At 51.6% G+C, this 57,671-nt stretch carries 46 protein-coding genes (1 of these 46 running past the window's edge); 40 read left to right on the forward strand and 6 right to left on the reverse strand.

All coding sequences use genetic code 11. The annotated features are described in order from the left end of the window. The first annotated feature begins 423 nt into the window (after nucleotides 1-423). The 14 genes from ispD (at nucleotide 424) to ACT53G_RS00070 (ending at nucleotide 13,044) form a co-directional block, all read left to right on the forward strand. Nucleotides 424-1,116 carry a 2-C-methyl-D-erythritol 4-phosphate cytidylyltransferase gene (gene ispD, locus ACT53G_RS00005; RefSeq protein ID WP_476168348.1) on the forward strand — a complete coding sequence of 231 codons (693 nt, stop codon included), beginning with the start codon at nucleotides 424-426 and terminating at the stop codon, nucleotides 1,114-1,116. A 12-nt stretch (nucleotides 1,117-1,128) separates the two neighbouring features. After that, on the forward strand, nucleotides 1,129-1,611 hold the full coding sequence (gene ispF, locus ACT53G_RS00010; RefSeq protein ID WP_275357215.1) for a 2-C-methyl-D-erythritol 2,4-cyclodiphosphate synthase: 483 nt from the start codon (nucleotides 1,129-1,131) through the stop codon (nucleotides 1,609-1,611). Between the two features lie 6 nt (nucleotides 1,612-1,617). Next, nucleotides 1,618-3,447 (forward strand): ABC transporter ATP-binding protein, encoded by a 1,830-nt coding sequence (locus ACT53G_RS00015; RefSeq protein ID WP_476168349.1) that lies wholly within the window; start codon nucleotides 1,618-1,620, stop codon nucleotides 3,445-3,447. A gap of 187 nt (nucleotides 3,448-3,634) precedes the next feature. Continuing rightward, nucleotides 3,635-4,057: a type II secretion system major pseudopilin GspG gene (gene gspG, locus ACT53G_RS00020; RefSeq protein ID WP_275357213.1), complete on the forward strand. Its 423-nt coding sequence runs from the start codon at nucleotides 3,635-3,637 to the stop codon at nucleotides 4,055-4,057. Between the two features lie 5 nt (nucleotides 4,058-4,062). Next, entirely contained in the window at nucleotides 4,063-5,235 is a 1,173-nt protein-coding gene (locus tag ACT53G_RS00025) for a type II secretion system F family protein (protein WP_476168350.1), read from the forward strand. Then, nucleotides 5,232-6,944 (forward strand): GspE/PulE family protein, encoded by a 1,713-nt coding sequence (locus ACT53G_RS00030; protein ID WP_194747448.1) that lies wholly within the window; start codon nucleotides 5,232-5,234, stop codon nucleotides 6,942-6,944. The genes ACT53G_RS00025 and ACT53G_RS00030 overlap by 4 nt, the downstream gene beginning before the upstream one ends. Further along, the gene (locus tag ACT53G_RS00035) at nucleotides 6,925-7,767 is read left to right on the forward strand and encodes a hypothetical protein (RefSeq protein ID WP_476168351.1); all 843 of its coding nucleotides are present in this window, start codon (nucleotides 6,925-6,927) and stop codon (nucleotides 7,765-7,767) included. The genes ACT53G_RS00030 and ACT53G_RS00035 overlap by 20 nt, the downstream gene beginning before the upstream one ends. Further along, nucleotides 7,751-8,329: a PilN domain-containing protein gene (locus tag ACT53G_RS00040; RefSeq protein ID WP_476168352.1), complete on the forward strand. Its 579-nt coding sequence runs from the start codon at nucleotides 7,751-7,753 to the stop codon at nucleotides 8,327-8,329. The genes ACT53G_RS00035 and ACT53G_RS00040 overlap by 17 nt, the downstream gene beginning before the upstream one ends. Next, a complete protein-coding gene (locus ACT53G_RS00045) occupies nucleotides 8,326-8,943 on the forward strand; it encodes a hypothetical protein (protein ID WP_476168353.1) in 618 nt (205 codons plus the stop codon). The genes ACT53G_RS00040 and ACT53G_RS00045 overlap by 4 nt, the downstream gene beginning before the upstream one ends. Next, nucleotides 8,933-9,583: a hypothetical protein gene (locus ACT53G_RS00050; RefSeq protein WP_476168354.1), complete on the forward strand. Its 651-nt coding sequence runs from the start codon at nucleotides 8,933-8,935 to the stop codon at nucleotides 9,581-9,583. Before ACT53G_RS00045 ends, ACT53G_RS00050 begins: the two co-directional genes overlap by 11 nt. Next, nucleotides 9,580-11,607, forward strand: coding sequence for a secretin N-terminal domain-containing protein (locus ACT53G_RS00055; protein ID WP_476168355.1), 2,028 nt, complete (start codon nucleotides 9,580-9,582; stop codon nucleotides 11,605-11,607). Before ACT53G_RS00050 ends, ACT53G_RS00055 begins: the two co-directional genes overlap by 4 nt. Beyond that, on the forward strand, nucleotides 11,607-12,113 hold the full coding sequence (locus ACT53G_RS00060; protein WP_379076988.1) for a type II secretion system protein: 507 nt from the start codon (nucleotides 11,607-11,609) through the stop codon (nucleotides 12,111-12,113). Before ACT53G_RS00055 ends, ACT53G_RS00060 begins: the two co-directional genes overlap by 1 nt. Continuing rightward, entirely contained in the window at nucleotides 12,100-12,492 is a 393-nt protein-coding gene (locus ACT53G_RS00065; RefSeq protein ID WP_476155539.1) for a type II secretion system protein, read from the forward strand. The genes ACT53G_RS00060 and ACT53G_RS00065 overlap by 14 nt, the downstream gene beginning before the upstream one ends. Before the next feature lie 24 nt (nucleotides 12,493-12,516). Next, a complete protein-coding gene (locus tag ACT53G_RS00070; RefSeq protein ID WP_476168356.1) occupies nucleotides 12,517-13,044 on the forward strand; it encodes a type II secretion system protein in 528 nt (175 codons plus the stop codon). Here the strand turns inward: ACT53G_RS00070 and ACT53G_RS00075 are convergent. Next, nucleotides 13,041-13,685 (reverse strand): lytic transglycosylase domain-containing protein, encoded by a 645-nt coding sequence (locus ACT53G_RS00075; protein WP_476168357.1) that lies wholly within the window; start codon nucleotides 13,683-13,685, stop codon nucleotides 13,041-13,043. The genes ACT53G_RS00070 and ACT53G_RS00075 overlap by 4 nt on opposite strands. A gap of 264 nt (nucleotides 13,686-13,949) precedes the next feature. On the opposite strand from ACT53G_RS00075, the gene epsA reads away from it, so the two are divergent. From epsA to ACT53G_RS00160, 17 genes are all read left to right on the forward strand, one after another. Continuing rightward, the gene (gene epsA / locus ACT53G_RS00080; RefSeq protein WP_194747429.1) at nucleotides 13,950-14,783 is read left to right on the forward strand and encodes an XrtB/PEP-CTERM-associated transcriptional regulator EpsA; all 834 of its coding nucleotides are present in this window, start codon (nucleotides 13,950-13,952) and stop codon (nucleotides 14,781-14,783) included. 266 nt (nucleotides 14,784-15,049) lie between these two features. Beyond that, entirely contained in the window at nucleotides 15,050-15,844 is a 795-nt protein-coding gene (locus ACT53G_RS00085; RefSeq protein ID WP_476155533.1) for a PEP-CTERM sorting domain-containing protein, read from the forward strand. An 85-nt stretch (nucleotides 15,845-15,929) separates the two neighbouring features. Then, on the forward strand, nucleotides 15,930-17,345 hold the full coding sequence (locus ACT53G_RS00090) for a hypothetical protein (RefSeq protein WP_476155531.1): 1,416 nt from the start codon (nucleotides 15,930-15,932) through the stop codon (nucleotides 17,343-17,345). Between the two features lie 367 nt (nucleotides 17,346-17,712). Further along, nucleotides 17,713-19,386 (forward strand): ShlB/FhaC/HecB family hemolysin secretion/activation protein, encoded by a 1,674-nt coding sequence (locus ACT53G_RS00095; protein WP_476168358.1) that lies wholly within the window; start codon nucleotides 17,713-17,715, stop codon nucleotides 19,384-19,386. 33 nt (nucleotides 19,387-19,419) lie between these two features. After that, entirely contained in the window at nucleotides 19,420-29,550 is a 10,131-nt protein-coding gene (locus ACT53G_RS00100) for a filamentous haemagglutinin family protein (protein ID WP_476168359.1), read from the forward strand. A 286-nt stretch (nucleotides 29,551-29,836) separates the two neighbouring features. After that, the gene (locus ACT53G_RS00105; protein ID WP_476168360.1) at nucleotides 29,837-32,920 is read left to right on the forward strand and encodes an ExeM/NucH family extracellular endonuclease; all 3,084 of its coding nucleotides are present in this window, start codon (nucleotides 29,837-29,839) and stop codon (nucleotides 32,918-32,920) included. Between the two features lie 57 nt (nucleotides 32,921-32,977). After that, nucleotides 32,978-33,745, forward strand: coding sequence for a PEP-CTERM sorting domain-containing protein (locus ACT53G_RS00110; protein WP_476168361.1), 768 nt, complete (start codon nucleotides 32,978-32,980; stop codon nucleotides 33,743-33,745). Nucleotides 33,746-33,814: 69 nt separating this feature from the next. Further along, nucleotides 33,815-36,112 carry a 5'-nucleotidase C-terminal domain-containing protein gene (locus ACT53G_RS00115; protein WP_476168362.1) on the forward strand — a complete coding sequence of 766 codons (2,298 nt, stop codon included), beginning with the start codon at nucleotides 33,815-33,817 and terminating at the stop codon, nucleotides 36,110-36,112. Nucleotides 36,113-36,197: 85 nt separating this feature from the next. Next, nucleotides 36,198-36,707 (forward strand): PEP-CTERM sorting domain-containing protein, encoded by a 510-nt coding sequence (locus ACT53G_RS00120; RefSeq protein ID WP_476168363.1) that lies wholly within the window; start codon nucleotides 36,198-36,200, stop codon nucleotides 36,705-36,707. A gap of 156 nt (nucleotides 36,708-36,863) precedes the next feature. Continuing rightward, the gene (locus tag ACT53G_RS00125; RefSeq protein WP_476168364.1) at nucleotides 36,864-38,540 is read left to right on the forward strand and encodes a DUF2341 domain-containing protein; all 1,677 of its coding nucleotides are present in this window, start codon (nucleotides 36,864-36,866) and stop codon (nucleotides 38,538-38,540) included. A gap of 10 nt (nucleotides 38,541-38,550) precedes the next feature. Then, on the forward strand, nucleotides 38,551-38,961 hold the full coding sequence (locus tag ACT53G_RS00130) for an ExbD/TolR family protein (RefSeq protein WP_018986307.1): 411 nt from the start codon (nucleotides 38,551-38,553) through the stop codon (nucleotides 38,959-38,961). Between the two features lie 3 nt (nucleotides 38,962-38,964). Beyond that, nucleotides 38,965-39,369, forward strand: coding sequence for an ExbD/TolR family protein (locus ACT53G_RS00135; protein ID WP_194747416.1), 405 nt, complete (start codon nucleotides 38,965-38,967; stop codon nucleotides 39,367-39,369). Between the two features lie 9 nt (nucleotides 39,370-39,378). Beyond that, a complete protein-coding gene (locus ACT53G_RS00140) occupies nucleotides 39,379-40,083 on the forward strand; it encodes a TonB C-terminal domain-containing protein (protein ID WP_476168365.1) in 705 nt (234 codons plus the stop codon). A gap of 213 nt (nucleotides 40,084-40,296) precedes the next feature. Further along, nucleotides 40,297-41,802: a putative porin gene (locus tag ACT53G_RS00145; protein ID WP_476155518.1), complete on the forward strand. Its 1,506-nt coding sequence runs from the start codon at nucleotides 40,297-40,299 to the stop codon at nucleotides 41,800-41,802. 9 nt (nucleotides 41,803-41,811) lie between these two features. Beyond that, a complete protein-coding gene (locus ACT53G_RS00150; protein WP_476168366.1) occupies nucleotides 41,812-42,486 on the forward strand; it encodes a hypothetical protein in 675 nt (224 codons plus the stop codon). Nucleotides 42,487-42,535: 49 nt separating this feature from the next. Then, a complete protein-coding gene (locus tag ACT53G_RS00155; protein WP_338656808.1) occupies nucleotides 42,536-43,222 on the forward strand; it encodes a CAAX prenyl protease-related protein in 687 nt (228 codons plus the stop codon). 119 nt (nucleotides 43,223-43,341) lie between these two features. Further along, nucleotides 43,342-44,301 (forward strand): EpsD family peptidyl-prolyl cis-trans isomerase, encoded by a 960-nt coding sequence (locus tag ACT53G_RS00160; protein WP_476168367.1) that lies wholly within the window; start codon nucleotides 43,342-43,344, stop codon nucleotides 44,299-44,301. Nucleotides 44,302-44,817: 516 nt separating this feature from the next. Here ACT53G_RS00160 and ACT53G_RS00165 read toward each other — a convergent pair. From ACT53G_RS00165 to ACT53G_RS00185, 5 genes are read right to left on the reverse strand one after another with little or no spacing between them, the layout of a single operon-like run. Further along, nucleotides 44,818-46,215 (reverse strand): DUF4350 domain-containing protein, encoded by a 1,398-nt coding sequence (locus ACT53G_RS00165; RefSeq protein WP_476168368.1) that lies wholly within the window; start codon nucleotides 46,213-46,215, stop codon nucleotides 44,818-44,820. Then, nucleotides 46,208-46,954, reverse strand: a complete 747-nt coding sequence (locus tag ACT53G_RS00170; protein WP_194747403.1) for an ABC transporter permease — start codon at nucleotides 46,952-46,954, stop codon at nucleotides 46,208-46,210. The genes ACT53G_RS00165 and ACT53G_RS00170 overlap by 8 nt, the downstream gene beginning before the upstream one ends. Nucleotides 46,955-46,968: 14 nt before the next feature. Beyond that, entirely contained in the window at nucleotides 46,969-47,601 is a 633-nt protein-coding gene (locus ACT53G_RS00175; protein ID WP_194747401.1) for a response regulator, read from the reverse strand. A gap of 15 nt (nucleotides 47,602-47,616) precedes the next feature. Further along, on the reverse strand, nucleotides 47,617-47,970 hold the full coding sequence (locus ACT53G_RS00180) for a hypothetical protein (protein WP_275357165.1): 354 nt from the start codon (nucleotides 47,968-47,970) through the stop codon (nucleotides 47,617-47,619). Further along, complete coding sequence (locus tag ACT53G_RS00185) at nucleotides 47,957-49,345, reverse strand: sensor histidine kinase (RefSeq protein ID WP_228518681.1); 1,389 nt, start codon at nucleotides 49,343-49,345, stop codon at nucleotides 47,957-47,959. The genes ACT53G_RS00180 and ACT53G_RS00185 overlap by 14 nt, the downstream gene beginning before the upstream one ends. 292 nt (nucleotides 49,346-49,637) lie before the next feature. Here ACT53G_RS00185 and ACT53G_RS00190 point away from each other — a divergent pair, with 292 nt between their 5' ends. The 9 genes from ACT53G_RS00190 to ACT53G_RS00230 all read left to right on the forward strand — a co-directional run. After that, on the forward strand, nucleotides 49,638-51,434 hold the full coding sequence (locus tag ACT53G_RS00190) for a methanol/ethanol family PQQ-dependent dehydrogenase (RefSeq protein WP_194747397.1): 1,797 nt from the start codon (nucleotides 49,638-49,640) through the stop codon (nucleotides 51,432-51,434). Between the two features lie 98 nt (nucleotides 51,435-51,532). Next, nucleotides 51,533-52,375 carry a methanol oxidation system protein MoxJ gene (moxJ, locus tag ACT53G_RS00195; RefSeq protein ID WP_275357162.1) on the forward strand — a complete coding sequence of 281 codons (843 nt, stop codon included), beginning with the start codon at nucleotides 51,533-51,535 and terminating at the stop codon, nucleotides 52,373-52,375. A 37-nt stretch (nucleotides 52,376-52,412) separates the two neighbouring features. Next, the gene (gene moxG, locus ACT53G_RS00200) at nucleotides 52,413-53,027 is read left to right on the forward strand and encodes a cytochrome c(L), periplasmic (protein ID WP_275357161.1); all 615 of its coding nucleotides are present in this window, start codon (nucleotides 52,413-52,415) and stop codon (nucleotides 53,025-53,027) included. Between the two features lie 84 nt (nucleotides 53,028-53,111). Beyond that, nucleotides 53,112-53,387, forward strand: a complete 276-nt coding sequence (locus ACT53G_RS00205; RefSeq protein WP_194747393.1) for a methanol dehydrogenase [cytochrome c] subunit — start codon at nucleotides 53,112-53,114, stop codon at nucleotides 53,385-53,387. 129 nt (nucleotides 53,388-53,516) lie between these two features. Further along, nucleotides 53,517-54,536, forward strand: a complete 1,020-nt coding sequence (locus ACT53G_RS00210; protein WP_476168369.1) for an AAA family ATPase — start codon at nucleotides 53,517-53,519, stop codon at nucleotides 54,534-54,536. Nucleotides 54,537-54,597: 61 nt separating this feature from the next. Beyond that, nucleotides 54,598-55,566 (forward strand): DUF58 domain-containing protein, encoded by a 969-nt coding sequence (locus ACT53G_RS00215; protein ID WP_476168370.1) that lies wholly within the window; start codon nucleotides 54,598-54,600, stop codon nucleotides 55,564-55,566. Next, nucleotides 55,563-56,522 (forward strand): hypothetical protein, encoded by a 960-nt coding sequence (locus ACT53G_RS00220; RefSeq protein WP_476168371.1) that lies wholly within the window; start codon nucleotides 55,563-55,565, stop codon nucleotides 56,520-56,522. Before ACT53G_RS00215 ends, ACT53G_RS00220 begins: the two co-directional genes overlap by 4 nt. A 2-nt stretch (nucleotides 56,523-56,524) precedes the next feature. Continuing rightward, nucleotides 56,525-57,556, forward strand: a complete 1,032-nt coding sequence (locus ACT53G_RS00225) for a vWA domain-containing protein (protein WP_338656827.1) — start codon at nucleotides 56,525-56,527, stop codon at nucleotides 57,554-57,556. After that, nucleotides 57,553-57,671 carry the beginning of a hypothetical protein gene (locus tag ACT53G_RS00230; protein WP_476168372.1) on the forward strand. It continues 499 nt past the right edge of the window, so the window shows 119 of its 618 coding nt (coding positions 1-119); the start codon lies at nucleotides 57,553-57,555; its stop codon lies beyond the right edge, outside the window. The genes ACT53G_RS00225 and ACT53G_RS00230 overlap by 4 nt, the downstream gene beginning before the upstream one ends.

A 57,671-nucleotide genomic window follows, 5' to 3' on the forward strand; every position in this document is an offset into this window, starting at 1 on the left:
CCGTGAAACGAACTTGCGCCAATGATAGTGTACTCTTCGTATGCGAAAGTAGGTCATCCCCAAGCTCCTATTCTAAAAAGCCCTCGGCAGCAATGTCGGGGGCTTTTTTATTGCCTGCAAGCGGTAGGCAGATGAAATTCAGGCAGAAAAAAACCCGGTGCAAGCACCGGGTTGAAGTGTCTATTAAGATCAACTCAAAATAGACTGCCATGAAAACTTAAGCGCTGCACTGCAGCGTGAAATATAATTGACACCGCTCAAGCGGTTGTTGCTCTGCTGCTTCTCCCTCTTTTACACACATCTTAAAAAATACACAGGCGTATGTCATTGACCCAAGTGGGCTATCAAGAAATCTCAGCAAGAGTTTCAGCGGAATAGACGTGTGAGCATAAAGCCTTAAAAGAGACATGTTAAAATGACACGATGTCTCAATACCATGTCTTAATCCCCAGTGCTGGTCGTGGTTCGCGTATGCAATCATCACGACCGAAACAGTATTTACCATTGAATGGTGAGCCGCTGTTGAAGCATGTAATCCAGACATTTGAGTCGTTTGCAGCCATCGCTAGCATTTCGGTGGTTATCGCAGAGGATGATCAGGACTGGCAACCGGCTTTACTTGCGGGATGCCAGAAAACACGCGTGCTGCTGTGTGGTGGCGCGACTCGCGCTGAAAGTGTGCTAAACGGATTGCGTGCCCTGAATACTCAAGTTCAGGCGCGAGACTGGATTCTGGTGCATGATGCCGCGCGGCCTGGCATAGATCATGAGATGCTATTACGGTTAATAGACAGCGTGGGTGATGAGGATACTGGAGCGATTCTGGCTTTGCCGCTGGCCGATACGCTAAAGCGTGCCGGGACGCAGACCACGATTGCAGAGACCATCCCGCGTAATCATTTATGGCAGGCTCAAACGCCACAAATGTTCAAATATGCGGAGTTGCAATCTGCGCTCAGTCACTCGATCGAAAAACAACCTACCGATGAAGCGCAAGCCATGGAGTGGATGGGACATCACCCAAAACTAGTCCAAGGTAGCCTTAAAAACATGAAAGTCACTTATCCTGACGACCTGCAAGTGGTTGCTGCGTTGATGCAGATGAGCCAGTCATAGAAAGCAAAAAGTATGATTCCTGTGAGAATTGGGCACGGTTTTGACGTGCACGCCCTGGTAACCGGGCGGGATTGCATTATCGGTGGCGTGAATATCCCGCACAGTCATGGACTGGATGGGCATTCGGATGCAGATGTCCTGTTACACGCTATTTGTGATGCCTTGTTAGGGGCTGTCGCGTTGGGAGATATCGGTAAGCATTTTCCACCAACAGATATGCGCTTTAAAGGCATAGATTCACGCGAGCTTCTGCGGCATGTGGTGCGCTTGCTGCATGACAAGGGTTATCTGGTTGGTAACATTGATGCCACGGTGATATGTGAGGCGCCACGATTGGGCAAGCATACTTCGCAGATGTGTATGAATATTGCCAGTGATTGCGATGTGGCGATTGAACAGGTCAACGTCAAAGCGACGACGACTGAAAAGCTGGGCTTCACTGGCCGCAGTGAAGGTATTGCGGCAGAAGCCGTTTGTACTGTGTATTCCAAGTAGTTGATGATGCGATTGTTTAGCCGTTTTGAAGCACTGGTTTCGCCGTTTCCTGCCGAAATCCTGACGCGTTTACCTACCCGTTTCTGGCCTTTTATGTGGGCCTGTTCGTATGGGATGCGCCGTTATATTTTAATCATGACGCTGCTGACAGCCTGTATCGGCTCGTTTGAGGCTTTGCTGTTTGCCTTGATGGGCAAGGTGGTCGATAAGTTGACAGCCATCCAACCGGCACAATTATGGACGACGCATCAATCTACATTATGGCTAGTGGCGGCGGTATTGGTTGGCAGTACCGTGGTCATTCTGTTCCAGACCTTACTCAAGCATCAGACATTGGCTGGTAACTTCCCAATGCGTTTGCGCTGGCAGTTTCATCAGCATATGCTCAATCAAAGCATGGGGTTTTATCAGGACGAGTTTGCTGGCCGCGTGTCGGCGAAAGTGATGCAGACTGCATTGGCTGTGCGCGAGGTGTGGTTTATTCTGGCCGATATCATGGTGTATGTGTTGCTGTATTTCACTACCATCGTCACGGTGGTGGGCAGCTTTCATCCCTGGATGGTTTTGCCGTTTTTAGGCTGGTTAAGCTTGTATGCCTGCGCGCTGGTATATTTTATTCCGCGTCTGGCCAAAGTGTCACAGCATCAGGCAGATGCGCGCTCCCTGATGACCGGCCGGATTACGGATGCCTATACCAATATTTCCACGGTTAAACTGTTTTCGCATGCCGGGCGCGAGGCCAGCTATGCGCAATCGGCCATGCAAGAGTTTCTGGATACCGTGCATGGGCAAATGCGCATGGTGAGCTGTGTCGAGAGTATCAATCACTTTTTAAATATGTGTTTGATCATTGCCAGTGGCAGCATGGTGCTATGGCTGTGGTCACAGGGCCTGGTCGCTGCCGGTGCGGTTGCGGCGGTGCTGGCAATGAGCCTGCGCTTAAATGGCATTTCACATTGGGTCATGTGGGAGCTGACCTCGTTGTACGAGCAAATTGGCACCGTACAAGATGGCATGAATACGCTGTCGATTGAAAACCGCGTGCTCGATCAGCCAGATGCCGTCGCGTTAAACGTCCCTAAGGGTGAAGTCGTATTTGAGAAAGTGGAGTTTGCTTATGACAAGCAACCACCCCTGTTGAAGCAGTTTGATTTGCATATCTGCCCCGGAGAGCGTGTCGGCCTGGTCGGCCGCTCTGGCGCGGGCAAGTCTAGCATCGTCAATTTGCTGATGCGGTTTTATGACATTCAGGCCGGGCATATTCGTATCGATGGGCAATCGATCGCTTCAGTGAAACAAGACTCCTTGCGGCAACAGATTGGTATGGTGACGCAGGATACTTCTCTATTACACCGCTCCGTCAGGGAAAATATTTTATATGGCCGCCCAGATGCAAGCGATGAAGAGATGATAGTGGCTGCCAAGCGGGCCGAGGCACATGAATTTATCCTCACCTTGCGCGACGCCAAAGGCCGTACCGGCTATGACGCCCATGTCGGTGAGCGCGGGGTTAAGCTGTCCGGTGGCCAGCGGCAGCGCATTGCCATTGCCCGTGTCATGCTGAAAAATGCACCCATTCTGGTGCTGGATGAGGCCACCAGTGCCCTGGATTCTGAAGTCGAGGTCGCTATTCAACATCATTTGTCGCAGTTGATGGAAGGTAAAACCGTCATTGCGATTGCACACCGCTTGTCCACCATTGCAGCCATGGACCGCTTGATTGTGCTCGATCAGGGGCGGGTGGTCGAAACCGGCACCCATCAGGCCTTGTTGGCGCAAGATGGGATTTACGCCAAATTATGGACGCATCAGAGTGGTGGCTTTCTGGGCGAATAGCCCGTGCAATTCCCAGACGGTTCCTTTTCTAATATCACGTTTCAATCATCAGGCCATTCGGCCTGATTTTTTTATGGCTGTGCTTGGCATCGCCTCTGTTCAATTGTGACAGTCTGTCATATTACCGCCACTTTTCTGCAATCTAATCTGCTTAGTATTGTCATCAAATTTTCATGGAGTATTTTCGATGGCTAGTCTTGCTGTCCGTTGTAATCGCGGGTTTACCTTGCTGGAGTTATTGGTGGTGATGGTCATTATCGGTCTGTTGGCCGGCTATGTCGGCCCCAAATATTTCCAGCAGATTGGCAAGTCAGAAGTCAAAACGGCCAAAGCGCAGATTGCGGCGCTGGAGCAGGCTCTGGATCAGTTCCGTCTGGATGTCGGGCATTATCCGAGTACTGAACAAGGCTTGACGGCCCTGATGAATAACCCAGATAACCAGCCAAACTGGGCCGGCCCTTATTTGAAAAAAGAAGTGCCCAACGACCCTTGGGGCAAGCCTTACCAATACCGCATGCCCGGCCAGCACGGCGAGTATGATCTCTACAGCCTGGGTAAGGATGGCCAGGTCGGTGGCAGTGACGAAGCGCAGGATATCAGCAACTGGTAAATGCCATGCACTATCAGGCAAAAGTGTTGAATGGCAGCACCCTGACCATGGTGGAGCTGCAAGCCGATGATGAGCAGGATGCTTACGCCCAGTTAAAGGCGAAAGGCTTGTTGCTGGTCTCGCTGCAGGCACAAAGGCAGGGCAAAATAGCCAAGCGCCAGGCGTTTCCGTTGGCTTTGTTCAGCCAGGAGTTGCTGGCCTTGCTCGATTCCGGCTTGAACCTCGTCGAAGCCATTGATGCACTGGCTTTGCGGCAGGATCATACACGCGGTGTTTTGCAGGGCATCTTGCAATCACTGCAGCAGGGTAAGTCTTTTTCTGCGGCCCTAGAGCGTCAATCTGCGGTATTTCCGCCCCTCTATATCGCCACGGTGAAAGCCGCCGAGCGCACGGGCGACCTGGGCAATGCCTTGTCTCGCTATATCGCTTATGACAATCAGGTGTCATTACTCAAAAAGAAAATCGTCAGCGCGTCAATTTACCCGCTGCTGCTCATCGTGGTTGGCGGCTTGGTCATTGCGTTTTTGATGGGCTTTGTCGTGCCTAAATTCAGCAGCGTCTACGAAGGCACGGGGGCAGACTTGCCTTGGATGTCGCAGCTGATGCTGCAATGGGGCAGCCTGATTGCCCAGCATGGCGAGCTGATGTTGACGCTACTGGTCAGTGTATTGGTCATGCTGGTCGTGTTATTGAAACATCCAGCCATGCGGCAGTGGATGTTACGCACCTTGTGGCGTATTCCTGCCATCGGTGAAAAGCTGCAACTCTATCAATTGGCACGCTTTTACCGCACGTTGGGGATGTTGCTGGCGGGGGGGACCCCAGTGATGGTGGCACTTGATTCGCTGGAAGGATTGCTGGATAGCAGTCTTGCGCTGAGTCTCAAGCAGGCACAAACCATGATTAGCCAGGGGCAACCCCTGTCACAGGCCTTCCAGGTCAACGGCATGACGACGCCGATAGGCGAGCGCATGTTGCTGGTGGGCGAGCGCGGGGGCAATGTGGCACAAATGATGGACCGCATCGCCAGCTTTTATGATGAAGAGCTGGCACGCTGGATAGACTGGTTTACCCGGCTGTTTGAGCCCTTGCTCATGCTATTTATTGGCCTGGTGATCGGCGTGGTGGTGCTGTTGCTGTATATGCCCATTTTTGAACTGGCAGGACAAATTCAATGAACCAGCCTCTCCCCAATCAGCACGTGCCTGCTGAGCCACTACAGTCGCTCTCTGCAGAACTATTATCGCAAGCACAAACGCAGGCCTTGCAACAGCAACGGCGCGTGATCGAGGTGCTCGAAGACCTGCTCCCGGTGGACACGGAAATCCTGGTGAGCCAACTGGCTGACTTGCTGCATTACCCGGTCGCCACCATGCGCGATATGCGCGAGTGGCAGGTAGCTTTTGAAGTCATCAGTTATAACGAAGCGCAGCAAAAAGAGTGTCTGGCATTTTATGACGCGCAAAAAACACTCATTCTGGTGTTTGCTGACCCGTTTAACCGCCAATTGCCGTTGTGGGTACAGCATGCCGTAAAGCAGCCGTTTGTCTGGCAGTTGGCACATCGGCTGGAGATTAGCGCCTACCTCGCGGGTGAAGAAGAAACCATGCGCGCCATGGATGGCGTAGGTTTGCCCAGTGAGCAAATGCAAGAAGGCGAGGACGAGCTGGTCATGCAGCTCTCGCTCAAGTCCATTCACGAAGATGCCAACCCCATCGTCAAGCTGATTAACTCCACCTTATATGATGCCCTCAAAACAGGCGCCAGCGATATCCACCTTGAAACGCATGCAGGCGGTCTGGCCGTGAAATACCGGATTGACGGGGTGATGGCCAGTATCGCCAATAGCCCCGGTCTGGACAGTGCCGAGCAGGCCATTTCGCGGATCAAGGTCATGGCGCAACTCGATATTGCCGAACGCCGGATTCCGCAAGATGGCCGCTTTAAAGTGCATGCCATGGGCCGCCTGATTGATTTCCGTGTCTCTATCATGCCCAGTGCGTTTGGCGAGGATGCCGTACTGCGGGTGCTGGACCGCAAGGCCTTGACCGAGCAGGCGCAAGGCTTGAGTTTGAAAGCGCTGGGCTTTGATGCCGATGTGATTGCCAGATTCCGCAAATTAGCCAGCGAGCCGTATGGCATGGTGCTGGTCACTGGCCCAACCGGCAGTGGTAAAACCACCTCTTTATATGCCGCCATTTCAGAGGTGAATACGGGGTTTGACAAGATCATCACCATTGAAGACCCGGTTGAGTACCAGTTACCTGGTGTGCTGCAAATCCCGGTCAATGAGAAAAAAGGCCTGACCTTTGCGCGCGGCCTGCGGTCAATTCTGCGGCATGACCCGGACAAGATCATGGTGGGTGAAATCCGCGATGCCGAGACTGCGCAAATTGCCGTGCAAGCGGCGCTGACTGGCCATCTGGTGTTTTCTACCGTGCATGCCAACAGTGTGCTCGATGTCATCGGCCGTTTCATGCATATGGGCGTAGACCCTTACCATTTTGTGTCAGCAGTGAATGGCATTATTGCCCAGCGCCTGGTGCGCGCCTTGTGCCCGCATTGTGCCGAGCCGTTCGTGCCGGATGCTGATTTACTGAGTGCCTCTGGCTTAAGTGCTGAGCAGGCCGCCAGCATGCAGTTTATGCATGCCAAGGGCTGTGGCCATTGCCGTGGCACGGGTTACAAAGGCCGTAAAGCGGTGGCCGAAATACTGGTGCTTAATGACGAGTTACGCGAGATGATTATTGCCCGCCAGCCGATCCGCCAGTTGAAAGAGGCGGCTGCCAGAAATGGTATGCGTACCATCCGCGAGGCGGCGATCAGCGCCGTGGCTGAAGGCATGACCAGTTTGCAGGAGGTTAACCGTGTCACGTTTGTTGCCTGAGTTCAGCGTACTTGGCCTGACGCGGATCCTGGTGTTGTCTGACCAGTTGCAGGCCGAACATATTCCGGCGGGCTTTGCTTCGTCCCCTGTCTTTGCGACGACTGCCTGGTCAGGCGCAGATGCGCTTGCGCTGCAGCCAGCATTACAGGCAGTGCTGGCACAGTTGCCAGCCACACGCTGGCAAAAGATAGAACTCTATCTCGCTGACCAGCATGTGCATCTGATGCGCTTGCCTGCCATGACTCAAGGTCTGCAGGCATTTGACTGGAGCGGGCAGGATCAGCAAGCCTATGCGCGCGCCATGCTTATGCAAACTTATGGTGAAGCCGCACGTAGCTGGCCTTTCCGCTTACAGGATGTTTGCCAACCACAAGATAGCCTGCTGGTGGCTATCCCGGTGTTACAGACACTGGATTGGACTGCGTTGTTACGTCCGCATGCCCTGCAATGGCAGGTGCAAGCCTATGCTTGCGCCTTGTGGGCCAACACCCGGCTGCCCAAAACCGGTACCGTGCTAACCGCAGAGCCGCAAATGCTCAGGCTGTTGCAGCTTGAGCAAGGGCGTATCATGCATGTGGCTGGGCTGGCGACCTCTCTGCAGGCAGTGGAAACCATGGCAGACTGGGTGTTGCGTGAACGTACTTTGCTGGGCGTGCAGGCGTCAGCGTGTTACTGGGTAACCGAGCCCGGCAACCACAGGGCGTTAAATACCGGTCATCGCCTCAAACAAGCTTTGGCGGGTCAGGTCAACTGGCAGCTGTTGCCATCAGCGAGACCACTCACTCAGTTGCGCCAGGAGGTCAGTCATGTCGCCGCAGCCTGAGTATCATATGGATTTTGCGCGTCCGTTATTTGCCTGGCAACGCGTGCGTTGGCCAGGACTGGCGCTGGTGGCAGCATTATTGATGACGGTATGGCTCACCTATGCCGAAGAGGCCGAGCAAACCGCGCACTTGCAGTCACTCACGCAGCGGCAGCAGCAACTGACCGAGCAGCAGTCCGCAATGCAGGGCGCTGCGCCGCGCACTGAGCAACACCCACTCAGTCAAGCCAACATCAAGCCGGTGGCGGTATTAAGCCAGCCGCAACAAAAGGCAGCGCAAAAAATTGTGCAGCAACTCAATGTGCGCTGGTTTGACTTGTTGCAGACGCTAGAAGCGAGCCAGGTTGCCGATATCGCATTGTTGCAATTGACCCCTGATGCCAATCGCGGCCAATTTGTATTGTCGGGCGAGGCGAAGAGCTACGCGGCGTTATTGAATTATGTGAGTCATTTGCAAGGCCTGACGACGCTGCATGAGGTGCATTTGCAAAAACACCAGGTCAATGACAGCCATCCGCAGCGCCCGGTCAGCTTCGAAATTCAGGGGGGCTGGCAACCATGAAATCGGCACGTATGTTTTCGGCCCTGACTATAGTCTGGCTGCTACGCCGTGCGGCCTGGTATCTTGGCTGGCTGCCCATGCTGATGAGCGTCTTGTTGCTGATCTTATGGGGCGTGTTGTCGCAGCAGCAGTCTGCCACAACGGCGCAAATGGCCTTGCTCACGCAAGCCATCCAGCAGCTTGAGAGCCAACCGGTAGCACCTGTGGCCCCGGTCTCAACCGTCATTGCCAAACCGGTGGTGAGCGAAAATGCGCCGGAATACCTGGCCGCCTTATGGCAGCAATTACCAGAGTTTGCCGACCTGTCGCCACGCATGATGCAGATTGCGCGCCTGGCGCAAAAACGCCAGATGGCCTTGAATGTGGGCGATTACCAGTGGCAACTGCATGCCGCCAGTGACGCCACGCAGGAGATTCAGCAATATGACATGCGCTTCAATATTCAGACCGATTACCTGACTTGCCGGCAGTTTATTATCGATGTGTTGCGGCAATATCCTGCCATGGCCTTGACTGGCCTCGAGTTGCGCAAAAACGAGACCATGCAGCCGATGCTGGACGCGACGCTGACGTTTTCAGTGTTTATCCGGGGAGGGCGCAAGCATGGCAGTTAGCGCCAAATCCTCGACCTCGCCCGTGATTTGGCTGGCCTTGCTGTTAACGTTGGGCTTGGTCTACTGGCAATGGTCGGCAGCGCCTCAAGCGGAGCTTGATCTGGTTGCGGTCAGACCTGCCAAGAAGACAGCTGTGGCTCAGTCTGTGCCAGTCAGTGTCGACCGCAGTGACAGTCGCACAGATACGCTTCAGCCGTCCGCGCGTGTGGCGAGCAGTCAAACTGCCAGCCCTCAAGTGGAAACCGCTGCCATGCCAGAGGCCGCGTATTTCAAGCGCCAGTTACCCGCGGGCAAGCCTGCGCATGTGCTATTTGCGGCGCATGAATGGTTACCGCCCCCGGTCAAGCCGCCCCCACCGCCTCCGCCGCAGGCGCCGCCTTTGCCTTATAGCTATGTCGGTAGTCTCAAGGAGATGCCGGGGGGCGACCTGGTGATTTTAATGCAGCAGAAAAAGATGTTGATGCCCAAACTGGGCTCTCAGGTCGATACGCAATGGCGCTTGGACCGCGAGGATATGCAGGCGGTGTATTTCACCTACCTGCCATTAAACAAAGGGGTGGTGTTGAGTAAAAGCAAAGCCGCAACCACGCGTCAGGTTGAGCCAGAAAACAATCCAACAGAAGAAATGTTAAACCAATGAATGTTTTGAATCCAAGTCTGCGATCATGGTCAAGCGTGCCACGCAGTTTGTCTTTCGCTGCCTGTACGCTGGTACTGTCATCGTGCGGCCTGTTTCCGCCCAAACTGACGGCGACGACCCCGGAAGGCAAAGTCCAAGAGCTGGCCCAACAGGTGGCAGAGCATCCTGCGGATGTGACTTTGCGCAACCGCTGGTTTCGCGAGCGTGAGCTGGCAATCAACGCCTTGCTGGCGGACGCCGCTGCGGCAGATGCCAAAGGCGATATTGCCACGGCCAAGCAAGCTTATGCCCGCATCCTGACGCTGGATCCTTATCAACCTAAAGCGCTGGATTATGCGCGTGCCAGTGATCGTGAAATTGTGCTGCGCAAGCAGTTAGAGATTGCCAAGCAGCATATCAACCAGCCCAAGCAGGCACTCAAGGAAGTGCGGGATATTTTGTTGGAGCAACCGACCAATAGCGAAGCCCAGGCGCTGGAAAAGCAACTGATAGCCATGGAGCCGCGTGCACGTGCCAGCCTGCCGCAATTGCAAACCGCCATTAACAAACCGGTCACGCTGGAATTGCGGGATGCCAACATCAAGGTAGTGTTTGAGGCATTGTCCAAAGCCACCGGGATTAATTTTGTGCTGGATAAAGACATTAAAGCCGAGACCAAGGCCTCGGTGTTCGTCAAGAAAATGCCAATTGAAGAGGCGGTGGAGATGGTGCTAGCCAGCAACGGCTTGCAGAAAAAAGTGCTGTCACCCACCAGTGTGTTGGTGTATCCGGCCACCCAGCAAAAGAACAAGGACTATCAGGACCTGTTGATCCGTAACTTTTATTTTGCCAACACCAGTGCCAAGCAGTGCGCGGATATGTTACGGACGATTTTAAAAATCCGTGATGTGTATGTCGATGAGCGCCTGAACATGCTGGTGTTGCGTGACCGGCCGGAAGTGTTGGCCTTGGCAGAAAAAATGATCAAGGCGCAGGATATTGCCGACCCTGAGGTCATGCTCGAAATTGAGGTGATGGAAGTCACGCGTGGCAAGTTGCAACAACTGGGCATCAGCTATCCCACCTCACTCACGGTGCTCAATAGCCCCTTGACGCTGGAAGCGCTCAAGAGCATCAAGTCGAGTGATATTGGCGTCAGCCCTAACCCTGGCGTACAGTTCAAAACCACAGACAGTGATTTGAATCTGTTATCCAATCCGCGTATCCGCGTCAAAAATAACGAAAAAGCCAAGGTGCTGGTGGGTAACAAGGTGCCTGTGATCACCACCAATACCACCGCCAATGTAGGGACTTCCGAGAGTGTGTCCTATGTTGATGTCGGCCTCAAGCTTGAGGTAGAGCCGCGTATCATGCTGGATGATTTTGTCAGCATCAAGGTGAACCTCGAAGTCAGCTCACTGGGGGAGGCTGTGACCTTGAGCAATAATTCCAAGGTTTACAATATTGGTACCCGTAATGCCAGCACCATCCTGCGGCTTAAGCATGGCGAAACGCAGATCCTGGCCGGCTTGATCCAGGATTCCGAGCGCAAGAACGCAACCAAATTACCTGGGCTGGGCGAAATCCCGATCTTGGGCCGCCTGTTCTCCAACAATACCGATGACAAGAGTAAAACAGAAATTGTGCTGGCGATTACGCCCAAGGTTATCAGTAATGTCACTTTGCCAGAAGCCACCTTCTCTGAGTACTGGAGTGGCACCGACAGCGTGATTTCAGACAAGCCACTGATGAACAGCATGCCAGCTGTGCCTTCACTCAATCGTAGCCAGCAAATCCGTGAGCTGCAGTTACAGCGGCAAAATGAGTTGAATGAGGGCAGCAACACACCTGCCAATGAGCCCGCCAATGATACGCCTGATGCTGCGCCGCCGCCGGAACCGGCTTTACCTGCGCCAGACACGACACCGGCCAATACAAACGCCGCGCCACAAGCGACGCCCTCAGCGGATGGTCTTTCAAACAATATCAGGGACTTGCCTGAACAGGGCACGACCAGTTTGCCAGCGCCCAAGGAGATCCCCTGATGCGCCAACGCGCGTGCTTGCAGTCTAGTGCTTGCCCAGACTGTGGATTCACGTTGATTGAGCTCATGGTGTCGCTAGCGATTATCGCCATCATGGCCAGCATTGCCACGCCCATGATACAAGTCACCGTGCAGCGGCAAAAAGAACAACAATTGCGTACACATTTGCATGATATCCGCCGCGCGATTGATGCCTATAAAAAGGCGGCGGAGGATGGCCGTGTGAAAAAAAATTCAGATGCCAGCGGTTACCCGCCCAACTTGCAAGTGTTGGTCGAGGGCGTCGACGATCTTAAAGACCCCAAGCATAAAAAATTACGTTTTTTAAGGCGCATCCCTTTTGATCCCATGCTCAACAAGCGCGACGACACAGCACCAGTGGCGGCTTGGGGCTTGCGTAGTTATGACAGTCCACCCGACCAGCCGCGCTATAACCAGGATGTCTATGATGTGTATTCACTGAGCCCGCGCATCGGCCTGAATGGAGTTCCCTATGCGCAGTGGTAATCGTTGGCGGCGGTGGCGTGGCTTCACGCTGGTGGAGTTATTGGTGGTGCTGTCGATTTTAGCCTTGTTACTGTCGCTGGCACTACCGCGCTATTTTTCTGGCGTACAACGCGCCAAAGAGCAGGCGCTCAAACAACAGTTAATTACCACGCGCAAGGCGCTGGATGAGTTTTATGCCGATCAGGGGCAATACCCGGAAAGCCTGCAGGAGCTAGTGGATAAGCGCTATCTGGACAAATTACCTTGGGACCCTATCTCGGAGCATAACGATGCCTGGGTAATTACACCGCCAGAGCTGCCTTTGCTGGGTGGCGTTTATACCTTGCATAGCAGTGCGACCGGCCAGGCTTCGGATGGCAGCGCCTATACGGACTGGTAATGGGCCAGGGCTATGTCGCTTGATATGAGGCCTGTTAAACCAGCAGTCACCTATCCGCGTGGCAGCGTATTCCTGCGCGGCTTTTCGTATTTAGGCATCATGGTCACCCTGGCGATTGCAGCGATTGCTATGCAGGGGGCAGCCAGCCTTTGGCAACAACAGTCTCAACGTAGCAACGAAGCGCTTTTGCTTGAGGTGGGGGAAGCTTACCGGCTGGCAATCGGGCGTTATTATGAATCTACGCCAATTTCAGTCAAACAATATCCTGCCAATCTGGAGGAGCTGCTTGAAGACAAGCGGTTTCCTGTGCCAAAAAGACATCTACGCAAACTCTACGCAGATCCTTTTGCGGTGAAGCACGGCATGCGACTGATCCTTAAAGACGGGCGCATTATCGGCGTCTATAGTCCGTCTACGCTTGTGCCCATCCGTCGCAATGGTTTTCAGGATGCGCAAGCCGACTTTCAAGCGGCCAAGCATTACAGTGACTGGAAGTTTATCTACGAGCCGAATAGTCTGGCTGGTTTAGAAGAGGCCTGGGCCAACCGCTAATGTCGCGGTTGAATAAGATGGGTTTTAAATAATTGGTAGTAGCGTAATACTTTAGGCACATATTGCTGCGTTTCTGCATAAGGCGGCACCGTCCGCTGATGCGACTTGACTGCTTGCGGGCCAGCATTGTAAGCCGCCAGGGCCAGTACCACATCGCCTTCAAACAAGTCCATGAGCTGCTTTAAATAGCGGGATCCCCATAAGATTTGTTGCGAGGCCGACCAGGCCCGCACCGGGGTAGGGGTCAGCGTTTTTGCGGTGGCCGGCATCACCTGCATCAAGCCATAAGCCCCTTTAGGCGAAGTGGCTTTGGCATTGTAGCCAGACTCGGTAGCAATCACGGCGTGAATCAGCGCGGGCTCAAGTTGTGTAACTTGCGCAGCTGCTTGTACTTCTGCCTGATAAGGCAAGTTTTCTGACGACCAGCGCGATGTCAAGGCTTTGCGCTCACTGTCTCCAATTGCCAATTCGGTCTCGGTGTCAGGAAATGCAGTATTGCTGATCACAATTTCTGTGTCATCAGAAGGGTCCAGAACAATTTGTCCGGCCAAGTATTCAATCGCGTCAGCCGCGTGTGCTGGAATGCACACCAGTAAGGTGAGCACAAAAAATACACGCAATTTGACTACGAGGTTTGGCATCTCTCAATAGTCTCATGCGCAAGTGACATTCTTAAGACACGTAGACTGGTTATATTGTTAATGAGCGCTCAGTGCGTGAATGCTTCTATCACCATTGCTGTTGCTTGATGACTGCTTTGTCTGATGAATTTTTCTCTTCGTAAAGAATAGTCCGCGTATTAATCCGTTGTCATTAATTCATCAACAAACTGACGCTGTGCAATCATTTTTTTGTCACAAATTTTAAGCACACTTGCTGCACATTTATATCAATGTGCACAACACATGGACACCATAATCACAGGGAACGATCAGGCCAATGATCAATGGACGTTGGCACTGAATGAGGAACAACGCACGCTATTTATGGAGGTGATCGAGGAATCACTTCGTCTGCAAAATCGTGCACATTTATTTAACTGGTTGCAGCGTGGTTTTCAATATTTGCTTGCCCACGAAGTGGTGATTATCGCTGTGCGTGGCATGGAGCGTGCCAGTTACGATTACGAGTATCTGACCTCTAGTCGTTATTTCGGTGATGCGCAGTTCGATCTGGTGTTGCACGAACAAGACGGTCTTGTTAATCAGGCTTTTATGCAGTGGGGAAAACTTGGTACCCCTCTGTTCTATACCACCGAACACGCATCACAGGTTCATAGTCATTATGCAATAGAACAAATTGCTGCCGAGCCTATGCTAGCTTCTGAGCTTAAACGGTTCGTGGTGCATGGATTTGGCAATGAGCATAGCCGAATTGCCACCATGGTGATGTTTGGCCGCTTGAGCTCCCCATCCAATGCACGTACTGCACACCTGCTTGAGTTGTTGATGCCACACCTACATTGTGCGATTGTTAAAGTCACCTCTAACAAATGTCCATCTGTTTTATCAACCGCAACCAAAAACGGTCGGGTCAAGCCGTTAAGCAAGCGCGAGGTCGAAGTGCTTGAGTGGTTGCTGGTCGGAAAAACCAATTGGGAAATTGGCAATATTATGCAAGTCAGCCCGCTCACAATCAAAAACCATGTTCAGAACATCTTACGTAAGCTGGATGTTGAAAATCGTAGTCAGGCCGCGAGCAAGGCGCTAAAGCTAGGGTTAATTCATAGGAAGCAGTAAACCTGTCGTCATATATTTTTTGCTGGCCTTTAGTCAATATAGTCCGATAGGACTAGTCTCTGTTGAATGGATGTCATCTCCTCTCCTTAAACTCTGCTGGATTCATCGACTGGCAAATTCTTTTTGTTTTGAACTAGTCCATGTGGACTAACTGCAAATCATAGGGATGACATGCTGGTCTGACAATATTTCTAACGTTGTGTTTTAAATCGCCATCTTGATGGTTTGTTCTTTCAGCTGTTTTTAATAATTTTTAGGAGAGGTTTATGAAATTTCAATATAAAGCATTGGTAGCCGCGTTGGCGTTGTCTGCTGCATCATTGTCTGCACAAGCTAAAATGGATTTGGGTTCTACTGGTAATGGCAGCTTTGTACTGTCTATTTGGAATGCAGATATTGGCTCAGCTACTTTTGATCTGGGCTTTAACTACAACTCATTCGCCAGCTTAGTCAATCAAGGTTCATTTAACATTGCTGCTGGTAGCTATGCTGATGCATGGAGCTTCATTTCAGGTTCTTCCAGCAAGCCTACTTACTGGGCCGTTTTTGCAGGCGATAGCCTAGGTACTGCTAGAACTGCAGATGCTTATGGCTACTACACTACAGCTAATAGTACAGATGGTATGTCACAGATCGCTAGCGCAGGGGCCGTTAGCACTGTAGTGAACAAAATGGATGTATACATTAATGCGAACAACAGCATTAGCTCAGGCAATCATGGCTCCGAGACCAATGGTGCAAGTACTGCTACTTTAACTGAAACGGCAGGTGCTGGTAGCGCAAATGCTTATGGCACTGGTAAACCTGGCAGCGCTGGTCCTATTGCTAGAGCTGAAATTGGCCAAAGTATTGAAATGTTGCATGTTTTGTCTAAAGGTTCTAAAACACCAACTGCCGAGTTTGTGGCAAATGCTGCAGGTACCAACTATACATTCAAACTTTCATCCGCTGGTTTGTTGACTGTTGGTGCTGTAACTGCGGTGCCAGAAGCTGACAGCTATGCCATGTTGCTTGCTGGTCTGGGTGTGATCGGTTTGGTCGCGCGTCGTCGCAAGGCTTAATAATTCATCACTATTATATTTAAGCCATGAATAACGGTCAGCCAAAAGCTGACCGCCAATCAAACTTTAATTTAAGGAAGCGAACATGTTGAAATTGAACAAATTGGCCATCATTATGGTGACTGCATTCTCTGCGACTAGCGCATTTGCAGCAGCAGTGACTCCAACAGATATTAAAAATGCCTCTAAACTTAATCAAGCTTGGATCTCAGGTGCATCTGCTCCAACATATAATGTATTTTTAGGTTTTGCTGCTGGTTGCGATGCTAACACATTGGCCGTATTCCACGGTGGCACTGCAGGTGCAGCTAATCCCGGCGCAAGCAATACAGGTAATGCGTTTGCTTACGCCTGTAAGCGTGGTGGAGTAGTATCTGTACTGTATCACACTAATCAGGGCGGCTCATTCAATGCATTTGCGCCACATGTACCGAACGATGTTGCCGGTACTGGTTCTGTTGGTGTAATAACAAACCTGAATCGTTTGGCGAATGTTGCAACTGCAAGCTGTTCAAATCAAGGAACAATTACTGTTACTAATCAAGGTGGCACCCCTGTATACAGATGTACAAGTGCTGTCATCAATGGTTTTGCAGCAACTGACAATACACCCAAAAAACCAGCAGGTGGGTTTTCTGATGTGGAAGCTGCGTTGTTTGGTGTAGATGCTTCGCCTTTTGGTAAAGAACTTGATGCCGGAGTTACACAAGTTTTTGGCGTAATGGCTTCAGAACCTCTCTATCGTGCAATGCAAGTAGCGCAAGGGATTTATGCCTCTGAAGCTGATGCTAATACAGCTGATCCAAGCTTCCTGCCAAAAAATGCACCATCGATTAGCAAACAGCAGTACGCTTCTTTGGCATCCGATCCTTTGGCAACTTGGGCACCATTAGGTGTTGATGCCTCTAAAAAAGTAGTGATCGCACGTCGTGTGAATACTTCCGGTACACAAGGTTCCTCTAATGCATTCTTCATGGGTAACCCATGTTTGGGTAACCCATCTACTGGCGGCGCATTGGTTGCTACTAAGGCTGCAGATAGTGACCCTGACTTCTACAATGTCATCGAAGGTGGTGAAACAGCTGATGTTCGCAATGCAATTTCAAATGCGACAACGGCAGGTGATTTTGCAGTTGGTGTGGTTTCTCTTGAGAACGCTTCAGCTGCAGGTAGACGCTACCTGAAAGTAGATGGTGTGCACCCTGAAACTGGCGCAAATAATACTGTTGACAGTTTTGCTCGCTACACTTCTGCACAAGGGCAGTATCCTTTCCAGATTGAGCTGAAAGGCTTTATTGCCAATGAAGCAATTGGGACATTTGGTGAGACTGTGATCAATAACATCGTTAGTGGTTTATCAACTGTATCTTGCACTTCAGTGCCACGTGGCTTGATCTTGAACTCAGCTTCAAATGCATGCCCAGCTACAAACGCTGGCGTACACATTACTAAAACAACTCGTTCAGGTAACAACTGCCGTCCATTGACCTGGAAGTTTTAATCAAATCGCTTAATGTAGCCAAAAGCTATATTCAGTTTTTTAAAAGCACACCTTACCGGGTGTGCTTTTTTATTTATGCCCTGTTTTTTGATTGCTCGTGAATGTAGATGTATCAGCACTCAATCGCATTTTTCAGCCACCCACTGATTCATTGATTCGCATTTGATTGCTATAGAAACGACTTGATCTCATCGGATCGCTGCAATGACCCACTCGGGCTAACCAAATCAGCCACCGGACTAGTCCGCATTTCATCTTTGTGACACGGTGTGCTCTCAAAATGGCAAGCCTTAAGAAGCGCCTCTGGCGATTCAACGGATATTGAAAGGGTTTGCAATTGTTCTTGCGTTTAATGTGTTTGGCCTGTGTGCTTTGGTCTTTTGCTTTGTGTGCAGCAGAGGTCGAGACATCGGCATCAAAAGCAGTGAGTGCCTGGGGCGTAACCACTAGCGATGAAGCTGGATCAGATGTAAATGCCTCTCCACAAACGGAAAGCAAAGATCAGTTTGATATTTTTGAATATGTGATTGAGGGTAATACTGTTCTGGGTGTTTCTGACATTGAAAAAGCGGTTTACCCCTATCTTGGAGAGCAGCGCACGATTGAAGATGTCGAGAAGGCACGCAGTGCGCTTGAGAAAGCGTTTCATGATGCGGGTTATCTTACCGTATTTGTGAATATCCCCGAGCAGGAAGTCAATGCCGGGCTTGTGAAGCTGGACGTGCTGGAAGGAAAGGTTGAGCGGCTCAATGTTGTTGGCTCCCGGTACTACTCTCTCGGTAAGATCAGACAAAGTGTGACCGAGTTCAAGGAAGGCCAGGTTCCACATTTTCCGACTGTGCAGAAACAAATTGCCTCAGTGAATATCAATCAGGATCGTGTTGTCGCGCCTGTGTTGCGCCCTGGCAAAACACCTGGCATGGTCGAAGTGGATTTGAAAGTAGACGACAAGTTTCCATTACACGCCAGTATGGAATACAACAATCGCTATACGCCTAACACAACTAAAACAAGGCTTTCCGGCAACTTGAGATACGACAACCTATGGCAGAGAGACCACAGCCTTGGTTTAAGTTTTCAGGTGACTCCTGAAGATACAAATCAGGTCAAGGTCTTTTCAGCTACCTATGTGATCCCTTATGCCGGAGACTATTGGGCGATGTATGGTGCAGTTAACGAAAGTGATATTAGTGCTGTGGGTGATTTGAATGTGGTCGGCAGAGGTGATTTGTATGGTTTGCGCTACATCCATCCGATGCCTAGCCCGATTTCTGGATTTAATCACAATGTGACACTCGGTGTCGATTACAAAGATTTTCAGCAAAACACTCGGCGATTGGGTGCCGACTTAGGTAGCAATCCGATTACTTACTTGCCTTTTTTGATTGGCTACAACGGCAACCTGACTACGCCAGAAAGTACATCCAAGCTTGACTTGAATTTTGTGTTTTCTACCAAAGCGTTGGTCAATGATGAAAAAGAGTTTGCGAATAGACGTTTTTTGGCGCGGCCAAATTTTTCTTATTTGCGCGGTCAGCTTGAGCACACACACACCTTGCCATACCAATGGCAAGCCTACGGTTCTATTGGTGGTCAGGTCACAGGTGACTCTTTGGTTTCCAATGAGCAGTTCTTTTTGGGTGGCCTAGATACCGTACGCGGCTTTCTTGAAGCCAGTGCGCTCGGTGACAATGGTGCCAATCTCAATATTGAGTTGCGGACACCGCCCTTGCAAAAATATGTTGGCTCTTGGGTTAAAGAGCTGCGTTTGCTTGGCTTTTATGACTATGGTCTTGCTAAAACACGGGATCCTATCACTTTTGCCGATGACAAAATTTCACAAATTGAGCGTTACATCCTGTCGTCTTATGGTTTTGGCATAGATGTAAAAGGGGTGAGAGGGTTGTTTTTGCGACTGGATTTTGCCCGCGTTCTGCAGTCAAGCTGGGAGCTAGAAAATGGTCGGAGAGCAACTAAACCTACCGGGATGTATGAGGTCGGGGATACGCGTTTGCATTTTAGAGTCGGTTTTGACTGGTAGTTAGAAGCAGGCTGAATTTTACGAGGTAAAGTGATGAACAAGTTACGATTTAAATTGGTGTTTAGCAAACGTCTAGGCATGCTGGTGCCGATTGCCGAGTTTGCGCGTACACATCAGAAAACAGTCACCTTGTCAGGCGCAGCCGATACCTATCATCAGGCTGAGGTGATGCTTCGACCGCTATGGCGTATTTCAACAGGCAGTGCGGCCTTGTTGCTGGCAGGGTGTTTGAGCTGGATGTCAGCGCCATTATTGGCGATGGATGAAAATACATTGCCGGTTCAGTATTCTGGTGGTGATTATAAGCTACCCGCAGGCGTGACTATCCCGACGCCAGTGAATAACACCATGAACATCACTACAACGCTTCAAAATACGGTACTTCGTTGGGATAGCTTTAATATTGGTTCAAAAGCTGGCGTCAATATTTATATGCCAGATTCTTCATCAAGCGTATTAAATCGTGTGATGGGCAATGGTGCTAGCTATATTAACGGAGCACTGAATACACCTAATGGTGGGCATGTTTATATTGTCAACCAGAACGGAATTTATTTCGGCGCCGGTGCGCAGGTGAATGTTGGCTCGTTAACGGCAACAACGTTGGATGATCTTGCAAATAATAATATAGAAAACATCTATAAAAACGGTATTTTATCGAATAAGACCGAGCCAGTGTTCTCGTTTGCCGATGCTGTTGGTGTGATTGATGTTGCCAAAGGCGCCACCATTACCTCGGCCAATGGCGGCAGAGTAATGCTACTGGCGCCTGATGTCACAAACAGTGGGGTGATTACAACTCCAGATGGTCAGACCATTCTTGCGGCGGGTAAAACGGTTTACTTGAGCACGCTGGATAAGTTTGCGGGCCTGCTGGTTGAGGTGCAATCAGGGGGGACAGCGACCAACCTTGGAGATGTGATTGTTAAAAACGGTAATGCCAGCATGATCGGTTTAGCGGTAAATCAGAAGGGTCTGATCTCTGCCACTACTACAGTGCGCGCTAACGGGTCAATTCTCCTAAAAGCCAAGTCAATTCAAAAATATAATGACGCATTGACAGACATTTACGGCAATGTCTCGCTTAGTGAGGGGAGCCGCACAGAGGTCAGTGTGGCGGTAAATGATACTGAAACCGTTAAAAAAGCGCAGGAAATTACAAAATCCAAGATTGATATTCAAGGCAGAAATATTGCCATTGAGGGCGCCGTTGTTGCCAACAGCGGCAATATTAATGTGGCTGGCAAAACCAATACAGGGACGACCTCACTTTTTGTGGGCGATAAAGCAGTCATTGATGTCTCTGGCGTGGATGCCACTGCCCCAATGTCTCGTAATCAGCTGGTGATTGATTTGTACTCGCAACAACTGAATGACTCGCCTATTTTGAGAGGGGGGCCATTATTCGGCAAAAAATTGTATCTGGATGTACGAAAAGGGACCGCTATTATCAGTCAATCTGTCATTGACAATGCCTTGCTGTCTCAGGAACGTACGATCGCCGAACGTATGACTACTGGAGGTACGGTATCGCTCGTTGCCGATAGCGTAGTGACAAAAGCAGGCTCTGTGGTGGACCTGTCTTCCGGGGTCACCAGATATACAGCGGGTAATATCCGGGAAAGCAACCTACTCTACAACGGCAAGTGGGTGAGTGCGTCAGAAGCGGTGGCGGGCGTTCCTTACACCAGTATTAACGACCAATATACGATTACCAGTGAGCGCTGGGGAGTGACCAGAACTTGGGATCTGGGTGGCAATGTTAACGGGCAGTATCAGGCTGCGTACGTTGAGGGGGCTGACGCTGGCAAACTTGATGTCGCATCAACAGCACTTGCGTTTCAAGGTGATGTGATTGCAAATAGAACTATCGGTACCTATCAGCGCGGTGACTATGCCAAAGCGACCCCGCAAGGTGGATCATTGATAATTGATTACATTGGCTCAGGTACTTTTAATATTAATGATCAGATTGCCAGACTATCTGATGGATTTACAAAAGACTCAGTATTAACCAACGAGCAACAGCAGCAAACAGAGCTTAGCACTGGTATATTTTCAAAAGGCCTGAACAATCTCAAAGTGACCGCCAGCTCTGCCCAAGTCAATATCAATGGCGCCATTAAGACTGTCGCGTCCGGGACTATAGATATTGATGGCGGGGCAGGTGTTAATGTAAACAAGAATATCACCACATCAGGTGGACAAGTCAAATTGTCTGCGAGTAACACCGCTAATGTGGTATTGGCTGATAATGTCAAAATCAGCACTGCAGGGCTTTTTACAAATGACACGCCTGGTGTGTCCGGCGCAATGCAAAATCTGATAGTCACCAAAGGCGGCAATGTGACCATCGCAGATGGCCTAGTCATGGGGAAAGGTTCCAGAATTGATGCCAGCGCGGGCGTTTGGATAAAGGAGACTGGTGAGGTGGTTTCAGCCCAGGGGGGTAATGTGGATGTGACCCTGGCTCAGAATACCCTTGCTGATGGTGAGATCACTTCCTACGGTATCACCAGTGGCAATACGCAAACCAATGGTGGTCAGTTGACGGTGCATTTGCAAGGTCAAGGTGGCACCAGTGGCGTGAAGGATATACAACTAGGTGGCAACAATCCTCAGGAGGCAGATACACTCTGGTTGTCGGAAGGCTTTTTCAAATCAGGCGGCTTCTCAAAATATACCATTGATAATCAAAATGGTAATGTGAATAATTCCTTTGGTTCGATCTCAGTTGGAGATCAATCTGGACGTATCACAGAAATTCATCCAGAACAGGCGACACGCCTGGTTGGCAATGTGGCAAGTGGCCGTTCAAGCGGCCTGATGGATGATAATCTAACCGCAACCGTGATGATGCCTTCATACAACAGGCTACCTGTCTCCCTCACTCTGAATGCCGGTAACCAGTTTCTGTTGAATGAAAATGCGACCATCCGCACGGATGCGCCTGTTACCGCCAATGGTAGCAAAGGAAACGTCAACATCAGCTCTTATGGGCAAATGACTATTCTGGGGGGTATTATTGCACCCACAGCTGACGTGACATTGGCCATCAAATCACAAGCTGGCAGTCCTAATATTCCGAATGGTAAATTTGATAAGACTTTGAGTCTCTTTGTCGGAGAAAATGCCCTGATCAGCGCGAAGGGTGCTTATATTGCGCCACCTTCTCTCAATGGGACTTTCAGGGATCGGGCGGTGGCGGATGCCGGCACGATTTCCTTGACCGCTGAAAATGGGGTTCTGATACTTAAAGAGGGTAGCCAACTTGATGTGTCAGCGGTATCGGGTGCGATTGATTTGCCGGTCTCAAGTGGTTTTGCGCGCCAGCAGGTTGATGGTGATGCAGGAACCATCAAGTTGGCTGGCAGAGATGGTATGGCGTTAGATGGGCAGCTCATGGGGCAAGCCAGTGGCAAAGGTGCTGCGGGATCATTGTCGCTGAATTTGGGAACAGATGTTGCACTCAGTGGTACAGAAGGAGATACCAACAATCCACTTTTGTATACGGCAGGGCAACGCTTGTTAACCGTGACGCAACAGCGAAAAACGGTAGCTGGCAATAATACGCCAGGTTCATTAACCAGTAATCTGATCGATACCTCTGACCCTCAAAAGCCATTGACGAACGCCGTGGGTAAAGGCCAGATTTCTGCACAGCAAATTACCGAAGGTGGGTTTGACCATGTGGCATTACGTGTCGATAACGTCGTTGAAAACTCAAACAGTGGGATCACTTTTGAAAAAGGGCTGAATTTGAATGTGCCAGTGTCTCTAACACTGGATGCGTCCTCATTTTCGGGCGCTGCAACCATTAATACATCGGCATTGGTGATTACCAATAGTAATGCCAGCACTGTAAGTACCCCAGCACTAGGCTCAGGTGCTTTAAACTTGAACGCTAACTTTATTGATGTGATTGGTAATGTCGCTTTTACCGATATCAATGAGTTGCGACTTAAAAGTACCAGCGATATACGCCTGGGAGGCATACGTAGCAAATCCGGTAATCTCGGCTCGTTAATCACCCCGCAAAAGCTGCTCATGGACGCGGCTCAGATTTATCCAGTGACTTCGCATGCATTTAACATTGCTCCCACTGGCACTAACACGGTCATTGAGGTCAAAAACAGCACCCAAGCCAGCAGTCAAGTTCCGCTCTCTGCACAAGGCAAGTTAACGCTCACAGCCGATCTGATTGATCAAGCAGGAACCTTGCGAGCACCGCTGGGCGAAATTAACCTCAATGCCACAGAAAGATTAGTGCTTGGTAAAAATAGCCTGACCTCAGTTTCTGCCGATAACAGTCTGATTCCTTATCTGGTGACTACACTCGGTGGCAGTCGTTTGGTGCCAGACAAAGACAGTACGGGAAGTGATGCCTCGCCATATTCTGGCAAGAAGATTCTTCTAAATGCTAAAAACGTCAATATGCAGCAAGGAGCTACCGTGGATATTTCCGGTGGCGGCGACATGTTGGCCTATGAGTTTATTCCGGGCATAGGCGGGTCGGTGGATGTGCTGAACCAGCCTGGTTACTATGCTGTGCTGCCGGGCTTGGGCAATCAATATGCGCCTTATGACTTTAATATGCAGAGTGAGTCCGATGTGACTGTCGGGCGGGCCATTTATCTCTCGGGAGGGAATGGGCTAGCTGCGGGCAAATACACATTATTGCCAGCCCATTATGCTCTGATGCCAGGTGCTTATTTGGTGAAGGTAACTGATACACAGACACCGATCAACACTACGCTGGCTCAATTGGATGGCGGATCACTGATGTCTGGTTATTTTACCCGCCTGGATGACAGTAGCCGTGGCCAGTTTAATAGTTTTAGTGTCTACAACGGTAACATCTTTACCAAGAATGCTGGCACCAAAGACTACAAAGGTCCGGCAGAGTACCTGCTAACACATTTAAACGATTTTTATACAAAACAGGCTGCCACCAATAACACCTCGCTTACCCTGGCAAAAGATGCAGGTCAACTTTCCATCCAGGCTCTGAATCAACTGGGGCTGAATGGTAAAATCTCGGGCCAGGCGGTAGCGGGCGGCAGAGGGGCGCTGGTCGATATCTCATCTAATCGTATTCAAGTGGTTTCTACCCCAGGCGGGACTACAGCGGGGGTGCTAACCCTGGGTGCTGATCAGCTCAGTAAGATTGAAGCTGACAGCGTGTTGTTGGGTGGCAGCAGAACGGTAAAAGGTAATCAACAGACCATTACCACCAATGCCTCCGATGTCACCTTCTCAAACGATGCTGACCATGGTGTTGTGATGAAAGAGTTGCTGGTTACCGCCAAAAACGAGATTCGCCTGGAGGATGGCGCGTCTGTTAAAACGACTGAACGTACGGGCAATAGCGCTAGTATCAGTGAGTTACAAACCGATGGGGCTGGGGCGTTTATTGCGATTTCTTCAGTGAACGATCTTCAATTTGACCGTAATAACGCGACGCCGGCTTCTGGAAATATGGTAGTTGGTTCTGGAGCCAATATCGAGGCAAGCCGCTCAGCCGTGCTTGACGCCAGTCAGCAGCTGTCATTGAACGGTGATATCCGCGTTGGCACAGGTGGTTCCCTCACCTTGGGCACTAATCGTTTCCTGCTAGGCGATAATATTCCGGCAGTAGACGGCACAAGGCTGGACCAGCAAACCCTGCTTGCTTTTGGTGACCTGAGCAAATTAAACCTCAATAGCTATCAGAATATTGATATTTATGGGGCAGTAAATCTTGGTAGTGAGCAATTAAACCTCACACTCAATACCAGTGGATTGGCCCACCACGGTGATGGCGATGTGCAAATCCGTGCCAACACGCTGACTTTAAAAAATACCCAAGATGGTAGCGCCTTTAATGCGCCTACGGACCCAAGTATATCCACCCTGGTGTTGAGTACCAAAAATACTGTGCTCGGTGGCACCCAGTCTGTTAAAGGCAATCAGCAACGCTTTGATGTTCAAGGTTTTGAGACTGTCAATATCAATGCGCAAGAAGCGATTACTACTGCGGGTGCTGGTCAGTTAGCAGTGCAAGCGAGTCAAACGCAGTTAAGTGCAGCAAAAGTTACCGCAGAAACAGGCAGTAAGTATGTGGTGAATGCCAGCGGTAGCCTGGTCACAAACTCAAATGGCAATACGCTGGCAGAAACCACAGGCATTGGGGGCAAACTTTCACTCACCGCGGCTCAAACTACCATTAACAATACGGTTGAGTTACTGGCTGGTCAATTGAATGCTACCTCCACCAATGGGGATTTGAAATTAGGTGCTAGTGGAAAAATTATCACTCGCTCAGCTACAGTACAGTTTGATAAAACGCATACAAAAACCACGGATGCCGGTGATGTGAACCTTACCTCTAGCACGGGCAATGTCGATATTGCACAAAATGCACTGATTGATGTTTCAGGCGGCAGCCAGCAAGGCGAGGCTGGTAGACTGACTATCAATGCAAAGAATGGTGAGTTCCTAGTTGCCGACGGCTCCCTCAAAGGCGGTGCTAGCGCAAATGAGCGTGCTGGCGAGTTTAAGCTGGATGTTAAATCACTAGGCAATTTCAGTGCTGTGAATAAAGCTCTAGAAGCGGGGCAGTTCAATCAATCCCGTGATATTCGGGTCAGAACGGGCGATGTCAATATCCAGGCAGGTGATACGGTCACTGCCAAGAGCTTTACACTGGGTGTGGATGACGGGAATGCCACTATTGCCGGGGCCATTAACGCTGATGGTAACAAGGGTGGCAATGTCGAGATTTACGCAAATGGCCTGGTCAAACTCGCCAACACGGCAAAGATTACTGCGCGCGGCCTGCAAGCCAATCAATCCGCTGGGGATATGCAGACGGGGTCTGGCGGCGATATCTTGCTTTCTTCAAACAGCTTGAGCACAACGAATGCGGTCTCAGCTGATCGAGGAGCAATCATTGACGTAAGTGGCTATGATAAAAAGGCTAACAATAATGGAGGCTTAGACGGTGCAGATGGCTCGGTGACCCTGCGAGGACGTCGTGGCACGACGGGATCAGCAAATACGGTCAATGTGGCTGTTAACACAACAGGTACTATTAAGGGTGCTAGAGAAGTTCGAGTAGAGGGAGTAAAAACCTACACCAGTACGACCTTGAATAGCAACATTGTCGGGTTGGTTAATGATACCAACAACTTCTATAATGCAAACCAAAACGCAGGTAGCTATGCAAGCACACAAGATGGCCTGGCGGTTAAAGTGCTGCCACATATTGAGATCACAAGTACGACAGGCATTACAGCCACAACTGATCAGAACTTACGTAGCTTTGGTACCTTACAAGCAGGCAAAGGCGGAACGTTAACCCTGCGGGCGGCTGGGAATATTGCCATGAACGGCTCTTTGAGTGATGGCTTTAACACTGCGTCGACGGCGGGCATTCTACAGCCCAACACATCCACTTTTAACTTCAATTTAATCGCCGGTGCTGACTTTACTGCAGCTAACCAAACAAGCACAAAGGACGGTGTTGGCAATGTTACCCTTGCAAGCGGTAAGCTGATTCGGACAGGAGAAGGTGATATTACGGTAGTTGCAGGAAATAACATTGAGCTCGCAGCAAATGCCAATATTTACACCTTGGGCAAAACGGTCTCAAACATTAATGGCTTCACTGCACCGCGCACTGCTGAGTCTTCACGGGATAAAAATTCCTATAACGTGAATGGTAGCTATGTGAATAATGGCGGTGATATTGCGCTTCGTGCTGGGAATGACATCACTGGTGTGCTATCAGGGCAGACTGTGAACGAATGGCTATCTCGACAGGGCAGTGCAATTGCTGACACAAGTTGGTGGATCAGGGCTGATCTCTTTAATCAGGGGGTGGCTGCCTTGGCTGGGGGAGATGTCAACATTCAAGCGGGTAATAATATCTCGAATTTGTCTGCATCTTCAGCAACCAACGCGCAATATGATACGGTTGGTGCTGGTGCGACTGGTAATTCTGTAGTCAATGGCGGCGGTGATTTGAATATTCAGGCAGGAGGTAATCTGACCAATGGTATTTATTATAGTGGCCGTGGTGCAATAAATATTCGCGTGGATGGAGCCATTGAGAAAACTGGGAATACGGGTACATCAATCGCCTTACAAGATGCACAGGCCGATGTACGTGCTAAAGGGAATGCGTTGATCGAAACGGTGTATAACCCAACGCTATGGATGCAAAATGGCAAGGTGACAACCGGCAATAATCTAACATTCTTTAATACTTACACTGATCACAGTGCATTCAGTGCGGCCTCTCTACTGGGTGATCTTAGCATTGGACAAAGTAGTCCCGAAAGCTTGAATAGTGACTTGCTATTTGATGATTCTGATAACTCCCTCGATGCCGTTATTAAAAATGATATGACCGCGATTCATCCTGGTCAGGTGCGAGCAACCGCATTTTCAGGAGGGCTGACTGTTCAGAAGATGATTCTCGCTCCATCGGTGAATGGCGGACTGACCTTGTTGGCCCATGATGATATCGTAGGCCCCGTTTCTTCAGGTGGCCGTGATAAACCTGTGGCTCAAATTCTGGTATCAAATGCTGATACCACAAATAATTTAAGCATTCAGAATCCATTCAGTGGTAAGCCCTCAGACAATCTTGTTTTATTTGGCGATATCAAGTTTGGCAACAAGCTAAGCTCTGTTAATACGGGGACAGCAAACTCCGTCGTGATTATTTCCAAGACGGGTAATGTAGATTTGCCAGGCATACCACCTGGGTCACTTTCAGATGAATCTGCTGGAGCAGGTGTATTCGGTCTCAAGTCATCTATGCCAGCTTATATCTCTGCGGGCAAAAATCTGACCTTGAATGCCTCTATTCAGCATAATAACCAGGGTGATATAAGCTATCTCAAAGCGGGCAACGATATCGTGATGCAGTTTGACCAACCCCTTGCAAAAATCGAGATCAACGGGCCAGGAGAGTTGATTGTGCAGGCCGGACGGGATATTAACTTGGGAAATTCTGCCGGTATTTTGTCGAGAGCCAATAACGTGAACCCCAACTTGCCGACTAATGGTGCCAATATTACTGTGCTTGCTGGCCTGGGTGAGCAGGGGGCTGATATTGCAGGATTTGTGAATCTTTACATAGATCCACAAGGTAGAGGGCCTGCTAACTTGCTAAATAGTTCAGCTTTGAATGAATACCGTGCTAAAGTCAATGCCACTGTACGGGCTTATATGCAAAACATCACTGGCAAAGTGCTGACTGCTGATCAAGCCATGCAGCAGTTCCTAACATTGGATACCAACAAGCAGGCGCCACTAGTGTATGACGTGTTTAGCAAGGAAATGGTCTTTGCCATCAAGGATTATGTTAAGACAGCCAACACCGCCCGCGGGGATGAGCTGATTGGCGGATTGTTCCCAACTCAAAATTCGTATGCTGGCAATATCTCTATGTATCAAAGCCAGATCGTAACGTCACGAGAGGGTAACATCAGCTTGCTGCTGCCAGGAGGCTTGTTGAACGCCGGTGTGGCTGCTGACCCGCTCAATTTGCCTCACGGAATTGGGGTTATTACTGAGCGCGGCGGCTATATTAATGTATATGCGGACAAAGGGTTTGAAGTCAATCAGTCCAAAGTCAAAACACTATTTGGTGGTGACTTGATTGCATGGGTCAACAACGGTGATATTGATGCAGGTCGTGGCTCTAAAACTGCAGTCTCTATCCCTGAGCGGATTGTGAATGTCGACAATAACGGTAATGTTGTTGTTGAAGTGAAGGGCGTGGCTTCAGGCAGTGGCTTGGCGACCGAGACTTATGATCCGGATGGGCCGAATGGTAATCAGGTTGCACCAAAGTCTGGCACCGTTTATCTGGCAGCGCCACGAGGTGCACTGGATGCTGGTGAGGCAGGTGTTTCATCTGGTGCAGATTTGTTTGTTGGCGCGCAAGTGATCAACAACGCAGCTAATATTTCTGCCGCTGGCACTTCTGCTGGCGTGCCGGTTTCTGATACTGGCAGCTTGGCCGGGGCCGCCTTAAGTGCAACCAATACTTCAGCGGGGGCCACCAATGCGCTGACTGAGAACATCGCCAATCAGATGAATAACCAGAGCGTTGCGCCCAAGGAATTGCCACCGATTGTGACAGTTAAAACTATCCGCCTAGAAGATTAGCCGGTGACGGTTTACACTTTTACGCCCGCCTTTTGGTGGGCGTTTTTATTTCTGATCCCTACCTCTGCTGAGTCATGAAGAAGTGTCTTTCTAAGGGCTGTTCTGATTACACGGACTAGCGGCCACATAGTCAATCAAGACTAAAAAAGTACAAATCTAGCCCTCTTTTTAGCAGTTTTCATAGTCCGAGCTACCTAGTGTTATGGCGCGAAAATTAATATTGGCAGCAATCTAAGTTGCTAAAGTATTCAGGATTTTACGTGAGCGGATAACGACGGAGTTCTGAATGAAACTAAAAAAAATGCATTGGTTGCTGGCTTGTCTGGGCTGGTCTTCTTTAAGTCTTCCTTTACATGCCGAGGTGGTGATTAGCCAGGTGTATGGCGGACAGGGCAGTGTGTATAACCAGGACTACGTTGAGTTATTCAACAACGGTAGCGCTGCGGTTGATATCAGTGGCTGGTCTGTGCAGTATGCCAGCGCGACAGGGACGGGGAATTTTTCTGCCAATGGGGTGACTACTCTGTCTGGCTTGTTGCAAGCGGGTCAATATTATCTGGTGGGTTTGCGTAGTGCGGCTAACGGTTCAGCCTTGCCAACGCCTGATGCCAGCAATAATGGCACTGATATGAGTGGCACCAATGGCAAGGTGGTGCTGGTTAAGAGCAGTACTGGCCTGACTTGTAATGGCAGCTCTAATCCATGTAGCAGCAGCCAGTTGGCGCAGATTGCTGATCTGGTGGGCTATGGCACGGCCAACTTTGCTGAGGGTTCAGCAGCGCCGGCGATTAGCAGCAGCAAGGCCTTGTTGCGCAAAGGCGACGGTTGCCAGGATACCAACCAGAACAGCAGCGACTTTGTCGCTGGCACGCCTGCGCCACGCAATAGCAGCACGGCCGTGAATGTGTGCGGTGGCGGCAATAGTGGTGGCGGCAGCACAGGTAATCAACCGATTGTGACTTCCTGCCCGGCGATTACGCTGCAAGTGGGCGAGACAGGTGCAGGCCAGGTGCAGGCGTCGGATGCTGACAGTGTAGTCAATGCAGCGACCTTGGCTTCTAATGCGCCAAATGGCGTGAGCTTGGTTAATTTTGCCGCAGCCAGCAATGATGGCCAGTCAGCCAGCGCCGCTTTGCAACTGGATGGCAGCTTGCCAGCCGGACAATATACGGCCGATATCCAGTTTGCTAATAACGAAGCGCAGACCGCGACTTGTACCGTCAATATCACGATCAAAAACAGCAATATCACGCGTATTTACCAGATTCAGGGCAGCGCCTTGGGCACCGCCTCTGTGAGCCCGCTGAATGGTCAAACCGTCACCACTGAGGGGGTGGTCACAGCCGTGTTTCCAAGCCTGAACGGGTTTTATCTGCAAGATGCGAGCGGTGACGGCAATCCACAGACGTCAGACGGTGTGTTTGTGTACCTGGGAACCGGCGTTGCACCTACCGTCAGCAAAGGTCAAAAAATCCGCTTAACGGCCAACGTGACCGAGTTCAATACCATCACTGAGTTGGTGAATGTGAGTGGTTTGCAAGTATTAAGCAGCAACAATGTCATCTTGCCGACCGACATTAGCCTGCCTGAAGTGACCGAGGGCGATCTGGAAGCCTACGAGGGCATGCTGGTGCGTATCACCACCCCAATGACCGCCTCACAGAATTACTTTTTGGGCCGCTATGGTCAAGTCACGCTGTCTGCGGATGGCCGCATGCTCAAGCCTAGCAATCTGTATCCAGCCAACTCTGCGGCAGCAGCCCAGTTAGCGGATGAGAATGCCCGTCGCCGTTTGGTGCTGGATGACGGCAGCAGTGCGCAAAATCCTAACCCGATCCCGTTTATCGGTGAAGACAACACGCTACGCGCCGGCGATATAGTGCAAAACCTGACCGGGGTGATTGATTATGGCCTGATCACGGCCTCCAGCACCGGCCCACGCGATTACAAGTTGAATCCTACCGAGCCTGTGCAGTTCCAGCGTGAAAACCCACGTACGGCAGCGCCTGCCAGCGTGCCGGGCAATCTCAAGATTGCCAGCTTTAACGTGCTGAATTACTTCACCACCTTTGCCAATGGCGCCACAGCGAGCGGCCAAACTGGCCAGGGCTGCAGCCTGGGCGGCAGTGTTTCTGCCTCTAACTGCCGCGGTGCCAACAACCTGGCCGAGTTTAACCGCCAGCGTAACAAAATCATCCGCGCATTAAGTGCAATGAATGCGGACGTGGTGGGCCTGATGGAAATCCAGAATAACGGCAGCACCGCTGTCCAAAATCTGGTAGATGGCTTGAATGCCGCCGTAGGTGCCAATACTTATGCGGCGATTGCTGATCCAGTCACTGGCACAGGGACTGACGCGATCAAAGTGGCGATGATCTACAAGCCTGCCAAGCTGACCCCGGCTGCGGCGGCCTTGTCTGATAACGACAGCATCAACAACCGTCCAACCTTGGCACAAACCTTCAAGGCGGCCAATGGCGAAAAATTCACAGTGTTGGTCAACCACTTTAAATCCAAGAGCTGTTCCGATGCCTCCGGTAGCAATGCCGATCAGGGCGATGGTCAGGGCTGTTACAACATGCGCCGTGTGGCTCAGGCCGATCGTCTGTTGCAATTTATCAATACCGTACAAGCGCAAGCAGGTGATCAGGATGTGGTGGTGATTGGCGACCTGAATAGCTATGGCAAAGAAGATCCTATCCTGACCCTGACCTCAGGCGGCTTGCAGGACCAGATTGCCCGCTTTAGTGGCGACAGTGATTACTCCTATGTGTTTGATGGCGAGTCTGGCTATATCGACCACGCCTTGGCCAGCAGCAGCATGGCGGCACAAGTGACTGGTACCACGCACTGGCACATCAATGCCGACGAGCCCATGGTGATTGATTACAACACCGAATTCAAACCGCAAGACCTGTATAGCGATAGTCCATACCGCTCATCAGACCATGACCCGGTCATTGTCGGCGTGCAATTGGTGAAAACAGTCAATGGCACGAATCAGCGCGATACGCTGACCGGCACCGCAGGCGATGATGTGCTCACCGGCGGCTTGGGTGCGGACACCCTCACTGGTCTGGCCGGGCGCGATACCTTTGTTTACCAGAGCATGCGTGATGCCACTGACACCATTACCGACTTTACGCCAGGTGAAGACCAGTTGCAGATCAGCGAACTACTGCAAAGCCTGGGTTACAGCGGCAGCCAGCCGTTTGCCGATGGCTTCGCCCGCTGGGTGAGCGTATCAGGCGGCGTGCAATTGCAAATCGATGCCGATGGCACAGGAGGGACGGCCACCGCCAGACCACTGGTCACACTGAAAGGATTAGCCATGAATCAACTGGATGCACAACGCGATGTGCGCTGGTAATCAACCATAACAAATCAATAAGTTGTTTTTAACAAACCGAGTGAGAGGATATTTAAGATGAAAAAAATCAGTTTAATAGCAGCTTTGTTGCTGTCTAGCCAGGCCAACGCGGCCCTGAATGCCGGCGACATCATGTTCACGGCCTTCAATGCCGATGAAGATGGTTTGTCATTTGTGACCTTTGTTGATATCGCCGCCAACACCACCATTTTCTTCAGCGATAACGAATGGACTGGCAGTGCTTTCAACAGTGGCGAAAGCTACAACCAGTGGGTGTCCAGCGACGTCGTTGCTGCAGGCACAGTGGTGCGTTTCTCCGCCTACGATAAAACCAGCCTGTCAGCGTCTACCGGCGTGTTGTCCCGCGTGACTGTCAGCGGTAACAGCAATTGGGGCATCTCTAACTCTGGTGAAACTGTCTACGCCTATCTGGGGACTGCTGCGACTGCACCAACCACATTCTTGAGCGCCATTACCAACGGGACGTTTGATGCCCATGGCCCTCTGAACAACACTGGTTTGACTGCAGGCGTGAACGCCATTGAATTGACGGCTAAAGCCGGTGCCTCCAGCAATCCTGACTACGCCGAGTATAACGGTGTACGTGGTGGCCTGAATCACTTTACTGATTACAAGGCACAAGTGGCTAACGTCAATAACTGGAATGTAGACACTGTAAACAACAGTGATTCTGCTGCATTGGTTCCCAATACCACAGCGTTTACCGTGGCTGCTGTGACGCCAGTGCCTGAAGCTGACAGCGTAGGCATGTTGCTGGCTGGTCTGGGTGTGTTGGCACTGGTACGTCGTCGCCAATCCCGTTAATCCCTAAAGCGTCTATTAATCATTTGTCAGGAGTGTCATGCAAGTGCATGGCACTTTGTGGAGAAAAGCATGTTTAAACTGAAACAATTAGCGGCGTGTGTGGCTTTGGCCATGAGCGCCAGCAGTGTATGGGCTGAGGGCGTGACCCTGTTGCATGTGGGAGATCAGGAGAGCTGGTTGCTGTCTGCCCAGGGCAACCTGCGTGACACCAGTGCCCAGGCAATTTCATTTTATGGTGGCGTCGACCGTCTGGCGACCGTGATCAAGAATGCCGAAATGGCAGCCGTGGCCCAAGGCCGTACGGTACTCAAGCTCAATGCAGGCGATGCCTTTTTGCCTGGTCCACGTTTCACGGCCAGCCTGAACAACCTGTCTACCAGCTACAGCGATGGCGGTCAGGATTTTTATGACGCGATCGCCTTGCGCCAGATTGGCTTTGATGCCATGGTGTTTGGCAACCACGAGTTTGATCTGGGTCCACAAATGGCTGCGCGTTTTGCTAAAGTAACTGGCAGCACCTATCTCTCTAGCAACCTGGACTTTAACGCCACCGCTGAATTCAGTGCTTTAAAAGCCAGCGGTCAAGTGGCGCCTTCCAAAGTGATCACCACCGCAGCGGGTCATAAAATTGGCCTGGTCGGGGCGACTACTCCGCTGTTGCCTACCATTTCTTCACCGGGTGCAGTCAGCGTGATCGGCTACGATGCCAACCACACCGAGGCACAAAACCTGCAAGCCTTGATTCCCCTGATTCAGGCTGAAGTCAATCGCCTGCGTAACGAGCAAGGTGCGACCACCATCATCTTGATGAGCCATCTGCAAAATGCCGCTAACGAAATTGATGTCGTGGTCCCTGCATTGTCCGGGGTGGATCTGGTATTGTCTGGCGGTGGTCATGAACTCATGGTGGATCCAGATGACCTGCTGATCAACGGCGGAGTCGGTGCCACTTATAATTCTGATCCGGTCTATGCCGTAGATGCCAATGGCCGCAATGTGCCAGTGATGACCAGCCATTTTGGTAACCGGTATGTCGGCCAGCTCAATTTTACGATTGATGATGCCAAAGGCACTTTTACAGCGGTTGAATCCAGCAAGATGATGCGCGTGTCTGGCGCGGCCGCCGATGCTGACCGCGTGGCTGGGGATGCGACCTTGCAAAGCAAGGTGGTGACACCCGTGCAAAACTATATCAATGCGCTCAATGCACAAATCATCGGCACCACTGCGGTGAAATTAAACGGCCCCACACATACGTCCTGTTCTGCTTTGCCATGCACTTTTGTGGCAGGCGTGCGTAATGCTGAAACCGGTTTGGGTGATCTGGTGGCTGATGCCATGCGTTTTGCCGGTAAAACCGATGTGGCGATTCAGAACGGTGGCGGCATCCGTACCAATATCGCTGCGGCTGGCAACGTGTCCGTCGGCGATACTTTTAATATTCTGCCGTTTACCAATCTGGTTAAACGCGCACCCGCCATGAACGCGACCCAGCTCAAAGACTTGCTGGAGCACGGTTATGGCGACACCAGCCCGACCGGTCGTGCCAATGGCCGCTATGCCCAGATTTCTGGCATGCAAGTGATCTACGACAGCCGCAACCCGGCCAGAACCACGCAAGGCACAGGTAGCCGCATTCAACGTGTGGTGCTGGATGACGGCACCGTACTGATTGATAACGGTGTGGTCGTCAACAATAGCCGTACCTTCTCTTTCACCACCATAGACTTTACGGCCGCCGGGGGCGATGGTTACCCGTTTGCAGCCAATGGCGTGGTGTTTGAAAACAGCCCATTCACCATTACCTATCAAGAGGCCCTGGCTAATTACATCCAGACGCCTAAAGCTGAAGGCGGTCTGGGTCGCTTGAACAATGCCGATGGCGATGAAATCACCACCAACCTTTATGGCCTGGAAAACCAGTACGACAAAGGCGGCCGTTTGATTGACCTGGCGATTGCCAACTCGACTGCTGGTGTGACCCGCACGGGCACGGCTGGCCGTGATGTGCTGGTAGGCACTGCGGGGGATGATGTGATCAATGGTGGTCTGGGCGTGGATACGCTGACAGGTGGCGCCGGTAACGACGTGTTTGTCTACAGCAGTCTGCGTGAAGCGGGTGACACCATCACTGACTTTACCCCTTATGCCGACAAAGTGCAGTTAACTGCCTTGCTGGCTTCACTGGGGGTGTCTGCCAATACCGCATTGACTGGTGGCTATCTGCGCCTGGTGGATGTGACAGGCGGTGTGCAGCTTTGGGTAGACAGTGACGGTGCTGCCGGCCCTGCCGCTGCCAGATCGCTGCTCACGCTCAAAGGCCTGACGGCGAAACAAGTGATGCCTGCTCGCGATTTCACACTTTAACGCTCAAGTTTTCACAGTTTTACTAATGCATACTTTTACTATTTAAAAGTTTTACGATTTCAAAGTTTTCTAGAGGAATATTGCAATGAATATGATCAAAAAACTCACTTTGGTGGCCTTGCTGGCAGTGGTGATGCCTGCGCAAGCCGCTATTCAATCCCTGCAGTTTAATGGCCTGGTGGATTCCGGATATTACAATGGCACCAGCTACCAAGGCTTATTCAGCTTTGATGATACTGGTCTGCTGTCCAGCGGCACTGAGTTAATTAACCTGAGCAGCTTGAACTTCAAATTTGGCAGCAGCCTGTTTGACTTGGGCACGCCGGCTTTATCCAGTGCGACGGCTGTGTTTCAAGATGGCGTATTTACTGGCATTGAGTGGTCTGTGGATTCGAATAGCCCGGCGATTGGCTTTAGCTTTATCGCGGGCGGTGTTGATGCCTCCGATGCGTACTTTACCTATGACACCACACTGGGTTTGTCCGGTGCTGGTAGCCTGACCTACGCAGCTGCAGTGCCAGAGCCTACCCAGTCTGGTCTGATGCTGCTGGGCTTGGGCATGATTGGCTGGATCGCTACCCGCCGTCAGTCATAATTCTGTTTGCACTTGCAGCAAAAAAAGCCCGGTTCGCCGGGCTTTTTTGCGCGCTGCCTATGTGTCAGAAAAAACTAGTCCGACTAGTCCTGTCTTAATGTGACTGCAACATTCACTCTTTAGACTTGCTGCTCAAATTCACTTGTCAGCAAAACTATGAAGAACACACTTGGTTTATTGGTTGCAATTTTAGGGCTCACACTCTCTGTTTCCGGCGAGGCTGCATGGAACAAAGACTGGGCTACCCAGCAGAAAATCAGCATAGACACTACCAATATCAAAGAGGCAGTCAACCAGGCGCCGATGCTGGTGCGTCTGCATTCAGGTAATTTTGATTTTACCGGCGCCAATGTGGATGGGACTGATCTGCGTTTTATTGCAGCGGATGACAAAACCGAACTCAAGTTTACCCTGGAAAAATATGATGCCGTCAACGAATTGGCGGTGGCCTGGGTGGTGTTGCCGCAAGTATCTTCGGCCAACAAGGATTTGTTTATCAATCTGGCAGCAGGCAATGAGTCTGCCACAGCCGCCAGCGATGCGCAGGCACTGAATGATCCGGCCTTGCTGGCACGGTTTTCCTTCTCTGAAAATGCCTTGCTCAAGGATAGCGGCCCAAGCCAGCTGACGGCCAGCGGCAACGCGACTGTACAAAAAGCCGGGTTGATTGCAGAAAGCGCCGTACTGAATAACAGTCCATTGGCATTGACTTTGCCTGCCGTACCTGCGTTGGCCAATGGCAGCACCTGGTCAGTCTGGCTTAAGCCTGCCAGCTTGCCACAAACCGCCGTATTGTTCAAAAGCGGCAATGTCAGCCTGCAGCTGGATGGTAGCGCCTTGTCCTTGCAGGCTGGAAGCGCAACGACCAAAGCAGGCGAATTAAAGGCCGGCCAATGGCAGCATGTGGCGTTGGTGTTCCAGGCGGGTCAGGCTTTGGTTTACCTGAATGGCCAAGTTGCTGGTCAAGTAGCAGTGACCGATGCGCAAGCGGCTGCGACATTCACGCTGGGCGAAAACCTGAATGCTGAAGTCGATGAGTTGCAGTTGGCGAACACTGCCCGCAGTGCCGCCTGGCTGACCTTGGTTGCCCAATCACAAGGCGCGGATGCCAGCATGGTGAAAGTGGCAGCCGCTGGCGGGGAAGAAGAAGCAGAAGGCGGCGAAGCCAACTACATGGGCATTCTGATCAACAGCCTGACCGTGGACGCCAAAGTGGTGATCGCGATTCTGGCGGTGATGTTCGCCATCAGCGCCTGGGTGATGGTGAGCAAAGCACGCCTGGTGAGCCGTACTGACAAAGACAATGACCTGTTTCTCAAGCGCTTTCAACAGTCTAGTGCGGCTGACTTGCTGGCACTGGACAAAACCGGTAGCTACACCCACTCCAATCTGTTTGGCTTGTACAAAGCGGGCTTACGTGAAATCAAAAAACGTGAAGTGGATGGCAAAGTGGCTTTGGGCGGCGCCTCAATTGATGCGATCAAGGCCGCTGTGGATGCCGATCTGGTGCGTGAAACCCAGCGCATGAACAGCATGATGGTGTTGCTGACCATTGCGATTTCCGGTGGACCTTTCCTGGGCTTGTTGGGGACTGTGGTGGGTGTGATGATTACCTTTGCTGCCATTGCCGCCGCCGGTGACGTTAACGTGAACGCGATTGCGCCGGGGATTGCAGCCGCCTTGCTGGCCACGGTGGCTGGCCTGGCCGTGGCGATTCCTGCCCTGTTTGGCTACAACTATCTGGCCAGCCGCGTCAAAAACATCACCATCGCCATGCAGATTTTTGTCGATGAGTTCATTACCCGTACCGCTGAACTGTACGGTAAGGAATAAGGCATAAGCGATGTCAGAAGGCGTCAAAGAAGAGAACCAGCTCTACGACGAGATCAACATTACGCCCATGCTGGATCTGGCGTATGTGCTGCTGGTGATTTTTATCATCATGACTACCGCGTCCGTGCAAGGCGTCAAAGTCGACATGCCACACACGGTGAACTCTGCTGCCTTGGCCAAACCGCAAATGCGCGCGATTACCGTTACCAGTGATGGCAGTGTCTACCTTGATGCGTTCCCGGTGGATATGGCACAGCTGGAGCAGCGCCTGGCGCAATACAAAAGCAGCAATCCCGAGCTGCCGGTGGTGCTCAAGGGCGATGCCGCTGCGCATTATGAAAAGGTCTCTGAAGTGCTGGAAATCTGTAAACGGCTGGACATTACCGAAGTCGGCCTGGTGACCAAGAAAGTGGTGGAGTAAGCCATGCAAGTCCAGAACGACGCCCAACCATACGACACCATCAACATCACGCCCATGCTGGACCTGGCCTATGTGCTGCTGGTGATTTTTATCCTGATGACCACGGCGGGGGTGCAAGGCTTGACCATGAATCTGCCCAAGCCTTCCAACAAGCCCAGCACTGAAAAACACGACATCAAAATCGTGCAGGTACAACAGGGCGGCACGCTCACCATCAATGGGGTTGGCGTGACCATGGCTGAACTGGAGACACAACTCAACCAGGCCAAGGCCATGGACCCTAAATTCAACGTCATGATCAAAGGCCAGCCGCAAGCGCCTTATGCCGGGGTCATTGGCGTGATTGATCTGGTTAACCGCTTGCAAATTGAAAACGTCGGCCTGGTGACCGGCAAAATTGGGACCTAGGGTATGGCGATGGAAGATAACCTTTCCACTGACACGCAGGTACATCCCGCACGGCTTTGGGCGACCCGCATCCTGATTGCTGTATTGGTGTTGGCCGTGTTGGCTGGCATCGCTTATGGCATCAAAAAACTGTTTTCGGGTGGGCCGACGCAGAAAAAGCAAATCACTACTGTGAAATTGCTACCCGACACACCGCCGCCACCGCCGCCGCCTCCGCCTAAAGAGCCGCCCAAGGAAACGCCGAAGGAGCAGCCGAAAGAAGCGCCCAAAGAGCCTGAGCCCAAACCGGTTGAAGCACCGCCTGCCGAGAACCTCAAGATGGAAGGCGCTGCGGGAGATGGCCCAAGTCCCTTCCAGTCCGGTGCCGTGAATAATGAGTACAAGGGGGGCGACGTCACCACTGGTCCCAAAATTGGCGGCAAAAAGAATATGGCTGCGTTTGCCTGGTTTACCAACAAGGTAGATGCGCAAATCAAGAAAGCGCTGGATGCAGAAAGTGGACTGAGCAAAGTGAAGTATCAGGTCGATGTCAGGGTGTTTTTAAATGCCCAGGGCGACATTGATCATGCGGAATTGATTGACTCCAGTGGTGATGCTGAAACCGATGCCTTGATCCGCAAAGTATTGAGCCGGATTCCGCCGTTGAAAGAGTCTGCGCCAGAGGATATGCCAAGAAAGGTCATCGTCAGAATGGCCTCGAAAAACATGTCATGAAGTACGGAACACACAACAGCGTTAATCACTATTGATCGCAAGCCTCGCAGTAAAGAGCCTCTTGGTAAAGAGCGAAAGTAACTAGGGAAAGATATGAAGATAAAAGCAAAGAACTGGATGATTCCATGGCTGGTGGCCGGCCTGTTTAGCACACAAGCGCAGGGTGTAATCGCCGGTGAACGTGAATCACTGGAAGAGGTGCGTGCCACCACCATGAATTTGATCGAGTTGCTGGTACAAGAGGGTGTACTGTCTAAAGAAAAAGCGGATGCTTTGCTCAAGCAAGCGCAAGCTGCCAAACAAAAAGCACAAGAAGAAGCGGCCAGTGTTGCCGAATCTGCAGCACCAGATGCGCCAGCTGCGGCGACGCAATCGAAAGCGATCCGCGTGCAATATGTGCCTGAGCATGTCAAAAACGAAATGCGTGCTGAGATTGAGCAAGAGGTGATGAAAAAACTCAATTACAAGGCAGGCGAGCGGTTAGGGATTCCAGAGTGGATTGATCGCGTTGAGTGGACGGGGGCTCTGCGTTTGCGCTACCAGGAAGATATGTTCAGTGATAATAATGTGACGCCTGCAGATCTTGCTTCTAATAATAGGCAATATATGCAAGTCAATAACACCAGTGAAGACAGACAGCGTCAGCGTATTCGCGCCTTGTTTGGCGCTAATCTACATATTAATGACTGGTTGAATGGTGGTATTCGGTTTACCACTGGTATGCTACAGACGCCAGTGACTCCAAACCAGACAGAAGGCTTCTCGCAGGGTAAATTTATCTTTGGGCTGGACAGAGCTTTTCTTGAGGCTAAACCCTATGATTGGTTAACCTTAACAGGCGGCCGGTTTGCCAACCCATTCTTTACTGGCAATCAGACGTTCAACACAGACTTGCTCTGGGATCCTGATTTGGCATTTGATGGCTTGGTAGCGAGAGTCAATCCTAAACTTAACCAACACTGGCAACTCTTCTCAACAGCAGGAGCTTTCCCTATTGAAGAGATTGAAAGTTCAGATACCAACAAGGCTCGCGATAAATGGTTATATGCCGCGCAAGGTGGGATTGAATGGACCTCTGATAACAACAGTAAGGTGAAGCTTGGCGTTGCCTATTATGATTTTAAAAACGTTGAAGGTAAGCCGAGAGAGTTTGTTGGAGATACACGCTATGACGCGACTGTTCCTCTCTGGCGACAAAAGGGGAACAGTACCTTTAAAATGAATCCGTTTGGAAATAACTGCGGCAGTCAAAACAATCCTTCACTTTGTGGGCTGGCCTCGCAGTTTCAGCTAATCAACTTTACTGGTGAGGTCGACTTGGCAGTTTTCGATCCTGTCCATGTCATTTTGCATGGGGCCTATGTTAAAAATATCGGCTTCGATCAAGAAGAAATATTGCGTCGAACCAACACATTATATGATGAGCAGGATGAGGGGTATGAGTTTGCGCTCATGGTTGGGCATCCAATGATTAAAAAACTGCATGACTGGCAAGTGTTTGGGGGATATAGGCGTCTTGAAGCTGACGCTATGTTGGATGGTTTCACCGACTCTAACTTCCGTCTTGGTGGCACAGATGCCAAAGGCTTTTATTTGGGCGCACAGTACGGCTTGGGCAAAAATGCCTGGTTATCTTCCAGATACGTCAGTGCCGATGAAATTTCTGGTTTGCCATTCTCTGTGGATACCTTTTTCCTCGACTTTAATGGCCGGTTTTAAAGGGACTGTATGAAACTCATCTCGTCACTCCTGCTGAGCCTGAGCTTGATTGGACTCTGTGTAGAGCCAACGGCTGCTGCAGAAAAGCAGGACAAATCGGCCAAACGTGCCGCCATCCTCATGCAAAAAATGAAGCAGGATTTGGAGGCTGAAAAATCTGCCCTGCAATCGCAGTTTGAGCAAGAAAAACAGGGCTTGTCGCAAGCCTTGGATCAGGCACAGTCTGCACAGCGCTCGCATTCGGCCAAATTGCAGGGACAGCTCAAACGCAACCAGCAATTGCAGTCTGACAATCAGAAGCTGTTGCAGGAAAAAGACGCGTTATCTGCGCAACTCAAACAGTTGCAAACACAGCTCGCCGAAAAGAACCAGCAACTTGAGGCGGCCGAACAACAACTCAAGCTTGCACATGCGACGCAAGAGAGCAACGAGCAGCAACGCAAACAACTGCTTTCCAAAGTGAGTGACAGCCACCAGAAGCTGACCAGCTGCGAAGAAAAAAACAGCCGTTTGTATGCGTATGGGCATGAGTTGGTGGATTTGTATGACAATGCCAGTTTTTATCAAAAAGTGCTGCGTTCAGAGCCGTTTTTTCAATTAAAGCGGGTTGAACTCGAGAATATCCTTCAAGAGAAACACAGTCAGTTACTGGAAAACAAGGTCGACAAAATTGCAACGCCTTAAGTGGCTTCCAGCATAGGCAGGTAGCTGGTTTGATGATAGGCTTGCCTGCATGATGCATTTAATTGATCACTGGTTCACGCGCGCAGAATGTGCGCGCATCTTTCCGTTTATCGGCTTTATTTTGCTGTTGGCCCTGCAGCCTTGGTTAGTGGATCTCTTCACTGCGCTGGGGGTGGCGGGGCAAGCGGCGTATTTGTGTCGCTGCTTGCTGGCCTTGGCGTGCCTGTTCTACTTTAAAGCCGATTATCGCGAGTTGACCGACAAGCCTGCGCGCGCGCAGATCGGACTTGCCTTACTGGCGGGGGTGCTGGTGTTTGTGCTGTGGGTTGCGCCTTACCCAGTCTGGTTGGGCGGGAGCGAGACACAAGCCATCGTGGCGATGCCTATGCAGACAGGGGAGGATCTGTTCTGGTTAGCGTGCCGTTGGGCGGGTTCTGCATTGGTTGTGCCTGTCATTGAAGAATTGTTCTGGCGTTCGTATCTGATGCGCAGGCTGGATGCGAACGATTTTCTGACTGTGTCACCTGCCGCAGTCACGACTTATGCAATCCTGCTAAGTAGCGTATTATTCGCTGTGGAGCATCAACTCTGGTTTGCAGGGCTGTTGGCAGGATTGGTATATGCCTGGTTATACCGTCATTTCCAGGTGCTCTGGGTCGCAATCATTGCGCATGTCACCACCAATGCGCTCTTAGGGGCGTGGGTAGTGTTTGGTGACCATTGGCAATATTGGTGAACCGAGTGTGTAAGCGTTTGTCTTGAACAGCGCGTCTTGCTCAAGACGGCGGATTAAAAACCGTTATCAGGTTGCGAGTGATCGCAACAGAAGTTAAAAATAGCGAATATTAAAGGGTGATGATGAAAAAAATCGCATTGATCGTACCAGCACTGATGCTGGTAATGGCTGGTTGCAGCAAACATGATGAAGCCAGTAAAGGCGGCTCCCAGGTGGTTGCTAAGGTGAATGGCAGTGAAATTACTGTGCATCAGTTGAATTTTGCCTTGTCCAAACTGGGCAAGCTGGACCAGTCGCAAGTGAAAGCCGCGTCTGAAAAAGTGTTACAGCAAATGGTAGACATGGAATTGCTCAAGCAAAAGTCTGTCGACGAAAAGCTGGACCGTGACCCGAATGTGTTACAAGTGCTAGAGGCCACCAAGCAGCAAGTGCTGGCGCAAGCCTATATGCAAAAAGTGGCGGCAAAGCAGGCCACCCCTTCAGCCGATGAAATCCAGAAGTTTTATGACACGCATCCTGAATTATTCAGCGAGCGTAATGTGTATGTGATCCAGGAGTTTGCCGTGAAAGATGGCACGCAACACGTCAGCGAAATTGAAGCAGGCATTAATGCTGCCAAGACGCCTGAGGAAATTGCGAAATGGTTGCAAGATAATAAATACGTCTTTAACGTGAATGCCAGCCGCAAAGCCGCCGAACAGTTGCCACTCGAGTTGCTCAAGCAGCTTAACGTGTTGAAAGCCGGTGATACCTTGGTGGTCAAAAGCCCACAAGCGCTGGTTTTGCTGTATCTGGCCAAAATTGATCGCCAACCGGTCAATTTTGACAATGCTAAACCAGTGATCCAGCAGTTCCTGGTCAACTCTGGACAGCAAACACTGATCAAGAATGAGGTTGCGAGTTTGCGCAAAGAGGCCAAGGTCGAGTTTTATGGCGACTTCTCTAAAATGACCCTGAACGCTGACACCACTGCGCCTGCAGTCCCGGCAGCCAAACCAGAACCTGCAGCGGTTGCACCAACATCGCCAACAGAGGCCACACATAATCAGGCGATTGAAAAAGGTTTGTCCGGCTTGTAAGCATCGACTTGCCAACGGAACGGCAGACCTACCAAATCAACAAAAGCCCTGCATCTTGCGGGGCTTTTGTTTATGGGAGGATTTTCAGATGCAGACAAAAACCGTAATGCCGCTTTTGTAGTTTTGTAATTAGAAGGCGGGCATGCAAAGCAAAGTTAATGGCGTCAAAGATCTTTATTTGCCAAAGGATAGCAGTCAACGAGAAAGCGAATTTACTTAAGCATCACTATGGCTGGACCATGAAGTGGTTTGTTTTTTTGTGTTCTGCTTATGCATTTTTAATCCTGATAAAGGTAATTCGTTTATTGCTGAGTCGCAGCAAATTGTGATCGTAGCAATTAATAATTAATTTAAACAAAATCAATTGATAGGCTATGAAGTCAAGCACGCTTAAGGCGCACTCATTTACAGTCCGCAGTATGAAATAGATTCAATCATCAGCTCAAGCAAAGTGATGATCTTGCGGCCATCAAGCGTCCTCTCAATCCTCTGAACACACTAACCTTTAACCTTACCTCAAGCACGCTGTTTTCTGCGCCAGGCCCAGCCGCCAGCGAGCAGCAAGGCCAATGGCAGCCCAAACTGGAAACCGTTAAACAGCAGCATAAGCCACGTACGTTGCGTTGGTAATGCAATCACGGTATCGCGGAGTGGCGTCACGGGCAGGCTGACGGTAGGCTGGTTATTCACGACCCATTGCAGGCTTTGCAGGCTGAGTGCCAGGTTGCCGCCGCGCTGGATTTGCTGGTTAGAAAAAAAGTCTGCGCTCGCGATGACCAGAATGCGTTGTTTGTTGCCCGAGGCTAGGGGTTTTTCCAGCGCCAGCATCAGTGTGGCCGGGCCGGGCGTATCTTTGGTGGCATTAAAGGTCATGGAGGAGGGCGCTGGATGTGCGGGCTGATAGCTTGCGCTTACCCAGCCTTGTTCTGCTGCTGCCACCAGAGGCAGGCTTTGCCACGGGTCATTCGGGATGCGCTGGTGCTCTATCGCGTGCGCCTGGTTGAAGAAGGTGCGCAAGCCAAATTCCTGTGTCGGTCCGCGGGCGCCATAGCGCTGGGTACTTAAATCATGCAGGGGAATATCAAACTGGCGATTGACTGGATCAATGACTATGCCTGGGCTAATGGTCAGGCGCAGGTCTTGTGCCAGTGCTTGCAAGCCCTGTGCCTGTGGCGAGGTGGTGAGCCAAACCAGGTTGCCGCCCTGTTGCACATGTTGGCGAATCGCCGCGATTTGTGCAGGCGAGTAGGGTTTGTCGCTCCCGGCCAGGACCAAACTTGGTAAGGTTTTCGCTGGCGTGGCTGGCAGGTCTCCGGTCAAGACGGGGATGCCTGCATTTTGTAGGGCTTGTGCCAATTGGCTCAAACCAGTGCCATGCGTGTCATGCAATGCATGGGCCGCGAGAAATTGCAGCGGGGCGCGTTCGCCATGCTGCAGGCTGAGTAAGGCATTGGTAAAGGCTTCTTCGGTGTAAGGCAAATACAGGCGCTGCTGCTGGCCGGCATAGCGGATCAGCATTTCGCCTTCTTTTTTAATCTGCCACTCTCTGGCCAGCGTAGGTGCGGTGGCCGGATCAATAAATTGCAGATGTATGCCGCGGTGTTGCTGCTGATAGCGCTGCACCAGCGCCACAATCGACTTGCGGAAATAGCGGCCCTTGAACGGGCTGTTGCTGCAAAACGCGATAATCTCTATCTGCCCCGGCAGGTCGTTGAGAACCTGCTGGCTGGTGGCAGATAAGGTGTTGCGATGATTGTGTGTGGTATCTGCCGTGGCATGAAACTGCCAGGCCAGCCAGCCCAGTCCCAGTGCCACAATTAGCAGCGCAGGCACCACCAGTTGATGCTGCCACCAGTGGGCAAGGCGCTGGCTTAATGGAGGGACGGTGGAGGTGTCTTTGGGTGTATTAGCCATACAGTCGGTCCGCATGTAAACGCCGGATCGCCAGCAGCACAAAAAAGCCGGCAAACAAGACAAAAAACAGAATGTCGTAGCTATTGAGAATGCCCAGCGCAAACTGGCGGTAATGCTGCATCAGTGAAAAATCATGAAACAGGGCCTGGTGGTCGTCGCTGAAAAACTTATCCAGCAACAGCCAAAAAGTCAGCGCGGTCAGGCTGCAGAATGCTGCCAGGATAGGGTTGGCGGTCAGGCAAGAAATATAGAGCCCGAGTGCACTGCTGGCTAGCATCAATAACCATAAGCCAAACGCATGCGTGAGCAGATAGGGCAGGTCAATTTCTGCCCAGGGCAGCAGCAGCGCGATCATCAGCACCATGCTGAGAATTAACAGACTCAAATAGCTGAGGATGCCTAGCAGCTTGCCCAGAATCAGTTCAGTCATGCTGAGTGGCGCGCTCATGAGCAAGGCCATGGTCTGGTTTTTGCGCTCTTCACTGATCAGCTTCATGCTCACCAGTGGCACTACAAACAGCATCAGCACGGCTGCCACACCAAACACACCTTCCGCCATAAACTGGGTGAGGCCGATACGCTGCACCTGCCAATGCGCGCTTTGCATGATCTCGAAATACTGGTTAAAACTCAGGCTGTAATAAGTGCCAACAATGGCCTGAAAGATGGCCAGCACCAGCCAGCCCATGGGTGTGGCAAACAGGCTGCGTAATTCTTTGCGGGCAATGATCAGTATCATGGGCAACCCTGCGCTTACAAGCCCTTGATAATGCCGAAACGCACGGCAATATGTACCAGCTGGCCCGTGGTTTCGACGCCTAGCTTTTGCCGCACACTGGTCTGGATGTTGGCGACGGTTTTATAGCCAATATGCATGGCCTTGGCAATCGCTGCCAGCGCCTCCCCTTGGGCAATGCGTCTGAACACCTCAAACTCGCGTGGCGAGAGTTTCTGGATCGGGTTTTCCTGGCTTTCCAGGTGATACATGGACAAACTCTGCGCCAGTTCGTTATTGATGTAGCGGCCGCCCTTGAGGATTTTCTGCACCGCTTCCAGCACTACTTCTGGCGGCTCAGTTTTGGTCACATAGCCGCGTGCGCCTGCTTGAATCGCGCGCGTGGCATAGATGCAGTCATCATGCATGCTAAAAATCAACACGCGCATCTGCGGCTTGCGGTGCAAAATGCGTTTGAGCGTTTCCAGCCCCCCTATGCCAGGCATGTCCAGATCGAGGATCAGCAAGTCCGGGTGGTTTTTTTCCACCAGCAGGCAGGCTTCTTCGCCACTCAATGCATCCTGCGTGACCTGGTGATTGGCCTGCTCCAGCATGGTCCGCAAGCCTTGCCTCAGCATGGCGTGGTCATCTGCGATCATTACTTTGGCCATGACGCGTACGACTCCTTACTTCTTGTTGGCAAAGGTGATGTTCACACATTTGTCGTTGGCAAATGTGAGTTCGGCGGTATTGAAATATTTATTTGGCGCATATTGAATCTTGCCCTGGTAATACCACATTTCAACGCTGTCACCTTCGCCTGCCGTCGCTTGACCTTTTTCCTGCAGGATCTGGTCAGCGTTATGGGGTTTAACGGCCACTTCCTTTTTCACCGGTTTGCCCAGTTGCTCTTCGACAAATTGGCGGGATTTTCCGCTATAAGCCTGCAAGAAGGGCTGCTCTAGCGTGTTGAGGTCTTTGGCTGCGAGCGAAAAAGGGAACAGCAGTACGATCAGGCCTGGCCATTTAGGATGTTGCATAGTCATTGACTCCCGGGTTGGTGGGTAAGGAAGAGGCAGGCAAAGCCTGCGGGTGTGCCTGCAAGGGCAATAGGCCAGTAATCAAGGTGCCGGCTTGCAAGCCACTCATGAGCTTGAAGCTGCCATGCAGGGATTCGATGCGTTCGCGCATGCCGACCAGGCCGACGCCTTCGGTGGCCAGTGAAGTATCCATGCCTTTGCCATTGTCACGTACTTCAATCTGCAACCACCATTTGTCCTGACGCTGGATCACCTGCAAATCGATCCAGACTTCGGTGGCCTGGGCGTGACGTGCAATATTGGTCAGCGCCTCTTGCGTCACGCGAAACGCCACGATATTGATATCTTCGTTTAAGGCATGCTCGCCGGTATCCAGCATCAAATGGCAATCCACGCGCGGATTGAGTTTTTTCCAGTCACTCACCAGTCGCTCGATGGCCCCGACCAGGCCCAGTGAGTCCAGCGCGGGCGGGCGCAGATGCTTGATCAGGGCGCGGATGGATTGCTGGACGTGTTGCGTATTGGAGGCGATTCTGACCGCAATCACATGCGCCTGCTCCGGCGTGCTTTTTTGCAGGGTGAGTGCATCCATACGGATTGCCGTCAGGTATTGCCCGGTTTCGTCATGAATCTCGCTGGCAATATATTTGCGCTCATGCTCTTGCACCTGCATGGCATGGCGCGCCAGCACACGGTTTTCTTTCAGGGTACGTTCCAGGTCCTGCTCGACTAGGCATTGCTCGGTCATATCTACCAGATACCCATGGATTTGTGCGGCCTGGTTGTCGCTGGGCGCCATGTAAACAAAGCGGGCACTCACATAACACGGCAGGCCATCCGGGCGGCGGATTTGCAGCTTGTTGAAATTGATTTCCTGCTGCTGTTGCAATTGCACAATAAATGGCAGCCAGTCAAAGCTGAACAACTCACGTGTATTGCGGTTGTGGCTCAGCGGGCGGCAAATACGCTCAAAGGCGCGGTTGTGCATGCCGATGTTGCCTTCCAGGTCCAGCACGACATTCCCGGTCAAATCTCCATCAAACAGGGTTTTATAGAGCTGCTGGCTGCTACTCAGACGCGCCTCGGTCTGTTTGCGGCGCTGGATTTCGGCATGAATCTCACGCCAGCGGCGCTGACTGAACCACACACTGAGCAACACCAATACAAACAGCGTCAGCGGGACTTCGTCTAGTTGCGCATATTCATAGGTGAGTAGCCAGGCGTTCACACGTTCTGCCAGGTCGAATGCGGATGACAGCACAAAGGTGACGGCCACGCCTGCGATCACGATAAGCGTGTCACGACTGGCCCGACTGAGATGGCCGAGCTGATGAAATACCCTAAAGAATGGCATAGACCAATGATATGAATGCATGACTTGAAAGATCCACTCAGTCAGCGCAGAGCACATCTGCTATTGACAGTGTTGGCGGTCAATTTGCGCCAAGTGAATGTGCGCCACTATAGACCACATCCTTAAGCTGGCTGTAGTGAAAGATTCCCGTTGTGGGGTGTGATGCGATGATGAATTCTTGAATAGATGATAGGGAATGTTTCATCTATTGCCAATGTTACAAATTATTAACAATTTCGGTCGTGAAGTGCAGCATTCGGGGGGGTGACTGCAACAACACATCAAACTCATTCTTGAGAGATTAGGAGATCGTATGAAAAACAATTCAACACGTGCCATTGTTGGCGCTTTGGTTGGAGGCTTGTTTGCCAGCGTTTCTGGTCTGGCATTTGCGGATGCTGACCTGGACAAGGCATTGAACACCCCAGGGGCTTGGCCTGTGGCAACCGGTGGCTATTATAGCCAGCACAACAGCCCGCTGGCACAAATTAACAAATCCAACGTTAAAAATGTAAAAGCAGCCTGGTCATTCTCTACCGGTGTGCTCAATGGTCACGAAGGTGCGCCATTGGTCATCGGTGACATGATGTACATCCACTCCGCTTTCCCAAACAACACTTATGCTTTGAATCTGAACGATCCAGGCAAAATTGTTTGGCAACACAAACCTAAGCAAGATGCTTCTACCAAAGCAGTGATGTGCTGTGACGTGGTAGACCGTGGTCTGGCTTACGGCGCGGGTCAAATCGTGAAGAAACAAGCCAATGGCCATGTACTGGCATTGGATGCCAAAACCGGTAAGGTGAACTGGGAAGTGGAAATGTGTGATCCGAAAGTCGGTCAGACATTGACACAGGCACCGTTTGTCGCCAAAGACACGGTCTTGATCGGTTGTTCTGGCGCTGAGCTGGGTGTGCGTGGTGCGGTTAACGCACTGGACCTGAAAACAGGTGAACTGAAATGGCGTGCGTTCGCAACCGGTTCTGACGAGTCCATCCGTTTGGCAAAAGACTTCAACAAAGAAAACCCACACTACGGTCAATTTGGCCTGGGCCTCAAAACTTGGGAAGGCGATGCCTGGAAAATCGGTGGCGGTACTAACTGGGGTTGGTATGCTTACGATCCTAAGTTGAACCTGTTCTACTACGGTTCCGGCAACCCAGCACCATGGAACGAAACCATGCGTCCTGGCGACAACAAGTGGACCATGACTATCTGGGGTCGTGACCTCGACACCGGAATGGCGAAATGGGGTTACCAAAAGACACCTCATGACGAGTGGGACTTTGCTGGTGTGAACCAGATGGTACTGACTGACCAACCGGTTGACGGCAAGATGACACCGCTGCTCAGCCACATTGACCGTAACGGTATCTTGTACACGCTGAACCGTGAAAACGGCAAGCTGATCGTGGCTGAAAAAGTCGACCCAGCCGTGAACGTGTTCAAGAAAGTGGACCTGAAATCAGGCACACCAGTGCGTGATCCAGAGTTTGCAACCCGTATGGACCACAAAGGCACCAACATTTGTCCATCTGCGATGGGCTTCCACAACCAGGGGGTTGACTCTTACGACCCAGAAAGCCGTACCTTGTACGCAGGCCTGAACCACATTTGTATGGATTGGGAGCCGTTCATGCTGCCATACCGTGCCGGTCAGTTCTTCGTCGGTGCAACCTTGGCGATGTACCCTGGCCCGAATGGCCCAACCAAGAAAGAAATGGGTCAGATCCGTGCATTTGACCTGACCACTGGTAAGGCTAAATGGACCAAGTGGGAGAAATTCGCAGCTTGGGGCGGTACTTTGTACACCAAAGGCGGCCTGGTTTGGTACGCAACACTGGATGGTTACCTGAAAGCGTTGGATAACAAAGACGGTAAAGAGCTGTGGAACTTCAAGATGCCATCTGGTGGTATCGGATCTCCAATGACTTACTCCTTCAAGGGTAAACAATACGTCGGCAGCATGTACGGTGTCGGTGGCTGGCCAGGCGTTGGTCTGGTGTTTGACCTGACAGACCCAAGTGCTGGTTTGGGTGCGGTTGGTGCGTTCAAAGAACTGCAAAACCACACACAAATGGGCGGTGGCCTGATGGTGTTCAGCCTGTAATTCAAGTCCTGAACCTGTTGATGTAGTGTGCAGGGTGGCCGTCGGTCGCAAGACGGGCCGGTCACCCTGTTCTCAGCCCTAGAGTGAAGAGAGCAAATATGTTTCCTGATGTAAAAAGAGTCCGTGCTGGCTGGGTTAGCGCCTGCCTCACGTTGGCATTCAGTCTGTTGGCGTTGCCTGCCGTGGCTGCAAATGCGCTCAATGTCTGTGCTGGTAAGTCTGAGCTGCCTTTTTCAAATGACAAGCAAGAGGGCTTTGAAAACAAGATTGCAAATGTGATTGGCAAGGCCATGAATCTGCCAATCAACTATTTCTGGTGGACCAATCCACTCACCCTGCAAAAAGACATGGAAGCAGGTAAATGTGATGTGTTGATTGGCACCGATCCGAATGATCCGCGTGTGCTGACGACCAAACCTTACTATCGTTCAGCTTACGTGTTTATCACACGCAAAGACCGTGAAATTGATGTGACCTCCTGGGATCATCCCTACCTCAAAGAGAAAAATTTCCGTATCGGTGTCATGCCGGATAGCCCCGGTAAAAACATGTTGCTGCAAATCAACCGTTTTGACGACATGTTTGACTACTTTACTGAAATCCAGAATTTTCAGTCCACCCGCAACCGTTACATCCACGTCGAGCCGTCACGGCTGGTGAATGATGTGGCCAATATGCACTTGCATATGGCGATGTTGTGGGCGCCAGAAGCTGCGCGTTATGTGCGTGCTTCCGAAGTGCCGTTGAATATGGTGATCGTCGAAGATACCGCCAAGAAAACCAACGGTGAAAAAATCCCCATGCACTACAACGTGGTCATGGGCGTCAACAAGCAGCACCCCGAGCTGGTGGATGCTTTGAATCGTGTCATTGATGCGCATGGCGCAGAGATTACTGCCATCCTCAAGGATGAAGGCATTCCTCTGTTGAGTCTGCATTAAGTCACTGTATTTTGTTAATCAAGTTTTGGAGTTTGAATTGAAAGAATCTCAACAACCGCATTTACGCCGCCTGCGTCAACCGCTGACCATGGCTTTGGGTCTGACGGGTTTGGTCATGGCTGCTTTTCTGACGGTGGCCTGCGCCAAAGATGAATCTGCTGCGAGTCCTTCTGCGGCTAAAGCAGAGGCGCCTGCAACACCAGCCACTGCCGTGCATGTCGCGTTGAAAGATGGTCCGCCATTGGAGTTTCGTGGCACGATTTCGGGGGATGTGCTGGAGATCGCACCGATGGACGGTGAGACCTTTACCCCTGAAGCCAAGCATTTTTTAGCCACCGGTGAAAACCCCTACCGCTCCGATCCTGAAGCGATCAAAAAAGGCTATACGATTTTCTCAACCGCCTGTTCTGGTTGCCATGGTCACCTGGCTGAGGGCAAGTTAGGTCCGGCGCTGGCAGATGAATACTGGACTTATCCTAAAAATCAAACCGACAAGGGCATCTTTGAAACCATTTATGGTGGGGCGAACGGCATGATGGGGCCACAACAGGGCCGTCTGCAAGTGGATGAAATTATTCATATCATCGCCTGGATTCGTCACCAGGAGGAAGAGAACCTTAAAAACGGTGGCGCGGCAACGCCTCACGGTTAAACGACTTACCAGAGGGTTAGGCTGGTGGGCCCTCTGATAATTGAAAAAAATACACCAGCTAATTTGTGATTAAGGAGAAATGTGATGAAACACGTAATGACATTACTGGCCGTGGCTGGTGTGTTGGCAGTGTCCAATCAGGCTCTGGCTTACGATGGTCAAAATTGTAAAGAGCCAGGTAACTGCTGGGAAGCCAAACCCGGCTATCCGGAAAAAATTGCGGGTTCCAAATACGACCCAAAACATGATCCGGTGGAACTCAACAAACAAGAGGAAGCCATCAAAGCCATGGATGCACGTAATGCAAAACGCATTGCAAACGCCAAATCCAGCGGCAACTTCGTATTTGACGTGAAGTAATCTTAAATTCCCCCCAGGAGACTGACATCGTTTCCGGTGTCAGTTTCGTCCCCCGTTTGCATGTGACATACCGGTGTCGATTGTGCGCAGTCGATAGTGGCCTGTTTCATTCTGAATCATGGATGGTGTATGGAAAAACAAATGGATTTGGCCGCATGGCGTGAAGGTGCGCTGGCGTTCGAGCAAGCATTAAACAGTGTGGTTGTTGGCATGCCTGAGCAAGTCAGGGCGCTCACGATTGCGATTTTTTCACGTGGCCACGTGCTGCTGGAAGGCGACGTCGGCGTGGGTAAAACCACGCTGTTGCGCGCGGCAGCGCAATTGCTGGGCGGCGGCTATCAGCGCATTGAGGGCGCGATTGATCTCATGCCGAGTGACTTTTTGTACCATGCCTATATCAACGAGCAGGGGCAGGCTGCAGTCAAGCCGGGGCCACTGTTGCAACATGAAGACGCGCTCTCGGTGTTCTTCTTTAACGAAATCAACCGTGCCAGACCACAGGCCCACGCCTTGTTTCTGCGCCTGATGGCTGAGCGCTCGGTCAATGCCTTTAACCGTGAATATCATTTTCCGCACCTGACCGTGTTTGCTGACCGTAACCGGCTGGAGCGTGAAGAGACGTTTGAGATCCCTGCGGCGGCACGTGACCGTTTCCTGATGGAAATTTCGGTGAAGGCGCCGGATGCACGTGAGCTGCAACGGGCGCTGATGTTTGATACCCGCTTTTATGATGTCGATGCACTGGTCGGCCAGTTGCCGTCAGGCCTCACCCCCTACGATCAACTGAATGCGCTGGCTGCGCAGGTGCAAAGCACCGTGCGTGCAGAGTTGGCCTTGCAGGAGTATGCGGTAGAGCTTTGGCGCGTGCTCAAGGATCCGCTGGCCGCAGGCATTAGCCTGCCCGAGGTGGATATGAGCCGCTTGCTGGCCGGTGGTGCCAGCCCACGGGGCATGGCCATGTTGATGCGCAGTGCGCGTACGCGTGCCTGGCTCGAAGGCCGCGATTATCTCACCCCGGATGATATCCGCGCCGTCTGGTCGTATGTGGTGACGCACCGCGTGTTTTTGAGCGGCGCCTATGCCTTGCAGCATGAGCGGATTGCCCCGCAATTGCTGCAAGCCGTGCTGGATAAAGTCTCTGCGCCCTAAGCGGTGCTGCAGGTTCAAGTCATGATGCAGACCGATGTGTGTGTATGGATGTGAGTGAAGCATGGTAGCTGCAAGCAACGCAATGGCGCAACAGACCGGGCAGGGGCCTATACAACCGCCCTCGGTGGCGTCCGTACAAGCCGCCTTCGAGCCGCACCAGTTCTTTTATCCGGTGCCATGGCGGGCACACAGCTATCACGCGGGCGCGACGCTCACCAAGCATCATGGCAACGGTACTGACTTCGCTGGCTATGCTTCTTTACTGGCTTGCCCGGATCCCAAACGGATTGATATTCGGGCCAGTGTGCGCACGCAGCCACAGCAATGGCTGGTCAGGACCTATCTTGAACGTGCTGCCATTCATGTCTATGCCATTGTGGATGTTTCCAGCTCCTTATTTTTTCAGGGCCGTTCTGCCCAAGACTTGCAGCAGCGCCTGACCCGTTTTGTCGCGTCGCTCGCGTGGTCGGTGACGCGCCAGGGCGATGGCTTCGGCATGCACGCTGCCAGCGACCATTTACCAGGCAGTTTACAACGCCTGCCCAGTTTTCAGCCTGGCACAGCGCAGCAAGTACATGGGCTGCTCAATGACTATTGGCAGCAGGCGCGTAGTTCGGGTGCTGATCACGGCCACACGGCCAGCGCCCTTCCTGCTGCGATAGAGGCCATCGGTCCACGGCGTGCGCTGGTATTCCTCATCTCTGATTTTTTCTGGCCCGAGGCATTATTGCAAGCCACCATGCGTGCCGCACAGCCGCATGATGTAGTGCCTGTCGTGTTGCGCGATGCCTCGGCGTTTGAGGCATTGCCGGCGTTCGGCTGGGCGCGATTACGCGATATGGAAACCGGGCAGGAGCGCAGCTGGCTATTGCGGCGCAAGTTGCGCGCACAGATCGCCGCGGATGCCGCGCAGCAAAAGCAGTCGCTCAATCTTGCCTTGGTCAAGGCGGGTGCCAGATCCCCTTTGTGGCTAGCCCCGGATTGGCGTGCGGAAGACGTGAGCCGACACTTGATGGAGACGATGGCATGAGTATCACAAGCAACCGGTTTGCGGGCACGATGCAGTTTACGCGCTGGCTGGCGACATTTTTTGCAGGGTATCTGCTGGCGGCCACTACGCTGGCATATGCCGCCAGCACCACAGCAAGCACGCACGCCAGCATACGCGTAGAAAGTGCCACGCGTGAGGCAGATTACACGTTGGGCAGCATTGCAACACAGCATCTCAAGATTCATGTCCCGCCTGGTTTTGTGCTGGATCCGGCCAGTTTGCCTGCCCCGGCACAAAATGAGGCCATCGAGCTGCGCGATGCCCATTGGCAACATGAGGACCTGGCGAATGAGCGCGTGATTAACCTGCAGATAGACTGGCAAATTTTTGTTGCCGGCGACACGGTTAAAATCCTGCCCTTAAAAAAACTGCATCTTGAATTCACCTGCGATCAGTCCAGCTGCGCTCAACAACGGTTGACCGTTGATGTGCCGCCAGACAAGGTCATTGTGTCGAGTTTGCTGCCTGCGCGGATTGATGCCGAGCACGTCAAGCTTTATCCGGATGCGCCCATGCCTAGCTGGCCGCTCGCGCCACAACTGTGGTCACTGGCAGGTTGGGGCAGTGCGCTTGTACTGGCATTGCTTTACCTGGCCTGGGTGGCCGGCTGGATCACCTTGCCACAAGAAAAACACATGCCCTTCCGGCAGGCCTGGCGCCAGATACGCAAACTCAGGGGCGAGGCGGCCTCGGATAGTTTGCAGGCCATGCGCTTGCTGGTGCGGGCCATGGATCAATTTGCCGGGCAGGCAGTGACCGCTGAAAATCTGCCACAGTTAATGCAGCGGCAACCCAGGCTACAGGCCTATGCGCCTGCACTTGAGGCCTTTTACGCGGATGTGCAGCAGGCGTTTTTTGCTGGCCGAGCTGTGACGTCTTCGATCGCTTTGCTGACACAATTAGCCAAAGACTTGAGTCAACTGGAGGTCGCTTAAGCATGTGGCAGGCCTGGGGGCAATCCGTCATCACCTGGAGCGGCTTGGGGGAGTCATGGGGGCTGACACAGGTGTGGCCCTTGCTGTTATTGCCATTGACCGTATTGCCCTGGTGCATGCGTGGTCAACGGCATTTCAAGCATCCGGCCTTGCAAGGGTTGCCCGAAGACCCGCTCTCTGTCTGGCTGGAACGTGCCTGGAAAATCAGTTTAAGTACTTTGCTGCTGGCACTGGCCATTGCGCTGAGTGGCCCGTTTCTAAAATCGCAATCCATCGAAAAAATTGGGCGCGGTGCGCATGTGATGATTGTGCTGGACCGCAGCGCCAGCATGAACGAGCCGTTTGTGAACAAGGGCGATGCTCAGGCGCGGCAACCGAAAATGCAGGCCGCGCGTGAGGTGTTGAAGTCATTGGTCAAGCAGGGCCATGAAGACCTGATGGGCATGGTGACCTTTAGTACCTCACCGATTCTGGCGGCGCCTTTGGGGAATGACCGGGCGTTTGTGCAAGCCGCGCTGGAAGCGACCGAAGCCGGTGGCATGGGTTTTACGGCGGTCGCGCGCGGACTCGGCATGGCGCTCGATTATTTTGCTGACCAGCCGGTGACCGGGGCGCGTGCGATTGTGCTGGTCTCTGATGGCGGTGCACACCTGGATGGCAAAACCCAGGACATGTTGCGTGCCATGTTTATGCGGCAACAGGCCTCTTTGTACTGGATTTACCTGCGCTCTGAAAACGGCGTCACCATCAAGCAAAGCCTGGCCGAAGGCGAGAATATTGACGCCTATCCAGAGGTGGCCTTGCATGACTATTTCCAGACGCTCAATGTGCCTTATCACGTGTATGAGGCAGAAAATCCGCAGGCGGTGATGGCGGCCGTGCGCGATATCGCCAAGCTTAAAAACAAACCAACCCGTTACCTGGAACCGATTGCACGACAAGACTTGAGTCAATACGCCTATGGTCTGGCCTGGCTGGCAGCCTTGCTATTAATCGCGATGGTACAACTGGAGTTAACACGGTGGCAAACATGAGTCATCCCAACATAAGAAGGCAATGGATCAATCATTTACGTCGCGGCGGGCTGTGGGCTGCGCTGCTGGTGGTGCTATCACTAGTGATGCTGGCGCGTCAGGGCGTGGAGCTCTA

It is taken from the genome of Methylophilus sp. DMC18, from assembly GCF_056314005.1.

Excerpts from the sequence above, each read along its gene's own strand:
- ACT53G_RS00055 (WP_476168355.1), top strand. The coding sequence starts at position 9,580 with ATGAATGTTTTGAATCCAAGTCTGCGATCATGGTCAAGCGTGCCACGC.
- ACT53G_RS00185 (WP_228518681.1), bottom strand. The coding sequence starts at position 49,345 with ATGCATTCATATCATTGGTCTATGCCATTCTTTAGGGTATTTCATCAG.
- ACT53G_RS00150 (WP_476168366.1), top strand. The coding sequence starts at position 41,812 with ATGAAACTCATCTCGTCACTCCTGCTGAGCCTGAGCTTGATTGGACTC.
- moxJ (WP_275357162.1), top strand. The coding sequence starts at position 51,533 with ATGTTTCCTGATGTAAAAAGAGTCCGTGCTGGCTGGGTTAGCGCCTGC.
- ACT53G_RS00110 (WP_476168361.1), top strand. The coding sequence starts at position 32,978 with ATGAAAAAAATCAGTTTAATAGCAGCTTTGTTGCTGTCTAGCCAGGCC.
- ACT53G_RS00210 (WP_476168369.1), top strand. The coding sequence starts at position 53,517 with ATGGAAAAACAAATGGATTTGGCCGCATGGCGTGAAGGTGCGCTGGCG.
- ACT53G_RS00040 (WP_476168352.1), top strand. The coding sequence starts at position 7,751 with ATGTCGCCGCAGCCTGAGTATCATATGGATTTTGCGCGTCCGTTATTT.
- ispD (WP_476168348.1), top strand. The coding sequence starts at position 424 with ATGTCTCAATACCATGTCTTAATCCCCAGTGCTGGTCGTGGTTCGCGT.
- ACT53G_RS00155 (WP_338656808.1), top strand. The coding sequence starts at position 42,536 with ATGATGCATTTAATTGATCACTGGTTCACGCGCGCAGAATGTGCGCGC.
- ACT53G_RS00065 (WP_476155539.1), top strand. The coding sequence starts at position 12,100 with ATGCGCAGTGGTAATCGTTGGCGGCGGTGGCGTGGCTTCACGCTGGTG.
- epsA (WP_194747429.1), top strand. The coding sequence starts at position 13,950 with ATGGACACCATAATCACAGGGAACGATCAGGCCAATGATCAATGGACG.
- ACT53G_RS00170 (WP_194747403.1), bottom strand. The coding sequence starts at position 46,954 with ATGATACTGATCATTGCCCGCAAAGAATTACGCAGCCTGTTTGCCACA.
- gspG (WP_275357213.1), top strand. The coding sequence starts at position 3,635 with ATGGCTAGTCTTGCTGTCCGTTGTAATCGCGGGTTTACCTTGCTGGAG.
- ACT53G_RS00075 (WP_476168357.1), bottom strand. The coding sequence starts at position 13,685 with ATGCCAAACCTCGTAGTCAAATTGCGTGTATTTTTTGTGCTCACCTTA.
- ACT53G_RS00120 (WP_476168363.1), top strand. The coding sequence starts at position 36,198 with ATGAATATGATCAAAAAACTCACTTTGGTGGCCTTGCTGGCAGTGGTG.
- ACT53G_RS00025 (WP_476168350.1), top strand. The coding sequence starts at position 4,063 with ATGCACTATCAGGCAAAAGTGTTGAATGGCAGCACCCTGACCATGGTG.
- ACT53G_RS00145 (WP_476155518.1), top strand. The coding sequence starts at position 40,297 with ATGAATTTGATCGAGTTGCTGGTACAAGAGGGTGTACTGTCTAAAGAA.
- ACT53G_RS00115 (WP_476168362.1), top strand. The coding sequence starts at position 33,815 with ATGTTTAAACTGAAACAATTAGCGGCGTGTGTGGCTTTGGCCATGAGC.
- ACT53G_RS00160 (WP_476168367.1), top strand. The coding sequence starts at position 43,342 with ATGATGAAAAAAATCGCATTGATCGTACCAGCACTGATGCTGGTAATG.
- ACT53G_RS00045 (WP_476168353.1), top strand. The coding sequence starts at position 8,326 with ATGAAATCGGCACGTATGTTTTCGGCCCTGACTATAGTCTGGCTGCTA.
- ACT53G_RS00125 (WP_476168364.1), top strand. The coding sequence starts at position 36,864 with ATGAAGAACACACTTGGTTTATTGGTTGCAATTTTAGGGCTCACACTC.
- ACT53G_RS00030 (WP_194747448.1), top strand. The coding sequence starts at position 5,232 with ATGAACCAGCCTCTCCCCAATCAGCACGTGCCTGCTGAGCCACTACAG.
- ACT53G_RS00215 (WP_476168370.1), top strand. The coding sequence starts at position 54,598 with ATGGTAGCTGCAAGCAACGCAATGGCGCAACAGACCGGGCAGGGGCCT.
- ACT53G_RS00050 (WP_476168354.1), top strand. The coding sequence starts at position 8,933 with ATGGCAGTTAGCGCCAAATCCTCGACCTCGCCCGTGATTTGGCTGGCC.
- ACT53G_RS00220 (WP_476168371.1), top strand. The coding sequence starts at position 55,563 with ATGAGTATCACAAGCAACCGGTTTGCGGGCACGATGCAGTTTACGCGC.
- ACT53G_RS00165 (WP_476168368.1), bottom strand. The coding sequence starts at position 46,215 with ATGGCTAATACACCCAAAGACACCTCCACCGTCCCTCCATTAAGCCAG.
- ACT53G_RS00105 (WP_476168360.1), top strand. The coding sequence starts at position 29,837 with ATGAAACTAAAAAAAATGCATTGGTTGCTGGCTTGTCTGGGCTGGTCT.
- ACT53G_RS00070 (WP_476168356.1), top strand. The coding sequence starts at position 12,517 with ATGAGGCCTGTTAAACCAGCAGTCACCTATCCGCGTGGCAGCGTATTC.
- ACT53G_RS00015 (WP_476168349.1), top strand. The coding sequence starts at position 1,618 with ATGCGATTGTTTAGCCGTTTTGAAGCACTGGTTTCGCCGTTTCCTGCC.
- ACT53G_RS00205 (WP_194747393.1), top strand. The coding sequence starts at position 53,112 with ATGAAACACGTAATGACATTACTGGCCGTGGCTGGTGTGTTGGCAGTG.
- ACT53G_RS00090 (WP_476155531.1), top strand. The coding sequence starts at position 15,930 with ATGTTGAAATTGAACAAATTGGCCATCATTATGGTGACTGCATTCTCT.
- ACT53G_RS00060 (WP_379076988.1), top strand. The coding sequence starts at position 11,607 with ATGCGCCAACGCGCGTGCTTGCAGTCTAGTGCTTGCCCAGACTGTGGA.
- ACT53G_RS00180 (WP_275357165.1), bottom strand. The coding sequence starts at position 47,970 with ATGCAACATCCTAAATGGCCAGGCCTGATCGTACTGCTGTTCCCTTTT.
- ACT53G_RS00225 (WP_338656827.1), top strand. The coding sequence starts at position 56,525 with ATGTGGCAGGCCTGGGGGCAATCCGTCATCACCTGGAGCGGCTTGGGG.
- ACT53G_RS00135 (WP_194747416.1), top strand. The coding sequence starts at position 38,965 with ATGCAAGTCCAGAACGACGCCCAACCATACGACACCATCAACATCACG.
- ACT53G_RS00175 (WP_194747401.1), bottom strand. The coding sequence starts at position 47,601 with ATGGCCAAAGTAATGATCGCAGATGACCACGCCATGCTGAGGCAAGGC.
- ispF (WP_275357215.1), top strand. The coding sequence starts at position 1,129 with ATGATTCCTGTGAGAATTGGGCACGGTTTTGACGTGCACGCCCTGGTA.
- ACT53G_RS00190 (WP_194747397.1), top strand. The coding sequence starts at position 49,638 with ATGAAAAACAATTCAACACGTGCCATTGTTGGCGCTTTGGTTGGAGGC.
- ACT53G_RS00085 (WP_476155533.1), top strand. The coding sequence starts at position 15,050 with ATGAAATTTCAATATAAAGCATTGGTAGCCGCGTTGGCGTTGTCTGCT.
- ACT53G_RS00100 (WP_476168359.1), top strand. The coding sequence starts at position 19,420 with ATGAACAAGTTACGATTTAAATTGGTGTTTAGCAAACGTCTAGGCATG.
- ACT53G_RS00140 (WP_476168365.1), top strand. The coding sequence starts at position 39,379 with ATGGAAGATAACCTTTCCACTGACACGCAGGTACATCCCGCACGGCTT.
- ACT53G_RS00130 (WP_018986307.1), top strand. The coding sequence starts at position 38,551 with ATGTCAGAAGGCGTCAAAGAAGAGAACCAGCTCTACGACGAGATCAAC.